This is a genomic window from Pseudomonas sp. MF08817, from assembly GCF_059862705.1.
Genome location: NZ_JCBCUY010000006.1, coordinates 56,891 through 114,561, shown reverse-complemented (window position 1 = coordinate 114,561; position 57,671 = coordinate 56,891). Strand labels below are relative to the sequence as shown.

Below are 57,671 nucleotides of genomic sequence, written 5' to 3'. Positions count from 1 at the left end.
AGCCTGCTGCTGCTCCAGTTCCAGCTCCGGCTGAAGTCTGCTCCGACAGCGACAACGATGGCGTGTGCGACAACGTCGACAAGTGCCCAGACACCCCAGCCAACGTAACTGTTGACGCTGATGGCTGCCCAGCAGTTGCTGAAGTTGTACGTGTTGAGCTGGACGTGAAATTCGACTTCGACAAGTCGGTCGTCAAGACCAACAGCTACGGCGACATCAAAAACCTCGCTGACTTCATGAAGCAGTACCCACAAACCACCACTACTGTTGAAGGTCACACTGACTCCGTCGGTCCTGACGCTTACAACCAGAAGCTGTCCGAGCGTCGCGCTAGCGCCGTTAAACAGGTTCTGACCAACCAGTACGGTGTTGAATCGTCCCGCGTTCAGTCTGTTGGCTACGGCGAATCCCGCCCAGTTGCTGACAACGCCACTGACGCTGGTCGCGCTGTTAACCGTCGCGTAGAAGCTGCGGTAGAAGCTCAAGCTAAGTAATTAGCTGGCAGCTCTGAAAAGCCCGGCCTTGGCCGGGCTTTTCTTTGTCTGCGATTTGATGAACGCCTGCTGTTTTCATGGCTCCTAGCGTGCCACGTTGCCATCAGTCAGGCAGCCGGACGCTTCAGTTTAAAGCGGTGGCCGGCTTCCTGCGTGGATGTCAGGGCACTCCTACGCTCGCCGTTAGTGTGCTGGCGAGCAGGCGTTTGATTTCCGGTACGCATGAGCCGCACTGAGTGCCGCAGCCCAGTTCCTGTTGCAGGCCTTGTAGGTTGAGGCCACGGCCGATGCCAGTGCACACGGCTTGTTGGCTGACGTTCTTACAGTTGCACAAAACCTTGTGCGCTCCGGCGTCGCTGGCTTCGGCGCCGGGCGCGGCACTCAGGGGGGCCAGCAGCCAGCGCTGCAGCGCTGCATCGACCCGGCCTTCCAGCCACAGCCCTTGTAACCAGTGGCTTGCCCGGATTTCGCCGGCCAGGCGAACGGCGGTGATGCGGCCCTGCTCGATGCGTACCCGTTTACCGATGGCCCGTTGCGGGTCGTCATAAGCCATGACCGGCCCCTGATGGAGCTCAAGCTGACGGTCAATGGCTGCCAGCAGTTGCGGATCGGCTGGGCAGGCGTTGGCGCCGCGCAGCACCAGGGCCGGGCGTTCGCGGCCGGTGAGGCTGAGGCTGAGGTAATCCAGGCCCCCGCAGAGCGGGCGCAGCGTTTCAAAATGCCGCTGCACATCGCCCTCTATCAGCACAAACAGCTCCCAAGGCAGCACCGCCGGGCTGATGCGCACACCTGTGTGCTTGAGTTCCGGTTGCTTGGACAAGGGGTCGAACGCTGAAGGGGTGAGGGTGTTGATACCGCCCTTGAGGAAGCGATCGCCCCAGTGCATGGGCAGGAATGCCTGCCCCGGGCGTACGGCAGTGTCCTCGTGTACTGCAACGATCAGCTCGCCGTGGCGGCTGTTCAGCCGCGCCAAGTTGCCGCTTTGCAGGCCCTGGCGGCGCAGTTCGTCGGGATGCAGGCTCAGCAGCGCTTCGCTGACATGACCGAACAACTGCGCCGCGGTGCCGGTGCGGCTCATGCCGTGCCATTGGTCGCGTAGGCGGCCGGTGAGCAGAGTCAACGGGTAATCGCGGTCAGGCTGCTCCAACGCGGCGACGAACGGTTCGCTGATAAACCGCGCCCGAGCATTGGCGGTAGGAAAGCGGCCATCGCCATACAAGCGAGGTGTACCACTCACGGCGCCTTCAGGGAACGGCCACTGCTGCGGGCCGATGCGCTCCAGCAGGTCGTGGCTCAGGCCACTGAGGTCGAGGTCGCGGTGGCGGGTCAGGCCTTTGAATTCATCGAACAAGTGGCTGGCCTGGGTGAAGTCGAACAGGCTTGGCAACCCGGGGCGTAGGTATTTCTCCAGGCGCCGGGCGAAATCGACGGTGATGGCCCAGTCTGCGCGTGCTTCGCCGGGGGCGGCAATGGCTTGGCGCACCAGGGAGACGCGCCTCTCGGAGTTGGTCACCGTGCCTTCCTTTTCGCCCCAGGTGGCGGCGGGCAGCAGTAGGTCAGCGTAGGGCACGGTTTCCGTGGTGCGGAAGGCCTCCTGCAGGACCACGAACGGGCAGGCCTGCAACGCCTCGCGCACGGCATTTTGGTCGGGCAGCGATTGCGCCGGGTTGGTGCAGGCGATCCACAGCGCCTTGATCTTGCCGCTGCGCACCTGCTCGAACAATTCGATGGCGGTCAACCCTGGGGTGTCGGGTAAATGGCTGACGCCCCAGTAATCGGCGACTTCGGCGCGGTGCTGGGCATTGGCGGCGTCACGGTGGCCGGGCAGCAGGTTGGACAGGCTGCCGGTTTCCCGCCCGCCCATGGCGTTGGGTTGGCCGGTCAGGGAAAACGGCCCGGCGCCGGGGCGGCCAATTTGCCCGGTGGCTAGGTGCAGGTTGATGAGCGCGCTGTTTTTCGCGCTGCCGGCGGTGGACTGGTTCAGGCCCATGCACCACAGCGACAGGAAGCTCGGCGCCGTGCCGATCCACTGCGCGCATTGGTGCAGTTGCGCGACGCTGATTCCACACAGTTGGGCCGTCAGCGCCGGGGTGTAATCGTGTACCAGGGTTTTCAGCGCCGCCAGGCCTTCGGTGTGGGCGTCGATAAAGGCCTGGTCGGCCCAGCCTTCCCACAGCAGCAGGTGCAGCAGGCCATGGAACAGCGCCACGTCGCTGCCCGGTAGGATGGCCAGGTGCAGGTCGGCGAGGTCGCAGGTGTCGGTGCGGCGCGGGTCAATGACGATGACTTTCATTTGCGGGCGCAGGCGTTTGGCTTGCTCGAGGCGACGAAAGAGCACCGGGTGGGCGTAGGCCATGTTGCTGCCCGCGATCAGCACGCAGTCGCTGCATTCCAGGTCTTCGTAGCTGCACGGCGGGGCGTCGGCGCCCAGGCTGCGCTTGTAGCCGACCACGGCCGAGGACATGCACAGGCGTGAATTGCTGTCGATGTTGTGGGTGCCGACCAGGGCGCGGGCCAGTTTGTTGAAGGCGTAGTAGTCCTCGGTCAGCAGTTGCCCCGACAGGTAAAAGGCCACGCTGTCGGGGCCGTGTTCGGCGAGGGTGGCGGCGAATACCTGAGCGGCGTGGTCTAGGGCGGTGCCCCAGTCGGTGCGGGCGCGGGCCAGGCCTTTGCCCAGGCGTAGTTCGGGGTAGAGGGCGCGGGCGGCGAGGTCGCCGGTCAGGTGCAGGCTTGCCCCCTTGCTGCACAGCTTGCCGAAGTTGGCCGGGTGCGCCGGGTCGCCGCGCACCCCCAGCACTTGGCCGTGGTCATGTTCGATCAACACGCCGCAGCCCACGCCGCAGTAGCAACAGGTCGACGCGGTGGTGTGCAGGCTCATCAGCGGGCGTCCTGGGCGGTGGCGCCGAACATCAGCCGATCGCGGATCGCCGCGATGTTGTGCCGCTCGCTGATCTGCTGCCGGTACCAGGCACCATCGCGGGTATCGCCGTACAGGCAGGCGCCGACCAGCACGTCATCTTTTATCACCAGTTTTTTGTAGATGCCGCCGATGGGGTCGCGCAGGGTGATGCTGTGGGTGCCGGGTGCGCCGAGAAAGTCCCCGGAGGAGAACAAGTCGATGCCGGTGACTTTCAGCTTGGCCGCGGTGACGGAGCCGGGGTAGCGGGCGAACCCCAGCCGGGCCAGGTGATTGGCGCAGACCCGGGCCTGCTCGAACAGCGGCGCCACTAGGCCGTAGGCGACGCCGCGATGGCTGGCGCATTCGCCGATGGCGTAGATGCGCGGGTCGAAGGTTTGCAGGGTGTCGCTGACCAGAATCCCGCGCGCACACGGCAGGCCGCAGTCCAGCGCCAGTTGGATGTTGGGGCGGATGCCGGCGGCCATCACCACCAGGTCGGCGGGCGCTTGTTCGCCGTTGGCAAATTGCACCGCGCCGACCCGCGTCGGCTCTTGCCGGGACGGGAGCAAGGCTTGGGTCTGTTCTGCCAGGCGAAAGCGCAGGCCGCGCTGTTCCAGGGCCTGTTGCAGGAGTTCGGCGCTGGTGCGGTCCAGTTGCCGCTCCAGTAACCACTGGCCGATGTGCACCACGGTCACCTGCATGCCGCGCAGTTTCAGGCCATTGGCCGCCTCCAGGCCCAGCAAGCCGCCGCCGATGACCACGGCATGGGTGTGGCTGCGGGCGGTGGCGATCATGGCCTGGGTGTCGGCGATGTCGCGGTAGCCGATCACGCCGCGCAGGTCATTGCCCGGCAGCGCGGGCATAAAGGGCGAAGAGCCGGTCGCGATCAGCAAACGGTCGTACTCGGCTTCGGTGCCGTCGTCGGCGATGACCCGGCGCCGCACGCGGTCGATGCGCACCACGGTGCGGTTGAGCAGCAAGCGGATGCGGTGTTCTTGATACCAGCCCAAGTCGTTGAGCACGATGTCGTCGAAGGTCTGCTCGCCGGCCAGCACCGGCGACAGCAGGATGCGGTTGTAGTTGGGATGGGGTTCGGCGCCGAACACGGTGATGTCGTACAGCCCGGCGTCGAGCTTGAGCAGTTCCTCCAGGGTGCGGACCCCGGCCATGCCGTTGCCGATCATCACCAACTTGAGTTTGTTCATGGTGTTCTCCGAAGGGGGCGCGACACATCCGGGCCTGCCCAAAGATGAAGGTGGTTCTTTGTAGAAAGCGGGCTTGCCCGCGCTGGAGTGCGTAGCGCTGCCAACAGCGCTTAGGCGCTGCTGCGCAACCCAGTGCGGGCCAACCCGCGTGTTACCTAAGCAGCATGGCCAGCAGCGCCAGGTTGATGAGCACCGCCACCAGCGCCACGCTGCGCCACACCTTCAGCGGCTCGCGCTCCAGCAGGGGCCGGGGGCGCACGTTAAGGCTGTGGCGTTCGCCCTGCTCTAGTAGCAACAGCCACTGCTCAGCGGTTTCGAAGCGCCGCGCCGGGTCGGCGCTCACCGCCCGGGCCAGGCACTGCTCGAGCCAGTCGGGTAGGTCCGGGCGGTAGCGGTTGGCGCTGACCGAGGCGCCGAAGCGCGGGCGTTGAAAAGCTTCGATTTCGCCATAGGGGAAGTGCCCGGTGAGCAGGTGATAGAGGGTTACGCCCACCGCGTAGAGATCATGTTGCGCAGTGGGGCTTTCGCCGTCGAAGGCCTGGGGGGCGATGTAGCTGGGGGTGCCGGGCAGGGCGTGGGGCTCGTCCCGCGACAGCCCCGGGCAATAGGCCAGCCCAAAGTCCAGCAGGCGCAGCTCGCCGTCGTCCCCCAGCAGCAGGTTTTGCGGCTTGATATCGCGATGCAGGATTTGCCGGCGGTGCAACAGCCCGACCGCCCGCAGCAGGCGTTCGGCGAGGTCGCGCCATTGCGCCAGGGGCAGGGGACCATGGTCGGCCAAGAGCTGGGCCAGGGTGACGCCCGGGTAATGGCGCATCACGTAATACAGGTGTTGGCGCGTGGTGGCGGCATGCACCTCGGGGAAGTGCCGCCCGGCCACTCGGCGCAGGAACCATTCCTCGGCCAACAGGTTCTGCCCGGCCTGTGGATCGTCGTGCAAGTGGGCGGGCAGGGTCTTGAGCAGCCAGGGTTGCTGTTGCCCGTCGAGCACCCGGTACAGCAGCGATTGCCGGCTCTGGCCGAAACGCTCCTGCACCTGCCAGCCCTCGAAGCACTGGCCGGGTTTGAGGGCGGGCGGCAAGGGCCATTGCTGCTGGTGCAGCAGGGCATCGCCGAGGCTGGCTTCGCCGCGCTGTTCGATACGCACCAGCAAGGCGCTGGCGTTGTCCTGGCTGCCGGCCAGGTGTGCGGCGCTGACCAGGGTGCGGACGGCGCTGTCGGGGTCGGGCTGGTCGCGCAGGATCGCGGCGATGGTTTGATCGCCCAGGGTCGCCCAGATGCCGTCGCTGAGCAGCACGAAGCTTTCGCCGTCGCGCAGTTCGCCGTCGAGAAAGTCCAGCACCAGGTGCTGGTCCAGGCCTAGGGCGCGCTTGAGCACATGCTGCATGCCCGGTTGGTCCCAGACGTGATCTTCGGTGAGGCGTTGCAGGACATCGGCGTGCCAGCGATACACCCGGCAATCGCCGACATGGGCCAGGGTGAAACGCTGGCCGCGCAGCACCAGGGCGCTGAGGGTGGTGAGCAACGGCTGGCCGCCGCCATTGGCGCGCAACCAGCGGTTTTGCGCCAGCAACAAGCGCTCCAGGGCCTGGGCTACCGCCCAGGTGGGCGGCGTGGCGTAGTAGTCCAAGGCCAGGGCCTGCAAGGTCGATTGCGCCGCGAGCGCACCGTCGGCGCATTGGCTGACGCCATCGGCCAGGGCCACCAGGTAACCCTTGGTCGCGGCGAGCGCCGGTGCCGGGGTGACCACGCGCAAGGCGTCCTGGTTGTGCGCCCGCGGGCCGGTGGCACTGGCCTGGGCGAAGCTCAGTTGCAGGCTCATGGGCGCCTCAGACCCGCGCCGCCGTCACGGCCGCCGAGCCCCAGGTGGTTCTCCAGCGGCGCTTGACCCCGTGCAGGCCGAACCACGCCAGCACGCCGAGGCTGGCGAACAGCCACAGGGCCAGTTGATAGCTGCCGCTGCTTTGCTTGATCGCGCCCATGCCCGCGGCGAGGGCGAAGCCGCCGATGCCACCGGCCATGCCGATCAGCCCGGTCATGACGCCGATCTCCCGGGCAAAGCGCTGGGGCACCAGTTGGAACACCGCGCCATTACCCGCACCGAGGCCGAGCATGGTGCACACAAACAGGGCCAGGGCCGCATAGGAACTGGGCAGGTTGAACCCCACGGCCGCCATGCACACCGCCGCCACGCTGTACATGCCCAGCAGGGTGCGGATGCCGCCAAAGCGGTCGGCCAGGGCACCGCCCAGGGGCCGCATCAGGCTGCCGCCGAACACGCATGCGGCGGTGTAGTAGCCGGCGGTCACTGGGTTGAGGCCGTACTGGTCGTTGAAGTAGCCGGGCAGGGCGCTGGCCAACCCAATGAAGCCGCCAAAGGTCACGCTGTAGAAAAACATGAACCACCAAGTGTCGCGGTCGCCCAGGGCCTTGAGGTAGTCGGCCAGGGATTTGGCCTTGGGCCGGTGCGGGGCGTTTTTCGCGGCCCAGGCGAACACGATCAGGGTCAGGGCCAGCGGGATCAGGGCAAAGCCGAACACATTGCTCCAGCCGTAGGCCGCCGCTAGCACCGGGGCGATCAGCGCCGCCAGCACGGTGCCCGAGTTGCCTGCCCCGGCGATGCCCATGGCCTTGCCCTGGTGCTGTGGCGGATACCACTGGGACGCCAGCGGCAAGGCCACCGCGAACGACGCCCCGGCCATGCCCAGGAACAGGCCCAGTAGCAGCGCTTGTTCGTAGCTGTGGATGCCCAGGTTCCAGGCGCCGAACAGGGCGCAGATAACGATCACCTGGCCGATGATGCCGGCCGTCTTGGGCGACAGGCGATCGGCCAGCAGGCCCATGGCGAAGCGCAATACGGCGCCGGCAAGGATGGGCGTGGCCACCACCAGGCCCCGTTGTTGAGTGGTCAGTTGCAGGTCGGTGGCGATTTGCACTGCCAACGGGCCCAGCAGGTACCAGACCATGAAACTCAAGTCGAAGTAGAGAAACGCCGCGAACAGGGTCGGGGTGTGGCCGGATTTCCAGAAGCTTGAATTCATCGTGCACCTCAGGGGTCAAGAGTCTTGGAGGGAGTCATCGAGATGCGCCGGTTGTCGGCCGCACCACCGGCCCCGTGCAGTGGGGCCAGAACGAAAAAACGCCGCAACCCCGGTGGCTTTGGCCGTGGAGGGTGCGACGTCTTTGTCGTAGGTGGGGCAACCGCCGTTGGTTACCTGTGTGTTGGCTTAAGCCAGATTTGTGCCAACTTGCGCGTCAGCTGAGCATGTCGCTCATGGCGATGATCTGTTCGGCCACCTGAATCAACTTTTGCTGGCGGCTCATGGCCTGGCGGCGCATCAGGGTGTAAGCCTCGTCTTCCTTGCAGTCCTTCATTTTCATCAGCAAGCCCTTGGCCAGTTCGATGCGCTTGCGTTCGGCCAGTTGCTGGTCGCGGGCATGGAGTTGGGCGCGCAGGGCCTGGTCGCTCTCAAAGCGCGCCATGGCGACGTCGAGGATCGGTTGCAGGCGCGTAGCCAGGATGCCTTCGACGATGTAGGCGCTGACCCCGGCCTTGATGGCCTGGCGCATCACCGCCGGGTCGTGTTCGTCGGTGAACATCACGATGGGCCGGGGCTGGTCGCGGCTGACCAGCACCACTTGCTCCATCACGTCGCGGCTGGGGGATTGGGTGTCGATCAGCACCACATCGGGGCGCACGCTTTCGACGCGGGCGGGCAGGTCGATGGTCAGGCCCGATTCGTCGAGCACCTCGAAACCGGCTTCCACCAGCGCCGCTTTCAGGCGCCCGACTTTGTTCGCGGTGTCGTTGATAAGCAGGATGCGCAACATGCTCTGGGTTCCTGTCAGCGGCGGGCGAGAAGGGCGGGGCTGTCGCTCAGGGCGTGCAGCTTGAAGCCGCGGGCGTAGCCGGCCGGGTCGCTGCCGTTCCAGGTGATGCCGTCGATCAATTGGCTGCTGCGCATGTCCCCTTGCGTGGCGTCGATGCTCAGTGCCTGCGCGGCTTGGCGGTACAGCGCCAGTTGCTGGACCTGGGTGGCCACGGCCAGGTAATCCGGGTCGTCGCGCAGCAGGCCCCAGCGGCGGAATTGGGTCATGAACCACATGCCGTCGGACAGGTACGGCAGGTTGACCGCGCCGGCCCCGTGAAAACGCACGGCGTGGGGGTCTTGCCAACTGTTGCCCAGGCCATCGGTGTACTCGCCCGACAGGCGCGGGGCGATGCATTCCAGCGGCGCGTCGAGGTATTGCGGGGCGCTGAGCAACTGCGCGGTGCTGCGGCGGTTTTGCGGGCTCTGTTCGATAAAGCGGCTGGCTTCGAGGATCGCCATCACCAGGGCCCGGGCGGTATTGGGGTACTGCTCGACAAAGGCGCGGGTGCAGCCCAGGACTTTTTCCGGGTGGTCGGGCCAGATGCTCTGCGAGGTGGCCAGGGTAAAGCCCAAGCCTTGGCGTACCGCGCTGGCGCTCCAGGGCTCGCCCACGCAGAAGCCGTCGATGCGCCCGGCCTGCAGGTGGGCGACCATTTGCGGCGGCGGCACCACCACGCTTTTGACGTCGTGCAGCGGGTCGATGCCCTGGCTCGCGAGCCAGTAATACAGCCACATGGCGTGGGTGCCGGTGGGGAAGGTCTGGGCGAAGGTCAGCTTTGCGCGGCTTTGGTGCACGCGCCGGTGCAGCGCCTCAGGACCGGTCACGCCAGCGCCTTGCAGACCGTGGGAGAGGTTGATGCTCTGACCGTTCTGGTTCAGGCCCATCAGCACCGCCATGTCGTTGGCCGCCACGCCGCCGATGCCCAGGTGCACGGCGTAGATCAGGCCGTAGAGGCTGTGGGCGGCGTCCAGTTCGCCGCTGACCAGGTTGTCCCGCAGGTTGGCCCAGGAGGCTTGGCGCTTGAGGTTTAGGCTCAAGCCGTAAGGTTGGGCGAAGCCCTGGGTGGCGGCGACCACCACTGAGGCGCAATCGCTCAGGGCCATGAACCCTAGGTTGACTGTGGTTTTTTCCGGCGCGTCACTGCCGTTGACCCAGGCCAGCGGCCCGGGGAGGAAGTCATTCATGGGTAAGCTCCAATACAGGGCCTGGGTGCATAAAAAAGCGCCACTGAGATAAAACCGGTCAGCCAAGGCTTTGAAACCTGTGGGAGCGAGCCTGCTCGCGACTCGGACCGGCGCGGGTATTTGCGTGGGCAAAAAAACCTGGCGCGACCCTGTTGCTGCTTTTGGCCCCAGTGTCGATGGCGTGAACGGTGCAAGGCATATGCCATGCCCGGATGATTTCGCCCCATGCCTCGCGTGCGAGGGGCTAGCCCGGCTATAATCGCCGCCTCTTTTTGCCGCCCGTCGAGTCCATCGCGCCCATGTACACCCTGGCCCGTCAGCTGTTGTTCAAACTTTCCCCGGAAACCTCCCACGATCTGTCCCTGGACCTGATCGGCGCGGGCGGGCGTTTGGGCCTCAACGGCTTGCTGTGCAAGGCCCCGGCGAAGATGCCGGTGACCGTCATGGGGCTGGACTTCCCCAACCCGGTAGGCCTGGCCGCAGGCCTGGACAAGAACGGCGCGGCCATCGACGGCTTTTCCCAACTGGGTTTTGGCTTTGTCGAAATCGGCACCATCACCCCGCGCCCGCAACCGGGCAACCCCAAGCCGCGGATCTTCCGCCTGCCCGAAGCCGAGGCGATCATCAACCGCATGGGCTTTAACAACCTGGGCGTGGATCACCTGCTGGCCCGCGTGGCGGCGGCCAAGTACCGAGGCATCCTGGGTATCAATATCGGCAAGAACTTCGACACCCCGGTCGAGCGCGCGGTGGACGACTACCTGATTTGCTTGAACAAGGTCTACGCCCACGCCAGCTACGTGACGGTCAACGTCAGCTCGCCCAACACCCCGGGCCTGCGCAGCCTGCAATTTGGTGACTCCCTCAAGCAACTGCTCCAGGCCCTGCGCCAGCGCAAGGATGAACTGGCCCAGATGCACGGCAAGCAGGTGCCGTTGGCGATCAAGATCGCCCCGGACATGAGCGACGAGGAAACCATCGAAGTCGCCCGGGCGTTGATCGAAACCGGCATGGATGCGGTGATCGCCACCAACACCACCCTGAGCCGCGTTGGCGTCGAAGGCATGGAGTTCGGTGACGAGGCTGGCGGCCTCTCCGGCGCCCCGGTGCGCGACAAGAGCACCCACACCGTCAAGGTGCTGGCCGCGGAGCTGGCCGGGCGCTTGCCGATCATTGCCGTGGGCGGCATCACCGAAGGCAAGCACGCGGCTGAGAAAATCGCCGCCGGCGCGAGCCTGGTGCAGCTGTATTCGGGCTTCATCTATAAGGGGCCGGCGCTGATTCGCCAATCGGTGGATGCCATCGCCGCATTGCCCAAGGCCTGAACCCTGGCGCGCGGGCAATAAAAAGGGCTCCTTGAAGGAGCCCCTGGGCCGTAGCCCGCCGTCCGGATGGGACGTGCATGGTAAGGCGGTACGTCGTCAGATTGTGGTGTCGGAATAAGTGCCCTGTGTTAGCCGACGGCGTGAAGTTCGTTGAGTCTATGGATGCCCGCAGTGCCAGTCATACCGTCCCAGTTGTCGCCGCGTCCCTCCCGCCAGCCGTTGATCCAGGCTTGGCGCACCGACGGTAGAGTAAAGGGGCAAAGCTCACGGGATTTACCACCAACGCCATATTGATATCCGCGCAAAAATGCTCTTTCCAACGGATCACGCTTAAGTCTTCTCATAGGGTGTTTCCCTCACTTGTTGACTGTAGGTGTAGCGTTGACCTCGTTTGAGGTCGGGCAGAGGGCTTCTGCCGTAGGCGGCTCGCGACGGGCGGCGAGCCAGGGTGTTGACGTCATTGCGGCGTCAACCTGTAGGGAGTTCTAACCAATGAGTCACATGCTGGGAATGATCGTTTTGTCATAAGCACGTCACAATATTGATGTTATGGCCATAAGTAGCGCAGGGCGTTTGGCTCGCCCCTCGGGCAAACCCCGCTATGATGAGGCTTACGCTGGATGATGAGGATCATTCTCCGATGCGAATGTCCCACCGTTTTGGTGCGGCAATATTCGACGAAGGGTCCGGATGTGACATCTTGTTGCACACATTTTTTATCTGCCCGGGCATTCAAGCTCTTTTAACCGTCTGGTTAGTCGAGCCGCCGGGGTGGGACGGCACAGTTTCGTGCCACGCGAGCGCTTCTTGAGAAAAGCGCTTGATTGAAAACCGAGCCGGCAATGCGTTGCCCGCTTACTTATTGCCAAAGGCCCTGGAATACCCATGTCGGATCGTTACGAACTCTTCCTCACCTGCCCCAAAGGCCTCGAAGGCCTGCTGATCGAGGAAGCCGTCGGGCTTGGCCTTGAAGACGCACGCGAGCACACCTCCGCCGTGCGGGGCATGGCCGACATGGAAACGGCTTATCGCCTGTGCCTGTGGTCGCGCCTGGCCAACCGGGTACTGCTGGTGCTCAAGCGCTTCCCGATGAAGGACGCCGAAGACCTCTACCACGGCGTGCTGGACATCGAGTGGCAAGACCACATGCTCAGCGACGGCACCCTGGCGGTGGAGTTCAGCGGCCATGGTTCGGGCATCGACAACACTCACTTCGGCGCCTTGAAGGTCAAGGACGCCATTGTCGACAAACTGCGTACCCCCACGGGCGAGCGGCCGTCCATCGACAAGCTCAACCCGGACCTGCGCATTCACCTGCGCCTGGACCGCGGCGAAGCGATCCTCTCCCTCGACCTGTCCGGCCACAGCCTGCACCAGCGCGGTTATCGCCTGCAGCAGGGCGCCGCGCCGCTCAAGGAAAACCTCGCTGCCGCGATCCTGATCCGTGCGGGCTGGCCGCGCATTGCCGCCGAGGGCGGCGCCCTGGCCGACCCGATGTGCGGTGTCGGCACCTTCCTGGTGGAAGCGGCGATGATCGCTGCCGATATGGCGCCCAACCTGCGCCGCGAGCAGTGGGGCTTTACCGCGTGGCTGGGGCATGTGCCGGCGCTGTGGAAAAAACTCCACGAAGAAGCCAGTGCCCGCGCGGCGGCCGGCCTGGCCAAGCCGCCGCTGTGGATTCGCGGCTACGAGGCCGACCCACGGCTGATCCAACCGGGGCGCAACAACGTTGAACGCGCCGGTTTGAGCGAGTGGATCAAGATTTACCAGGGCGAAGTGGCCACCTTCGAGCCGCGCCCGGACCAGAACCAGAAAGGTCTGGTGATCTGCAACCCGCCCTACGGTGAGCGCCTGGGCGACGAGGCGAGCTTGCTCTACCTCTACCAGAACCTCGGCGAGCGGCTGCGCCAGGCCTGCCTGAACTGGGAAGCGGCGGTGTTCACCGGCGCCCCGGACCTGGGCAAGCGCATGGGCATCCGCAGCCACAAACAGTACTCGTTCTGGAACGGCGCGCTGCCGTGCAAGCTGCTGCTGATAAAAGTGCTGCCCGACCAGTTCGTTACCGGCGAGCGCCGCACCCCCGAGCAACGCCAGGCCGAGCGCGAGCGAGCGGCCTACGATCAGGCCCCGGCCGAGCCGCAGGAGCGCCAGTACAACAAGAACGGCAACCCGATCAAACCCGCACCAGCCCCGGCGCCGGTGGTTGAGCAGGCGCGCCTGAGCGAGGGCGGGCAGATGTTCGCCAATCGCCTGCAGAAAAACCTCAAGCAACTGAGCAAGTGGGTCAAGCGCGAGGGTATCGACTGCTACCGCATCTACGACGCCGACATGCCCGAATACTCCATGGCCATCGACCTGTACCACGACTGGGTCCACGTCCAGGAGTACGTCGCGCCCAAGTCCATCGACCCGCAAAAAGCTTCGGCACGCATGTTCGATGCCCTGGCCGCGATTCCCCAGGCGCTGAACATCGACAAGAGCCGCGTGGTGGTCAAACGCCGCGAGCGCCAGAGCGGCACCAAGCAGTACGAGCGCCAGAGCGCCCAGGGCCAGTTCACCGAGGTGATGGAAGGGGGCGTCAAGTTGCTCGTCAACCTTACTGACTACCTCGACACCGGGCTGTTCCTCGACCACCGGCCCATGCGCCTGCGCATCCAGAAAGAAGCCGCGGGCAAGCGCTTCCTCAACCTCTACTGCTACACCGCCACCGCCAGCGTGCACGCAGCCAAGGGCGGCGCGCGCAGCACTACCAGCGTTGACCTGTCCAAGACCTACCTGGACTGGGCGCGGCGTAACCTGTCGCTCAACGGTTTCTCCGACAAGAACCGCTTGGAGCAGGGCGATGTGATGGTGTGGCTGGAGGCCTGCCGCGATGAGTTCGACCTGATCTTCATCGACCCGCCGACCTTTTCCAACTCCAAGCGCATGGAAGGCATCTTCGACGTGCAGCGTGACCAGGTGCAGTTGATCGACCTGGCCATGGCACGCCTGGCGCCGGGCGGGGTGTTGTACTTCTCCAACAACTTCCGCAAGTTCGAGCTCGAAGACAACCTCACCCAGCGTTATGCCGTCGAGGAAATCACCGCGCAAACCCTCGACCCGGACTTTGCCCGTAACGGCAAGATCCACCGCGCCTGGAAAATCACTGCCCGTTGACCGCTGATTGGATCCATAGAGCCTTGTTTTTTAAAGGCTCTTGGTTCTTTTGGTGCTGGTCAAATTGATGGCAAATAGCTATAACTTCATCAAAGCCCCTGTGACGCCCCAACTCGCTGGCGTTGGAAGTTCTGCTTATGTCGTTGCATGGCCCCCAACCGAAAATACTCGGTTTCATTCGTGAAGACGCTTCGGCCCGCTGGGTCGCCGCCTTGGCCTTGTTTATAGGCCTGGTGCTGACCGGGCTGCTGGCCTGGGCCACCCTCAACCTTTATCAAACCCAGTCGCGCCAGCGTTTCCAATTGCTGGTGGGCGAGCGGTTCAGCCGCATCCAGGAACGCTTCGAGGACCAGGAGCAACGCCTGGACAGCCTGCGGCGGTTTTTCATCAACTCCGACTCGGTTACCCGCGAAGAATTCGACGGCTACGCCGGACCCTTATTGCGCCGTACCCAGGCTTATTCCTGGGCGCCACGGATCCGCGCCGCCGAACGCGAGTTGTTCGAGCGGGCGGTGCAGGACCAGGGCCTGAAGGGTTTTGGCATCCGCGAGATCGACGCCCAGCGGCAACTGCAACCGGCCGCCGAGCGCGCCGAATACGTGCCGGTATTGTTCAGCCAAACCCAAAGCGTACTCGGCTCGCCTCTGGGCTTTGACTTGTTGTCCCAACCGCTGCGCCGTTCGGCCATGGAGCGGGCGCGCACTCTGGGCACCCAAGCGGTTTCCCAACCGATGCAGTTGGTCGGCGTCGAGCCGGCCTACGCCCGCGGTGTGCTGCTGGTGGCGCCGGTCAGCACCCGCACGGGCGGCGAGCCCTACGGCTTTGTGATGGCGGTGATTAGCATGCGCCAACTGGTGGCCGATGGTTTTCCCGAAGCCAGCTACGACAACCTGGCGGTGCGCATCCGCGATTTGTCGGTGGAGCCGGAACAGAGCCTGCTCTACACCAGCGACCTGCAACCGCCGGCCAGTGCATTGGTGGCCACCCGGGTGCTGCACCTGGCGGATCACGATTACCAAGTGCAGATCCACCCCAGCGCCGTGTTCCTCAAGGCCAACCATGCTTCGCTTATCAGCCTGGTGGTGCTCGGCGGTTTGTTGAGCCTGTTACTCAGCGTCCTGCTGTACGTGCTGGTCAACCGGCGCCAGTGCGCGTTACGCCTGGTAGAACAACGCACCCGTGAGCTGCGGGTGCGCGAGCAGGAACTGAGCGGTGCCCACAGCCAGTTGCGCAGCGTGCTCAATGCCGCGACCCAGGTGGCGATCATCGCCACCGACCTGCGCGGCATCATGACCACCTTCAACGCCGGCGCCGAGCGCATGCTCGGCTATCAAAGCAGCGACGTGCTGGGGCGCAAGACCCTGGAGAGCCTGCATGTGCGGGCCGAACTGTCGGCGCGGGCGCAGGTGTTGAGCCAGCGCTACGGCAAGCCGATCCCGCTGCACCAGGCGATGCTGGTGGAGGGCGGTGAGGCGGGCGGCCATGAGGCGGTGGAATGGACCTTGCTGCGCCATGATGGCAGCCCGCTGTCGGTGGACATGCTAGCCGGCCCCGTGCTCGACGAGCAGGGGCTGTGGGTCGGCCATGTGGCCATTTGCATTGACGTGACCGAACGCAAGCGTGTCCACGAAGCCCTGGCGGCCCAGGATCGCTTGCTGAAAAAACTCAGCGCCCATGTGCCCGGCGGCATCTACCAATTCATGATGGCGCCGGACGGCAAGTTCAGCGTGATCTACGCCAGTGACGGCATCCGCGACATCTACGAGCTTGATCCCGAGCAGTTACACGCTAACGCCGAGGCGATTTTCCAACGTATCTACGGCCCCGATGTGGAACGCATCCGCACGTCGGTGCGGTTTTCGGCGCACACCCTGCAACCCTGGCGCGAAGAGTACCGCGTGCAACTGCCTGAACGCGGCTTGCGCTGGGTGCGCGGCGAGGCCACGCCTGAAGAGTTACCGGGCGGCGGGGTGCTGTGGCACGGCTACATCTCGGATATTTCCGACCTCAAACGCGTCGAGGAAGAGCTGCGGGCGTTATCGGTGACCGACTCCCTGACCGGCATCTACAACCGGCGCTACTTCCAGGAACGGCTGAAAACCGAAATGGCCCGTGTGGAGCGGGGCATGGGCGCGCTGGCGGTCATCATGCTCGACATCGACCACTTCAAACGGGTCAACGACGTGCACGGCCACGCGGTGGGCGATGGGGTGCTGCAAGCGTTGTGTCAGCGCATCGGCCAGCGCCTGCGCCGCACCGATGTGTTCTGTCGCCTGGGTGGGGAAGAGTTCATGGTGCTGTGCCCCGATACCAGCGGCCCGCAGGCCTACGCCTTGGCACTGGAGCTGTGGCAGGGCCTGCGCAGTGCGCCGATTGGTGAGGTGGGGATTGTCACGGCCAGTTTCGGCATCGCCAGTTGGCGCCAGGGCGAAGGCGCCGACGCGCTGTTGCTGCGCGCTGACTCCGGGGTCTACGCCGCCAAACAGGCCGGGCGCGACCGGGTTGAACAAGAACTCCCCTGACGACTCACTGCCCTGGTGCAGCAAGCGGGCTCGCCCGCGCTAGGATGCGCGGCGCTCCTCCAGCAGTGCCGCGCCCCACCGATTTTTACGGCCGCTTATAGGGCGGAGGCGGTGGCGGCGAGTTTGGGTTGGCGGTACAGGTCCAACAGGACCTGGTCCAGCACCGAGGCCGCGCCCCAGGGTTTCGGGTCGTTGAGAATCGCCACCACGGCCCAGGTATTGCCGTTGTTATCGCGGCTGTAACCGGCGATGGCACGCACGGTGTTCAGGGTGCCGGTCTTGATGTGGGCTTCGCCGCTGACGGCGGTGCGTTTGAGGCGCTTGCGCATGGTGCCGTCCATGCCGGCAATTGGCATCGAACTGACGAACTCCGCCGAGTACGGGCTCCTCCATGCCGCTTGCAGCAAGGTCGCCATTTCCCGTGCACTGACACGCTCGGCCCGCGATAACCCCGAGCCGTTCTCCATCACCAGGTGCGGCGCGGTGATGCCTTTTTTCGCCAGCCACTGGCGCACCACACGTTGGGCGGCCTTGGCGTCGTCGCCGTCGGCCTCGTTGCGGTAGCGCGCGCCCAGGCTCAGGAACAACTGCTGGGCCATGGTGTTGTTGCTGTATTTGTTGATGTCGCGGATCACTTCGGCCAGGTCCGGGGAGAACGCCCGGGCCAGCACCTTGGCGTCCTTGGGCACTGCGCCGAGGCGGTCCTTGCCCTGGATGCTGCCGCCCAGTTCCTGCCAGATCGCGCGCACGGCGCCAGCGGTGTAGGTGGCGTGGTCGAGCAACGACAGGTAGGTCTGGGAGCTGCAACCATCGCTCAACTGGCCGTTGACCGTGACGGTCACCGTGCCGTTGGCCTGGGTGACCGGGTTGTAACGCACCTCGCCCGAGCATTGCTTGGTGTTGACAGCCTTGACCTGGTTGTCGACGCGGATACTGGCAATTGGCGGCTCGACCGAAACCAGCACCTTGCCGCCATCGTTGCGGGCCACGAAGCGCAGGGCCTTGAGGTTGACCAACAGGGAGTCGGGCTTGACCAGGAACGGTTTGTTCTCGTCGTTGCCGTCATCGTTGAACTGCGGCAATTGCGGCGGCACGAAGAAATTGCGGTCCAGCACCAGGTCGCCGGTGACTTGCTGCACGCCATTGGCCCGCAGGTCGCGCATCAGCAGCCAGAGTTTTTCCATGTTCAGCTTGGGGTCGCCGCCGCCCTTGAGGTACAGGTTGCCGTGCAGGATGCCGCCGCTCAGGGTGCCGTCGGTGTAGAACTCGGTTTTCCACTGGTAGTTGGGCCCGAGCATTTCCAGGGCCGCGTAGGTGGTCACCAGTTTCATGGTGGAGGCTGGGTTGACCGAGACATCGGCGTTGTACACGGTCGGCGTGCCCGGGCCGTTGAGCGGGATCATTACCAGCGACAGGGCGTTGTCCTGCAGTTTGCTGGTTTTGAGGGCTTGTTGAACCTTGGGTGACAGGCTGGTGTTGACGGGGGCTGCATGGGCGAGCGCCAGGGGCAGGAGGAAACTGGCAAGCAACAATGGACGAAAAGACTTAATCATCGGAAATAAAACCCTACAGCCGAGGGGAAAAAATAACGAGGGCGTGTAGACAAAATCCCTCAGTGGTTACGAAAGTGCCGGCATTATGCCCCAAGGTATAGCGCGTTGTGCCCTACGCGGCAGGGTCGCGGCGCTCTTTTTTTACCGATGGTCGGGCGCGGTCCCGAGAGAGGCGGGCAATCGTGGCCTTAAGCTGCTAAAGTGCCGCCCGTTATTACTTATGAGGATTGTTCCAATGGCGACTAACCGTTCCCAGCGTCTGCGCAAAAAACTGTGCGTTGATGAATTTCAAGAGCTGGGTTTCGAGCTGAACCTGGATTTCAAGGAAGATTTGGCCGAAGAGGCTATTGACGCTTTCCTCGATGCATTCCTCAAAGAAGCCATGGAAGCCAACGGCCTGGGCTATGTAGGCGGCGACGACTACGGTCTGGTGTGCCTGCAGAAGCGTGGTTCGGTCAGCGAAGAGCAACGCGCTGCCGTCGAAGCCTGGCTCAAGGCGCGCACCGAGCTCAACAGCGCTGAAGTCAGCCCGCTGCTGGACGTCTGGTACCCGGAAAAGCCGATCAACCCGGTAGCCTGATGTTCAAGAAAAACGGCGACCCCAGGGTCGCCGTTTTTTTATGGGTTGCAGAAAGTGTTCAGGCCTTGCGCCCATTGAGAATCACCAGCGTCAACACCCCCGCGACAATCCCCCAGAACGCCGAACCGACGGAAAACAGCGTCAACCCCGACGCGGTGACCATAAAGGTAATCAGCGCCGCTTCCCGCTCCTTGGTTTCGCTCATGGCGATGCTTAAGCCATTGATGATGGAGCCGAACAGCGCCAGCGCAGCAATCGACAGCACCAGCTCCTTGGGCAGCGCGGCGAAGAGCGCGGCCAGCGTTGCCCCGAACACCCCGGCAATGCCGTAGAACACGCCGCACCAGACCGCCGCCGTGTAGCGCTTGTTGTGGTCTTCATGGGCGTGGGGCCCGGTGCAGATCGCTGCGCTGATGGCCGCCAGGTTGATCCCGTGGGAGCCGAAAGGTGCCAACAGCAAGGACGCGACGCCGGTGGCGGTAATCAGCGGCGAGGCCGGGACGTTGTAGCCGTCGGCCCGCAGCACCGCGACGCCGGGCATGTTCTGTGAGGTCATGGCCACCACGAACAGCGGAATGCCGATGCTGATGGTTGCGGCCAGGGAGAAGTGCGGCGTGGTCCACACCGGCGTCGCCAATTCCAGCTGAAAACCGCTGAAGTCCAACAGCCCCATGAACCCCGACAGCGCGGTGCCGACCAGCAGCGCCGCCAGCACCGCGTACCGCGGCGACAAGCGCTTGACCACCAGGTAGGTGAAGAACATCCCCAGCACCAGGGCCGTGCGGTGTTGGGCGGCGACGAAAATCTCGCTGCCGATCTTGAACAGGATGCCCGCCAGCAAGGCCGCGGCCAGGGACGCCGGAATGCGCTTGACCAGGCGCTCGAAGCTGCCGGTCAGGCCGCAGATTGTTACCAGCACCGCACAGGTGATGTAGGCGCCGATGGCTTCGCCGTAACTCACCCCGCCCAGGCTGGTAATCAACAGCGCCGCGCCGGGGGTGGACCAGGCGATGGTGATGGGCGTGCGGTAACGCAGCGACAGGCCGATGGAGCACACGGCCATGCCGATGGAAATCGCCCAGATCCACGAGGAAATTTGCCCGCTGGTCAGGCCCGCCGCTTGGCCGGCCTGGAACATCAGCACCAGGGAACTGGTGTAGCCGGTCATCATCGCGATAAACCCGGCGACGATGGCCGAGGGGGAAGTGTCCGCCAGGGGGCGCAGCTTGGTGTGGGTGGCGTCAGTCATGGCGCGGTGTCCTTGTGCCGGGGAAAAAGTGCAGCGGGAAGGACGCAAGCCTAAACGTAAACGCCGATGGCTATTGCGATACAGCCGGGTTCGCAAACGACCGTACAGTCGTGTTGCCACTATCGGTTGTGTACAATGTGCGCTGTTTTTCAGCCGATACTTGCCAGCGACCCACCGTGGCGTATTACAGTCAACGTCCTTGCCCCCGCCGTTCTCCCGATCCGAGTGCCCATGAACGAACAGTTGCAGCCCCTCAAGAAACAACCGCGCGCAGGCAAAGCCGGGCGCAGCGGAACCCAGGACGACATCGTCTATGCGCATATCTTCGAGGCCATCCTCGAACAACGCCTGGCGCCCGGGACTAAGTTGAGCGAAGAGGCGCTGGGGGAGATTTTCGGGGTCAGCCGCACCATCATCCGTCGCGCCCTGTCGCGCCTGGCCCATGAAGGGGTGGTGCTGCTGCGGCCCAACCGTGGCGCGGTAGTGGCCAGCCCCAGTGTGGAAGAGGCGCGCCAGGTGTTCTTCGCCCGGCGCCTGGTGGAGCGGGCCATCACCGAGCTGGCGGTGCAGCACGCCACGGCCGAGGAACTGGCCGAGTTGCGCCAGATGGTCAACGACGAGCGTGACAGTTTCTCGCGGGGCGACCGGGGCGCGGGTATTCGCCTGTCGGGGGAGTTCCACCTGAAACTGGCCGAGGCGGCCAAGAACACGCCGCTTATCAGCTTCCAGCGCAGCCTGGTGTCGCAGACCTCGCTCATCATCGCCCAGTACGAAAGCGGCAACCGCTCGCACTGCTCCTATGACGAGCACACCCAATTGATTGACGCCATCGAGGCCCGGGACGAAACGCTGGCGGTGAGCCTGATGATGCATCACATGGATCACATCGACAGCAAGCTCAACCTCGACGAAGAAAGCGCCTCGGATGACCTGCATGCGGTGTTCTCGCACTTGCTGCAAACCAAGAAACCGGGGCGGCCGAGCGCCAAGCTGTAGATAGACCCAGGTGCGGCCATCGCGAGCAGGCTCGCTCCCACAGAGTTCGGTGAATTCCTTGTGGGGGTGATAGCTATCTCCCTGGCCACAAAAAAATCCCCCGCCACTCAGCGTCGCGGGGGATTTTTTTGCCCGCAGAACCTAGCGCTGATGCACCAGTCTGCCCGCTGCATAGGTTTGCAGTACGGTGCGGTCATCTCCCAGGGTCATCAGCACGAACAGCGTTTCGGCGATGTTCTTCGACTGTTTGAGGCGGTAGCTGAGCAGCGGCGTGGCGTTGTAGTCGAGCACCAGGAAGTCGGCGTCGGTGCCCGGTTGCAGGGTGCCGATCTTGTCTTCCAGGCGCAGGGCCCGAGCGCCGCCCAGGGTGGCCAGGTACAGCGACTTGAATGGGCTCAGGCGCGCGCCCTGCAACTGCATGACCTTGTAAGCCTCGTTGAGGGTGTGCAGCAGGGAGAAACTGGTGCCGCCGCCCACGTCTGTGCCCAGGCCGACGTTGAGGTTGTGCTTCTCGGCCATGGGTAGGTTGAACAGGCCGCTGCCGAGGAAGAAGTTCGAGGTCGGGCAGAAGGCCACCGCCGAGCCGGTCTCGGCCAGGCGCGCGCATTCGTCGTCGCACAGATGCACGCCGTGGGCGAACACCGAACGCTCGCCGAGTAACTGGTAATGGTCGTAGACGTCCAGGTAACCCTTGCGCTCGGGGAACAGTTCCTTGACCCACGCGATCTCTTGCAGGTTTTCGCTGATGTGGGTCTGCATGTAGAGGTCGGGGTACTCGCCCAGCAGTTTGCCGGCCAGGGTCAGTTGTTCCGGGGTGCTGGTGGGGGCGAAACGCGGGGTGACGGCGTAATGCAAGCGGCCCTTGCCGTGCCAGCGCTCGATCAGCGCCTTGCTGTCGGCGTAGCCCGACTCCGGGGTGTCGGTCAGGTAGTCCGGGGCGTTGCGGTCCATCATCACCTTGCCGGCGATCATGCGCAGGTCCAGTTGCTCGGCGGCTTCGAAGAACGAGTTCACCGATTGCGGGTGCACGCTGGCGAACACCAGGGCGGTGGTGGTGCCGTTGCGCAGCAGTTCCTTGATGAAAATATCCGCCACTTCATCGGCGTGGGCCTTGTCGGCGAACTGGCTCTCGCACGGGAAGGTGTAGGTGTTGAGCCAGTCCAGCAGTTGTTCGCCGTAGGCGCCGACCATGCCGGTTTGCGGCAGGTGGATGTGGGTGTCGATCAGGCCGGGGGTAATCAGCGCGTCGGGGTAGTGCTGGACGTGCACCTCGGCGCTCAGGCCCGGCAACAGGTCGCTGGCCGCGCCGATGGCGCTGATTTGGCCGTTTTCGATCACCAGCAAGCCGTCCTCGAAGTACTCGTAGGAGGCCTCTACCCCCACCTGGGCGGGGTCGGCGATGCTGTGCAGGAGGGCGGCGCGGTAGGCTTTGCGGGTCGAAGGCATGGTCGTCTCAATGGCTGGCTTGGCTGCGGCGCGAGGCCGGCAGCAGTTTGGCGATGGGTTCGGCGCGCTCGGTGTGCTGGCCGAAACTGGCGTTATAGGTGGCGATGATTTCGCCGGCGATGGAGATGGCGATTTCCACAGGCAATTTGCCTTTGACTTCGCCGATGCCCATCGGGCAGCGCATGCGCTGCAAGGTGCTGGTGTCGAAACCGCGCTCACGCAGGCGATGCTCGAACTTGACCCGTTTGGTCTTGGAGCCGATCAGGCCGAAGTAGGTGAAGTCGTTGCGCTTGAGCAGGGCGGCGGTGAGTTCCAGGTCCAACTGATGGTTGTGGGTCATGACGATGCAGTAGCTGCCGGCGGGCAGGTGGTCGATTTCGTCCAGCGGTTCTTCGGCGACGATTTTACGCACGCCGGCAGGGATCAGCGCGGGGAATTCCTGCTCGCGCGAATCGATCCAGCGTACCCGGCACGGCAGGCTCGCCAGCAGCGGCACCAGGGCGCGGCCGACATGGCCGGCGCCGAACACGGCGATTTGCGCTTGCACCTGGCCCATGGGCTCGAACAGCAACACGGTGACGCCGCCGCAGCACTGGCCCAGGCTGGCGCCGAGGCTGAAGCGCTCCAGGTGGGTGCCCTGCTTGCCGCTGGTGAGCATGTCGCGGGCGATGTGCAGGGCCTTGAATTCCAGGTGCCCGCCACCGATGGTGTCGAAGCTCTGGGTGGCACTGACGACCATTTTCGAGCCGGCATTGCGCGGCGTGGAGCCTAGTTCTTCGATGATGGTCACCAACACGCAGGGCTCGCCTTGGTGTTGCAGGTCGGCGAGGGCGCTGATCCAGTTGTACATGTTCACCTCGGCATCGTTGTTGTCTGTTGTGGCCTCATCGCGGGCAGGCCCGCTCCCACAGGATTTGCGTGGGCACCACAAAACACTGTGGGAGCGGGCCCGCCCGCGATGGCAGCCCCCGGTGCTAAAGCGAAGCCCGCTCACCTTCAGCCGCCACCGCCACCGCCACCGCTGGCGCTACCGGCAACCGGCGCATCTGCTCGCAGCCCCACAACACCCGCTCCGGGGTGGCCGGGGCGTCGATCTTCGGTTGCTGTTTGTAGTCGCCCAGGCTGGCCACGGCGTCCTTGATGGCGCACCAGGCCGCGATGCCGAGCATGAACGGCGGCTCGCCCACGGCTTTGGAGTGGAACACGGTGTCTTCCGGGTTTTTGCGGTTTTCCACCAGGTGCACGCGCAAATCCAGAGGCATGTCGGCCACGGCCGGGATCTTGTAGCTGGCCGGGCCGCTGGTCATCAGCTTGCCCTTGGCGTTCCACACCAGCTCTTCCATGGTCAGCCAACCCATGCCCTGGATGAAGCCGCCCTCGACTTGGCCGATGTCGATAGCCGGGTTCAGCGAGGCGCCGACGTCGTGGAGGATGTCGGTGCGCAGCATTTTGTACTCGCCGGTCAGGGTGTCGACGATCACCTCGCAGCACGCCGCGCCGTAGGCGAAGTAGTAGAACGGCCGGCCGCGCGCCTGGCTGCGGTCGTAGTAGATCTTCGGGGTTTTGTAGAACCCGGTGCTCGACAACGACACCTGGGCGAAATACGCCTGCTGCACCAGGGCCTCGAAGCTCAGGATGTGGTCGCGCACCCGCACGTGGCCATTGTGGAACTGCACGTCTTCTTCGCTGACCGCGTACTTGCGCGCGGCGAACTCCACCAGGCGTTGCTTGATGATTTGGGCGGCGTTCTGCGCGGCCTTGCCGTTGAGGTCGGCGCCGCTGGAGGCGGCGGTGGGCGAGGTGTTGGGCACCTTGTCGGTGTTGGTGGCGGTGATCTGCACCCGGTCGGTTTCCACCTGGAACACCTCGGCCACCACCTGCGCGACCTTGATGTTCAGGCCCTGGCCCATCTCAGTGCCGCCGTGGTTGAGGTGGATGCTGCCGTCGGTGTAGATGTGGATCAAGGCACCGGCCTGGTTGAGGAAACTGGCGGTGAAGGAAATGCCGAACTTCACCGGCGTCAGCGCCAGGCCTTTTTTCAGGATCGGACTGTGGGCGTTGTAGCGGCGGATGGTTTCGCGGCGCTCGGCGTACTGGCTACTGTCTTCCAGTTGCTCGGTCATCTCCTCGAGCATGTTGTGCTCGACGGTTTGGTAGTAGTGGGTGACGTTGCGCTCGGTTTTGCCGTAGTAGTTGGCCTTGCGCACCGCCAATGGGTCGAGGCCCAGGTGCCGGGCGATGGCGTCCATCACTTCCTCGATGGCGACCATGCCCTGGGGGCCGCCGAAGCCGCGGTACGCGGTGTTGGAGGCGGTGTTGGTCTTGCAACGGTGGCCGTTGATGGTGGCGTCGCCCAGGTAGTAGGCGTTGTCGGCGTGGAACATGGCGCGGTCGACAATCGAGGCCGACAGGTCCGGCGAGCAACCGCAGTTGCCGGCCAGCTCCAGGGCTATACCGTGCAGGCGCCCGCGGCTGTCAAAGCCCACGTCGTACTCGATATAGAAGGGGTGGCGCTTGCCGGTCATGAGCATGTCTTCGACCCGTGGCAGGCGCATTTTTGTCGGTTGGCCGGTCAGGCGCGCGACCACCGCGCACAGGCACGCGGGGCTGGCGGCCTGGGTTTCCTTGCCGCCAAAGCCACCGCCCATGCGGCGCATATCGACGACGATGTGGTTCATCGGCACATCCAGCACCTCGGCCACCAGTTTCTGCACCTCGGTGGGGTTCTGGGTGGAGCAGTAGACGATCATGCCGCCGTCTTCGGTGGGCATCACCGAGGAAATCTGCGTCTCCAGGTAGAAGTGTTCCTGCCCGCCGATGTGCAGGTTGCCCTGGATGCGGTGCTCGGCGCCGGCCAGGGCCGTGGCCGAGTCGCCGCGTTGGTGGGTGTGGCTGTCGAGGACGAAATGGCGCTTGCGCAGGGCCTCGACTACGTCCAGCACTGGCTCCAGGTCTTCGTATTCGATGATCGCCGCCATGGCGGCGCGGCGTGCGGTGTCGAGGTTGTGGGCAGCCACCGCGAGTACCGGTTGGCCGACGAACTGCACGTCATCGATGGCCAGCAACGGATCGCCCGGCAACAGCGGGCCGATGTCCTTGAGGCCAGGAATGTCCTGGTGGGTGATGACGATGCGCACGCCCTCGATGGCGTAGCACGGCGCCGTGTCGATGCTCAGGATGCGAGCATGGGCGCGGTCCGACAGCCGTGCATAGAGGTGCAACTGGTTGGGGAATTCCAGGCGATCGTCGATGTACTGCGCTTCGCCGCTGACGTGCTTGGCCGCGCTGTCGTGCTTGACGCTGCGGCCTACGCCTGTGGTCAGGTCCTGGGCGAACAGCTCGGCCAGTTCGGCCTGGGTTTTTTCCACTGCGTGATGGTTAGACATAAGCGGTCACCCGGGTTTCGATGTGCGGTGTTTGCAGTTCGATGAAGTACTTGCGCAGTAGGTTTTGCGCGCTGAGCAGGCGGTACTCCTTGCTGGCGCGAAAATCCGAGAGCGGGGTGAAATCCTCGCCCAGGGCTGCACAGGCCTTCTCCACGGTAGCGGCGTTCCAGGTCGCGCCCCGCAGCGCCGCCTCGCAGGCTGTGGCCCGTTTCGGGGTGGCCGCCATGCCGCCGAAGGCGACGCGGGCCTCGGCCACCACACCCTGTTCGATGCGCAGGTTGAACGCGCCGCACACCGCCGAGATGTCGTCGTCCAGGCGCTTGGACACCTTGTAGGCGCGGAACGCCTGGGCGGCGCTGGCCTTGGGCACGATGATCTTCTCGATGAACTCGCTGTCCTGGCGGGCGGTGACGCGGTAGTCGATGAAGTAATCCTCCAGCGCCAGGGTGCGCCGGGTGTTGCCCTTGCACAGAACGATCTGCGCGCCGAGGGCGATCAGCAGGGGCGGCGAGTCGCCGATGGGCGAGGCGTTGCCGATGTTGCCGCCCAGGGTGCCCTGGTTGCGGATTTGCAGCGAGGCAAAGCGTTGCAGCAGTTCGCCGAAGTCCGGGTACTGGGCCTTGAGAGCCGCGTAGCAGTCGGAGAGGGCGGTGGCGGCGCCGATTTCCAGGCGATCATCGAAGTCTTCGATGCGCTTGAGCTCGGCGATGTTGCCGACGTAGATCATTACCGCCAGGGTGCGGTGCAACTGCGTCACTTCCAGGGCCAGGTCGGTGCCGCCGGCCAGCAGGCGCGCTTGCGGGTAGGCGTCGTAGAGGTCGGCCAGGTCGGCAACGGTCAGGGGCACCAGGCAACGTTTGTCGCCGCAGTTGAGCTCGCCGGTTTCGGTGGGCGCGATGGCCTTGAGGCGGGCGATGGTCTGGGCTTCTTGCGCGTCGAACTGATCGGGCTGCCGGGCGCAACAGGCCTGCTCGGCGGCCGCGAGGATCGGCCGATACCCGGTGCAGCGGCACAGGTTGCCGGCCAGGGCTTCGTGGGCCTGGTGGCGGTCGGGCGCGCAGCTGTTTTTTTGCAGGGCGAACAGCGACATCACAAAGCCCGGCGTGCAGAAGCCGCACTGCGAGCCGTGGCAATCGACCATGGCTTGCTGGACGCTGTGCAACTGGCCCTGGTGCTTGAGGTCTTCGACGCTGATGAGCTGTTTGCCGTGCAGGGACGAAACGAACGTCAGGCACGAGTTGAGGCTGCGATAGCGGATCCGCTCGCGGCCATCGGCCTGGGTGTGCAGCTCGCCCACCACCACTGTGCACGCGCCGCAATCGCCGCTGGCGCAGCCTTCTTTGGTACCGGATTTGCCCAAGTGTTCGCGCAGGTAATCGAGCACGGTCAGGTTGGGGTCCAGGGCGTGCTCACGGCGGAGTTCCTGGTTGAGTAAAAACTGGATCACGGAAGGCCTCGCAGACTCGTTTTATTGTTGTTAACCGCTGGTTGGGCCGAATCTAGTCATGTCTGACTTTTCGGTCAATTCTTTTCTGACCTAAGGGTCAGGAAATGCGGTTGCGCAACCTTGAAAGTATGGTCCAGATCCCCGTGGTTGCTGGCGCGCAACGGTTTTTCGCGGCTTCTGGGTATCGCCCAGGAGGTTGATGGCGGCCACGGTAGGTTTTCAGGTATTACGCTGCGTATTTCATGCCAATTGCGCCGTGCGGGCCCTGCGCCATCAACGGCAATTGCGCTACACTGCGCCGCTTGTACTGATCGAAGATTTCGAAGGAAAACCATGACGTTCAAGGCGCCGGACAGCCTCGCCGAGCAAATTGCTCACCACCTCGCCGAACGCATCATTCGCGGGGACCTCAAGCCGGGGGAGCGGATCCAGGAACAGAAGGTCACGCTGGCGCTTAATGTCAGCCGCGGTTCGGTCCGCGAAGCCCTGCTGATCCTGGAGCGCCGCCACCTGATCGCCATCCTGCCGCGACGCGGCGCCCACGTGACCGAACTCACCGCCCACAAGCTGCAAAGCCTGTGTACGTTGATGAGCGAGCTGTACATCCTGTTGGGCAACGCCGTGGCCAGCGGTTGGCTGGTGCAGGCGGACCTGGCGCCGTTTTTGCAAATCCAGCAGCGCCTGACCGCCAGCTATGAGCGCCAGGACATCCGCACCTTTGTCGACGACAGTTTCAGCGTGATGCGCGCCGCCTATCCGTTCGCCAACAACCCGTACCTGCAAGAGACCGTGGAAAACCTGCAACCGGCCATGAGCCGCGCGTATTTCCTGGCCCTGGAGCAGCGCAAGTCGGAGATGAGCGAGTATCTGGAACTGTTCGAGCAACTGCTGGGCGCCGTCATGGCCCGTGACCTGCCGCACATCCGTATCGTGCTCTCGGCCTACGCCCAGCGCAGTTGCAACCTGATGCTCTCTGCGTTGGCGGATGCCTAAGCGTGCGGCTCAAGTGCATCAAGTTGGCGGGGTTCAAGTCGTTCGTCGACCCGACGACGGTGAACTTCCCCAGTAACATGGCCGCGGTCGTCGGGCCTAATGGCTGCGGCAAGTCGAACATCATCGATGCCGTGCGCTGGGTGATGGGCGAGAGTTCGGCGAAGAACCTGCGCGGCGAGTCGATGACCGACGTCATCTTCAACGGCTCCACCAGCCGCAAACCTGTGAGCCAGGCCAGCATCGAGCTGGTGTTCGACAACTCCGACGCCACCCTGGTGGGCGAGTACGCGGCCTACGCGGAAATCTCCATCCGCCGCAAAGTGACCCGCGACAGCCAGAACAGCTACTTCCTCAACGGCACCAAGTGCCGGCGCCGCGACATCACCGATATCTTCCTCGGCACTGGCCTGGGGCCGCGCAGCTACTCGATCATCGAGCAGGGCATGATCTCCAAGCTGATCGAAGCCAAACCCGAGGATTTGCGCAATTTCATCGAAGAAGCGGCGGGCATCTCCAAATACAAGGAGCGGCGCCGCGAAACCGAAAACCGTATCCGCCGTACCCACGAAAACCTGGCGCGCCTGACCGACCTGCGCGAAGAGCTGGAACGCCAGCTCGAACGCCTGCACCGCCAGGCCCAGGCTGCCGAGAAGTACCAGGAATACAAGGGCGAGGAGCGCCAGCTCAAGGCGCAACTCTCGGCCCTGCGCTGGCAGGCGCTGAACGAGCAAGTGGGGCAGCGCGAGGCGATCATTGGTAACCAGGAAGTCAGCTTCGAGGCGCTGGTGGCCGAGCAGCGCAACGCGGACGCGAGCATCGAGCGCCTGCGCGACGGGCACCATGAACTGTCCGAGCGCTTCAACTTGGTGCAGGGCCGCTTCTATTCCGTAGGCGGCGACATTGCCCGCGTCGAGCAGAGCATCCAGCACGGCCAGCAACGCTTGCGCCAATTGCAGGACGATCTCAAGGAAGCCGAGCGCGCACGCCTGGAAACCGAGTCGCACCTGGGCCACGACCGCACCTTGCTGCTGACCCTGGGCGAAGAGCTGGGTTTGCTCACCCCGGAGCAGGAAGTCACCAGCGCCGCCGCCGAGGAGGCTGCCGCGGCCCTGGAAGAATCCGAAGCCACCATGCATGGCTGGCAAGAGCAATGGGACAGCTTCAACCTGCGCAGCGCCGAGCCGCAGCGCCAGGCCCAGGTTCAGCAATCGCGCATCCAGCAGTTGGAAACCAGCATGGAGCGCCTGGCCGACCGGCAGCGCCGCTTGAGCGAAGAACGCGCCTTGCTGGCGGCCGACCCGGAAGATGCAGCGATCCTCGAACTCAACGAACAACTGGCCGCCAGCGAAGCCACCCTCGAAGATTTGCAGGCCAGCGAAGAAGCCCAGGTCGAACGCCTGGAACAACTGCGCCAGGACTTGCAGCGCGCCAGCCAGAGCCAGCAGCAGGCCCAGGGCGAGTTGCAGCGCCTCAACGGCCGCTTGGCTTCCCTGGAAGCCTTGCAGCAAGCGGCGCTTGACCCAGGCACCGGCACCGCGCAGTGGTTGCGTGAGCAAGGGCTGGCCGAGCGCCCGCGCCTGGCCGAAGGCCTGAGCGTGGAAGCAGGCTGGGAGCTGGCGGTGGAAACCGTGCTCGGCGCCGACCTGCAAGCGGTGTTGGTGGACGATTTTGCCGGGGTCGACCTGGCGGGGTTCCAGCAGGGCGATTTGCGCCTGCTCAGCCCCGCCCGCGACGGCGTGCGGGTGCCGGGCAGCCTGCTGGACAAAGTCGAGGCACGGGCCGATCTGTCGCCGTGGCTGGGCCAGGTGCGGCCGGTGGAAAGCCTGGACCAGGCCCTGGCGCTGCGCGGCCAACTGGCGGCGGGCGAAAGCCTCATCAGCCGTGACGGTTATTGGGTCGGCCGGCACTTTTTGCGGGTGCGCCGCGCCAGCGAAGCCGAAAGCGGGGTGCTGGCCCGGGGCCAGGAAATCCAGCGTCTGGGGGAGGAACGCGAAGAACGCGAAGCCCTGGTCGAAAGCCTCGAGACCCAGTTGCAAACCCTGCGCGCCCAACAGCGCCAACAGGAAAACGGCCGCGAACACCTGCGCCGCTTGTTGCAGGACGAAGCACGCCAGCAAGGCGAATTGAAGGCCCAGCTCTCCGCCGGCAAGGCCAAAGCTGAGCAGTTGACCCTGCGCCGCAGCCGCCTCGACGAGGAACTGACGGAGTTGGGCGAACAGCGCGCCCTGGAGCACGAGCAGGTCGGCGAAGCGCGCTTGCAGTTGCAAGAGGCCCTCGACAGCATGGCCCTGGACACCGAGCAGCGCGAACTGCTGTTGGCCCAGCGCGACAGCCTGCGCGAGCGCCTTGACCGTGTGCGCCAGGAGTCCCGCAGCCATAAGGATCACGCCCATCAATTGGCGGTACGCCTGGGTTCGCTCAAGGCGCAGCACGACTCCACGCGCCAGGCCCTGGAACGCCTGGAGCTGCAATCAGAACGCCTGAGCGAGAAGCGCGAACAGCTGAGCCTCAACCTGGAAGAGGGCGAGGCGCCGCTGGAAGAATTGCGCCTCAAACTCGAAGAGTTGCTCGACAAACGCATGACCGTGGACGTCGAACTCAAGACCGCGCAAATTGCCCTGGAAGATGCCGACCGCGAGTTGCGCGACGCCGAGAAACGCCGCAGCCAGGCCGAGCAGCAGTCACAGTTGATCCGCAGCCAACTGGAACAGCAACGCATGGAGTGGCAGGCCTTGACCGTGCGGCGCGCGGCCCTGCAAGACCAGTTATTGGAAGATGGTTACGACCTCCATGGCGTATTGGCCACATTGGCCGCTCAAGCAAACGAGAAAGAGGCCGAAGAAGAGTTGGAACGCATCGCGGCGCGTATCCAGCGGCTGGGGGCGATCAACCTCGCGGCCATCGACGAATACCAGCAGCAATCGGAGCGCAAGCGTTATCTGGATGCCCAGAATGCCGACTTGGTGGAAGCCCTCGACACTTTGGAAAACGTGATCCGCAAGATCGACAAGGAAACCCGCAACCGCTTCAAGGACACGTTCGACCAGATCAATGGTGGGCTACAGGCACTCTTTCCAAAAGTTTTCGGTGGCGGCAGCGCTTATTTGGAACTGACGGGCGAAGATCTACTCGATACAGGGGTAACGATCATGGCGCGCCCACCGGGCAAGAAGAACAGCACCATTCATTTGCTCTCCGGCGGAGAGAAAGCCCTGACGGCCCTGGCGCTGGTATTTGCCATCTTCAAGTTGAACCCGGCGCCGTTCTGCATGCTCGACGAAGTTGACGCACCGCTGGATGACGCTAACGTTGGACGCTACGCCCGGTTGGTCAAAGAGATGTCGCAGACCGTGCAGTTCATCTACATCACCCACAACAAGATCGCCATGGAAATGGCCGATCAGTTGATGGGGGTGACCATGCATGAGCCAGGCTGTTCAAGGCTTGTGGCGGTGGACGTCGAAGAAGCGATGGCTATGGTGGAAAGTTAGGCGGCAAGTTGTAAGTGGCATGCTGCAAGCGGGTAGGTAGTTGGCTTGTGGTTTGTAGGGTTTAATCTACTGCTGCTGTAAGGGCTTTTACCGTCCAGCACGAAGATGGCTAAATGACACAATTTGCGTGTCAACATTGACAGACGGTGTAAAGTTCTCTTTGGTCGTGCTAGTTTAATGTCAATTTTTCGTATGCGTGGGCAAAACGCCTGTCAGAACATAGAGTTGGCGCCACGTTTTAAAGGGGTTTGCAGCTTGCTAAACCCTTTATTCATCAGCATTTTTCATAGAGGCACGGGATTACATGGAAATCGGTCTGCGCGAGTGGCTGATCGTCATCGGCATTGTTGTCATTGCCGGTATTCTTTTCGATGGCTGGCGCCGCATGCGTGGCGGCAAGGGCAAACTCAAGTTTCGCCTGGACCGCAACCTGTCCAATTTGCCCGATGACGACAGCGGCGGCGCTGAGCTGCTGGGGCCGCCCCGTGTGCTGGACAACCATAAAGAACCACAACTGGATGAGCATGACTTGCCATCCGTCAGCATGCCGGCCCGCGAGCCCCGTGAAGCGGGCAGCAAACGTGGCAAGCGTGGCGGCGAGCCACAGCAGGGCGACTTGAACCTCAACCTGGACTTGGAAGAAGGCCCAGGTTTCAGTGCCCGCGACACCGATTTCTCCGAAGAGCCGCGGGTGGCCAAGGCTGCCGCGGAAAAAGATCAGCCCCAGGCCGAAGAAGTCCTGGTCATCAGCGTGATCTGCCGCGACAGCGGCGGTTTCAAGGGCCCGGCCCTGTTGCAGAACATCCTGGAAAGCGGCCTGCGCTTTGGCGAGATGGACATTTTCCACCGCCACGAAAGCATGGCGGGCAACGGCGAAGTGCTGTTCTCCATGGCCAACGCGGTCAAGCCAGGGGTGTTTGACCTGGACGATATCGACCACTTCAGCACCCCAGCGGTGAGTTTCTTCCTTGGCCTGCCGGGCCCGCGTCACCCCAAACAGGCGTTCGACGTGATGGTCGCCGCCGCCCGCAAGCTGTCCCAGGAACTCAATGGTGAGCTCAAGGACGACCAGCGCAGCGTGTTGACCGCCCAGACCATCGAGCACTATCGCCAGCGCATCGTCGAATTCGAGCGCCGCGCCCTGACCCAGAAGCGTTGAGTCGCCGGCGCCGGGTTGGCTGGCGCCGCATTGAATAAACACAGAGCAGCCTCGGCTGCTCTTTTGCATTTTGAGAAAACCCCCATGACCGCCGCTCAAACCCGCATCTTGGAACTCCGTGCCGAACTGGACGAGCACAACTACCGCTACCACGTCCTCGACGAACCGAGCATCCCGGACGCCGAATACGATCGCCTGTTCCACGAACTCAAGGCCCTGGAAGCCGCCCACCCGGACTTGGTCACCAGCGACTCGCCTACTCAACGTGTGGGCAGCACAGCGCTGTCGGCGTTCACCCAGGTGCGCCATGAAATGCCGATGCTCAGCCTGGGCAATGCCTTTGAAGAAGCCGACATGCGCGAGTTCGATCGGCGGGTGGTCGAGGGCCTCGACTTGCCGGCCGGCGACCTGTTTGGCGCGGGCGCCGAGGTGCAGTACAGCTGCGAACCCAAGCTCGATGGCCTGGCGGTCAGCCTGCTGTACCAGGACGGCGTGCTGGTGCGCGGCGCCACCCGCGGCGACGGCACCACGGGTGAGGACATCAGCGTCAACGTGCGCACCGTGCGCAATATTCCGCTCAAGCTCAAGGGTTCTGGCTGGCCGGCCACGCTGGAAGTGCGCGGCGAAGTCTATATGTCCAAGGCCGGTTTCGAACGCCTCAACGCCACGCAGCTTGAGGCCGGCGGCAAAACCTTCGCCAACCCGCGCAACGCCGCGGCGGGCAGCCTGCGCCAATTGGACTCGAAGATCACTGCCAGCCGCCCGCTGGAGTTCTGCTGCTATGGCTTGGGCCAGGTCTCGGCAGAGTTCGCCGACACCCACATCGGCAACCTGCAACAGCTCAAGGCCTGGGGCTTGCCCATCAGCCACGAGTTGAAACTGGCCAACGGCATCGCACAGTGCCTGGATTACTACCGCGACATCGGCGCGCGCCGCGATGCGCTGCCCTACGAAATCGATGGTGTGGTGTTCAAGGTCAACAGCCTGGCGGCGCAGCGTGAGCTGGGCTTTCGCGCGCGCGAGCCGCGTTGGGCGATTGCCCATAAATTCCCGGCGCTGGAAGAGCTCACCGAGCTGCTGGACGTGGAGTTCCAGGTCGGCCGCACCGGCGCCGTCACGCCGGTGGCGCGCTTGAAACCGGTGAAGGTGGCCGGGGTCACGGTGGCCAATGCGACATTGCACAACATGGACGAAGTGGCACGCTTGGGCCTGATGATCGGTGACACGGTGATTATCCGCCGCGCCGGCGATGTGATCCCGCAAGTGGTGCAAGTGGTCACCGAGCGCCGCCCGGCCGATGCCCGGCCGGTGCAGATCCCCGAGTGCTGCCCGGTGTGCGGCTCTCATGTTGAACGCACACAACTGGTTAAGCGCAGCAAGGGCCGTGAAACGTTCAGCGAGGGCGCGGTGTATCGCTGCGTCGGGCGGCTGGCCTGCGGTGCGCAGCTCAAGCAGGCGATTATCCATTTCGTCTCGCGCCGGGCCATGGACATCGAAGGCCTGGGGGAGAAAAGCGTCGAGCAGTTGGTGGACGAAGGCTTGGTCCGTTCGCCTGCGGACCTGTACATCCTACGTTTCGAGCAGATCGTGGGCCTGGAAGGCTTTGCCGAGCTGTCCAGCAACAACCTGCTGGCGGCGATCGCCGACAGCAAGCGCCCGGGCCTCGCGCGCTTCATCTATGCCCTGGGCATCCCCGATGTGGGCGAGGAGACCGCCAAGGTGCTGGCGCGCTCCCTGGCCTCCCTTGAGCGCGTTCAACAGGCCTTGCCGCAGGTGTTGACCTACTTGCCGGATGTTGGCCTGGAAGTGGCCCACGAAATCCACAGCTTTTTTGAGGATGCCCACAACCGCGCGGTGATCGAGCAACTGTTGGAGCGCGGCTTGCAGATCCAGGAGCAGGGTGAGTTGGCGGCCGAGTTCGCGGCCAGCGCCACCCTCGACGGCGTGATCGACAAGCTCAACATTCCTTCGGTGGGGCCGGGTGGGGCGAAGAAGCTCGCCGACAAGTTCGGCACCTTGCAAGGGGTGATCGACGCCGATTGGCTGGACATGCGCCAGGCCCTGCCCGAGAAGCAGGCCAAGGCTGTGCGTGCGTTTTTCGATGAGCCACACCACGTCGCCCTGGCCCTGAGCATCGAGGCTCAGCTCAAGGCGTTCGGCATGCACTGGGAGAGCGAGAAAAAACAGGTCGAAGGCTTGCCGCTGGCGGGGCAGACCTGGGTGCTGACCGGTTCGCTGGAGCTGATGAGCCGCGACGTGGCCAAGGTCAAACTGGAAAGCCTGGGGGCCAAGGTCGCCGGCTCGGTGTCGGCCAAGACCCATTGCGTGGTGGCCGGGCCGGGCGCGGGCTCGAAGTTGGCCAAGGCCAATGAGCTGGGGCTCAAGGTGTTGGATGAAGCAGCGTTCGTTGCCTTCTTGGGGCAGCACAACATCGCGGTGTAAGCGGCCCGTGGGAACGATCCATGCGGGGCGTTGATCTAGTGCAGACCACTGGAGGAAATCGCCATGTACCGCTTCTTCGAGCAGCTCGGCTCGCGCATCGCCGCCCCCTTTGCGAGCGGGCCATCGCGCAACAGTAAGGTTTGGGCGTGCCGCTGCGGCCAGGCGCTGTTTTTCCGCAACAGCCAGTGCCTGGCCTGTTCCGCGGCCCTAGGCTATCAACCCGTGCCGGGGCGGCTGACGTCGCTGCAACCGGCCGATTCGCCCGAAACCTGGTGGCTGGACGCCGACCCCCAGGCCGGCGCCTTTGTGCGCTGCGCCAATCTCGACACGCCGGCGGCCTGCAATTGGCTGGTGCCGGCCGGGGAGGGCCAGGGCTTGTGCGTGGCTTGCCGATTGAATCGCACCATCCCCGATCTTTCCTTGGTAGAAAACCACGAGCACTGGCGCAAGGTAGAAATCGCCAAGCGCCGCCTCGTCGCGCAGTTGCTCGACCTGGGCTTGCCGGTCATCGCCAAGCGCGAGGACGAGGCGACGGGCCTGGCCTTCGATTTCGTCGGCACCGACCTGCAAGGGCGCAACCCCACCACCGGCCATGCCGACGGCCTGATTACCCTGGACATCAAGGAAGCCGACGACGCTCACCGCGAACGGGTGCGGGTGCAGATGGGCGAGCCCTACCGCACCTTGCTCGGGCATTTTCGCCATGAGGTGGGCCATTACTATTGGGATCGGTTAATCGCGGGCAGCCAGTGGCTGGGGCCGTTCCGCCGCGTATTCGGCGATGAGCGCGACAGCTATGCCCAAGCCCTGGAGCGGCATTACCAGCAAGGTGCACCGACGCACTGGCAGCAGGGGTTCGTCAGCGCCTACGCAACCATGCACCCGTGGGAGGACTGGGCGGAAACCTGGGCCCACTACCTGCACATGATGGATGCGGTCGATACGGCTCTGGGCTTTGGCATGAGCGCCCGGGAAATGGAGTTGGACTACCAACCGTTTCCCCTCGAAACCCTCTACGACCCGACGCATCCCGGCGGGCCGATGTTTTTGGCGTTCGTCAACGCCTGGATCGAATTGGCGGGCATGCTCAACGAGTTGTCGCGCAGCATGGGGCAGCCGGATTTCTACCCTTTTGTGCTGCCGGCGGCGGTGATTGCCAAACTGCATTTCGTGCACTTGGTGATTGCGCAGGCGGGCGGGCGGGCCGAGGCCGTGGTGCAAAGCCAGTAGGGCCGGGCGTATCGCACAAGTGCTTGAGTGCCTTCGGTTTTTTATCTGAAGGCGGTGGTTGTAACTTCTCGTCAGATCGGTACAATGGCGCGGCTCGCCTGCTGGCGAGCGTCGTTATGGTGACCCCATCGGTCCCCCCGCAACGATTACCCGTGAACCTGGTCAGAGCCGGAAGGCAGCAGCCACAGCGGGAACATTGTGTGCCGGGGTGTGGCTGGTGGGGTCGCCACCTTAACGCCAAGCCTTTTGCTTCTCGGCCTTGAGCGTCTGCTGCTGGTAGTCCTGATTCCCCTCTCTGTCTTCTTCTGAATTTCGCTCACTGCGAGTGCGGTTTGCCTGTGTCCGCAATGTGCGCCTGCGCGCCCGACAAGTGGCGCGCAAATATTCAAGGCACAGTTACCGGGGGCGATAACCGCGCCTTGTTTTTTTCTACTGGGCACTAAGGCTTGGACAAGGCCTGGTCTACCGCTGCGATCAGCTTTCCCAGATCCTTCGGGGTGGCTTTGTGTATGACACCGAACAAGTAGGCTCGCTGTTCGTCTTCATCGCCCAGATCCGCGAAAAAGGCTTTCAGTTTTACCCCCAGCACATCGGCAAGCAAGAACAGGGCTTCAACGCTGGGTGTGTAGGTGCCGGTTTCGAAGCGGCTGATGGTTTTAGGATCAAAACCGGTTTTTTCACCTAGTTCAGCCTGAGTAAGCCCCGCTACCTTGCGGTAACGCCTGATGGCTGGACCCAAACTTGAAATTTGCATCGCTTAATTCCCATTTAGAATCAAGAACTTAACGATAAATCTTCGCATTAGACAACGCCATGATTCATCACCTTGCTTTGCAAAATGTGATGTATTTCGTAGAATCGGCACTCCGGGCTGACAATCGGTGAACTGCGTTGAGAGAACAGGTTTGACGAATAGGAATCATTGTTGCCGTGTTATTCATTTAAAACAGGCACTTGGCAGTGAGTGAAGGTATTGGCCAATTGTCATCGACCTGTTTTGCTCCAGATTTGCCTGATTGCGTCATTAACCCTAGTTGAACTTCATTCCTGTGCGGGAAATGCCCGCTAAAACATTAGGCGCCTGGACCCAGGGGTGAACAACCGCTTTATCTTGCGTGTAACAGGCCCATCAACCCGCCCCGTGTCGATTCCGGGGTGGGTGTATTGAATGCTGTTTATGGAGCTTTAATGTGCGTTTAAGTTTGTCGGTCATTCTTGTTGAACAAACTTTCGCGGGCGTGCAGTGGCGTGTCGCCATGCCGGGCGCACCGGGTATGAACACGGCGTTACCCAGCACTCCTTATCATCTCTTCCGGGCGCCAGCTCTGGTCGAGCGGTCAAACCGCTAGCGACAACAGGCCTGACTCATGGATGAGCGATACCGTAGGGCTGTGGATGCAGCCGCCATCTTCTCCGAAACCGACCTTGCCGGGCGCATCACGCACGTCAACGATCAGTTCTGCCTGATTTCCGGCTATAGCCGCCAGGAACTGCTAGGGCAGGACCACCGCATGCTCAGCTCCGGCCTTCATCCGGCGGAGTTCTTCTGCACCATGTGGCGCACCATCGCCTTGGGCCATATCTGGAAAGGCGAAATCTGCAACCGCGCCAAGGACGGCAGCCTGTATTGGGTCGATAGCACCGTAGTGCCCTTGCTCGATGAGGTGACCGGGCGGGTGCAGCGTTATGTTTCGATCCGCTTCGATGTCAGCGAAAAACGCCAGCTCTTGCATTCCCTGCAGTGGCGCGTCGGCCATGACGTGCTGACCGGGTTGCCCAACCGCGCCTTTCTCTCGGACCTGCTCGACCAGGCCCTGGATTTCTCCCGGGTCGAGAATATTCCGCTGGCGGTGTGCATGCTCGACCTGGACGGCTTCAAGGCCGTCAACGATGGCTACGGCCACGCCAGTGGCGATTTGCTGCTGGTGGAAGTGGCCAAGCGCCTGCGCGGCATCATCCGCGGCGAAGATGTGGTGGCGCGGTTGGCAGGGGATGAGTTCGTCCTGATCCTGCGTTACGTGCGTGACCTGGTGGAGCTGCGCGCCGCCCTGCACCGCGTATTGGGGGCGCTGTCGGCGCCGTATTCGATACAGGGCAAGGACATCAACGTGTTCGCCAGTATTGGCGTGACCCTGTTCCCGGGCGACAACGAAGACGCCGAAACCCTGCTGCGCCATGCGGACCAGGCGATGTACGTGGCCAAGCAGAGTGGGCGCAACCGTTTTCATCTGTTCGATGTGTCCCGCGATCGCGAGGTCAAGGTCACCCACCAGACCGTCGAGCGCGTGCGCCAGGCTTTGGCGGCTGATGAGCTGTTTTTGCATTTCCAGCCGCGGGTCAACATGCGTGCGGGCGAGGTGGTGGGCTTCGAGGCGCTGCTGCGCTGGCGGCACCCGCAAAACGGCATGGTGCCCTCCCGGGATTTCCTGCCGCTGGTGCGCGAAACCGACCTGATCGTCGACATCGGCGAATGGGTGATGGAGCAGGTTTTGCAGCAGCTGCTGCAATGGCAAAGCGTGGGGCAGCGCTGGCCGGTCACCATCAATATCGCGGCGCGGCACTTCCAGCGCACGGATTTCGTTGAGCGCCTCAAGATCATCCTGGGGCGTCACCCGGGCGTGTCGCCGCAATTGCTGGACCTGGAAATCGTCGAATCCGTAGCCATCGAGAACATCCAACACGTCAGCACTTGCCTGGAAGAGTGCCAGGCCCTGGGTGTGCGCTTCTCCCTGGGGGATTTCGGCACCGGCCACTCGTCCCTGAGCTACCTCAAGCGGCTAAGCACTCACACCATCAAGATCGACAAATCCTTCGTGCGCGACATCCTCAATGACAAGGACGACCTGGCCCTGGCCACAGCGGTGATCGGCCTGGCGCGGGCGTTTGGCCGCGAGGTGGTTGCCGAAGGCCTGGAAACTCTGGAACACGGCCAATTGTTACTGGGGTTGGGCTGTGAAGTGGCCCAGGGCTATTTCATTTCAAGGCCGATGCCGGCGGCAGAAGTGTCGAGCTGGGTGGCGGGGTTCCGGGCCCCGGCGCAGTGGCAGGCGCTGGCGCAAGAGGCCTAGGGCTGGGCGAAGGCGTCCGGGTCCTGCTCCACGGAGCCGGTATAGAGCTGGATGATGGCGTCGATTTCCCCCGACATCTTCATCTTCAGCAAAGTGCGCAGGATGCGTTGTACCGGCAGTTTCGGATCGTTGCGCACGTAGCAACCCACGCTTTGTTCCTGGAGGATGGCCACACCTTGCAGGCGCTGCTCGGCGCTGAGCTTCTGGTTGAACCAATCCAGGCTCCACTGGTTACTTACCGCGTAGCGGTAGCGCCCGGCCAGCAGTTTTTCCAGGACCTGTTCCTGGCTGCGGGCGTCGTCGCGGTACAGGTGGCCGCTGTCGAACAGCGGCTGCAAACTGGGGTAGGTGTAATTGAGCACGGCCCCGATGTTTTGCGGCGCCAGGCTTTCGAGGGTCACCGGTGTGGCGTGGGCGTTGGTACTGACCAGCCAGTCACGCTGGAAGAGTAGCGGGATACTCCAGATGTAATCCCCCGACTGGTTCGGCAGCCACGACTGCGCGGCATAACAGCGCACATCGATATCGCCGTGCTCCATGGCGGTTTGTACCCGGGCGCGGGCCATGACGTGGAACTCGACGGGGTGCCCGACCTGGGTGGCCAGGCTCACCATCATGTCGTGGAGGATGCCCTGGGTCGGCTTGCCCTGGTCGATCTGCACCATCGGCATGGCCCAACTGTCGCTGATGGCGAACCGCAGGGGCGTTTGCGCGGCGATGCTGTCGCTACTTAGCAGCATCAGGGCGGCCCATATCCAATACATAAACACTCCGTGTTGAGCACGCTAAGGGCCGATTAAACCCCGCCCCGAAAGCAGCTTAGCCAGATTAGGCGAGCACGCCGGATGCAATTTCGCCCTTGCTCCGCTAGCATTGGCGGCTTCCGCTTCCCAGTTGCGACGGTTTTCGATGAGTTATCAGGTTCTTGCACGTAAATGGCGCCCGCGCTCGTTCCGCGAAATGGTCGGCCAGACCCATGTGCTCAAGGCTCTGATTAATGCCTTGGACAGCCAGCGGCTGCACCACGCCTACCTGTTCACTGGCACGCGCGGGGTGGGCAAGACTACCATTGCGCGGATAATTGCCAAGTGCTTGAACTGTGAAACCGGCATCACCTCCACCCCCTGTGGCACCTGCTCGGTGTGCCGGGAGATCGACGAGGGCCGGTTCGTTGACCTGATCGAGATCGACGCCGCCAGCCGCACCAAGGTCGAGGACACCCGCGAGTTGCTGGACAACGTGCAGTACGCCCCTAGCCGCGGGCGCTTCAAGGTCTACCTGATCGACGAAGTGCACATGCTCTCCAGCCACTCGTTCAACGCGCTGCTCAAAACCCTTGAAGAGCCGCCGCCCTACGTCAAGTTCATCCTTGCGACCACGGACCCTCAGAAACTTCCTGCAACAATTTTGTCCCGTTGCCTACAGTTCTCGCTGAAAAATATGACCCCCGAGCGCGTGGTCGAGCACTTGACCCATGTGCTCGGGGTGGAAAACGTGCCGTTCGAGGACGACGCCCTATGGCTGTTGGGCCGCGCCGCCGATGGCTCGATGCGCGACGCCATGAGCCTGACCGACCAAGCCATCGCCTTCGGTGAAGGCAAAGTGATGGCGGCGGACGTGCGGGCGATGCTCGGCACCCTCGATCACGGCCAGGTGTATGACGTGCTCCATGCGCTGCTCGATGGCGATGCCAAGGGCTTGCTCGAAGCCGTGCGCCACCTCGCGGAGCAGGGCCCAGATTGGAACGGCGTGCTCTCGGAAATTCTCAACGTGCTGCACCGCGTGGCCATCGCCCAGGCCTTGCCCGAAGGCGTTGATAACGGCCATGGCGACCGCGACCGTGTGTTGGCTTTGGCCCAGGCCTTGCCAGCCGAGGATGTGCAGTTTTACTACCAGATGGGCCTGATCGGGCGCCGTGACCTACCCCTGGCGCCAGACCCGCGCGGCGGCTTTGAAATGGTCCTGTTGCGCATGCTGGCCTTCCGCCCGGCGGACAGCCAGGACGCACCGAGGCAGCCGCTAAAGCCAGTGGGAATCAGCCAAGCCACAGTTGATTCCGCCAACGCAGTGGCAGCCACACCGCGTGTGGCTGCCGTCGTGGCCCCCACTCCGGTAGAGGTTGCGCCGGTTGCGTCGGCAGTTGTCGCCGCGCCTGAGTCGGTTGCGCCTGTGGTGCAGCCTGTGGTCGCAGCGGTTGCACCGGCCGAGGAAGTGGTCGACCTGCCCTGGAACGACCCGGTTGCACCCCAGGACGAGCAACAGCCCGCCAGCGAGCCGGTGCTGGAAACGGTCGCCGAACAACCCGACCTGACCCCCATGCCGGCCCTGACCCCCGACAGCGTGGTGCCGGACGCCCCCGAGTGGGCCGCCGCGCCTATCCCCGAGCCTTCCGTGGCCGAGGTGGATGCCGCCACGCCGGGCGCGGACCTGGACGACGAGCCGCCGCTGGACGAAGACTACATCGAGCCGGACATGGACTCGGCCTACAGCTACCTCGATGAGTTGGCCAGCGAACACACCGCCGAGCCGGCCGCCGAACCCGAGCCGTTGCCCGCCGCCGCGCCGGCCACCGGCCTGGCGCTGGAGTGGTTGCACCTGTTCCCGAAACTGCCGATTTCCGGCATGACCGGCAGCATCGCCGCCAACTGCACCTTGATGGCGGTGGAGGGCGACCACTGGTTGCTGCACCTGGACCCGGCCCACAGTGCGTTGTTCAACGCCACCCAGCAACGGCGCCTCAACGATGCGCTGAACCAGTATCACCAGCGCACGCTGACCATCAGCATTGAATTGATTAAGCCCGAGCAGGAAACCCCAGCCCAGGCAGCCTCACGCCGGCGCGGCGAGCGCCAGCGCGAGGCGCAGGAGTCGATCCATGGCGATCCGCTCATCCAGCAGATGATCCAGCAGTTTGGCGCGGTGGTCCGCCAGGATACTATCGAGCCCGTCGACGCCCCGGTGAGCCAGGGCTCATGAACTGAAGGGCATCCGGCCCCCTGGCCGGGTGCTGTGTTTATCCAAGTACTTTGAGGTGATTCCCATGATGAAAGGTGGCATGGCCGGCCTGATGAAGCAGGCGCAGCAGATGCAGGAAAAAATGGCCAAGATGCAGGAAGAACTGGCCAACGCCGAAGTGACCGGCAAGGCAGGTGGCGACATGGTTACCGTGGTGATGACCGGCCGCCATGACGTCAAGCGCGTCAGCATCGACCCGACGCTGCTTGAAGGCGTCAGCGAAGACGACCGCGAAGTGCTTGAAGACCTGTTCGCCGCCGCGGTCAACGACGCAGTGCGCAAGATCGAAGCCAACAGCCAGGACAAAATGTCCGGCATGACCGCGGGCATGCAATTGCCGCCGGGCATGAAATTGCCGTTCTGATTCGCGTCCGCGCATCCGATGAGCTACACAAAATGCCAGGCCTCGTGCCTGGCATTTTTATTGGCGCACCAGAAACATCGAACCGTCGGTCGCTAATAGCGGTCTGCTACCTGTACCGTCCCATCCCTTACCCAAAGGAGACGATTTCATGTCCCAGCCCTTGACCCTCAATCAGCGCGTAGTCCTGGCCTCGCGCCCGACCGGCGCGCCGGTGCCCGAGAACTTTCGCCTGGAGCGCGTGGCGTTGCCGGACTTGGCCGACGGCCAGGTACTGCTCAAGACCCTGTACCTGTCGCTGGACCCCTACATGCGCGGACGTATGAGCGACGCTCCGTCCTACGCGGCGCCGGTAGAAATCGACGAGGTGATGACCGGTGGCGCTGTCAGCCGGGTCGAGCGTTCGCTCAACCCGCGCTTCGAGGCGGGCGACTTGGTGGTGGGCGTCACGGGGTGGCAAAGCCATAGCATCTCAGACGGGCGCAACCTGATCCCGGTGCCCTCGGGCCTGCCCAGCCCTTCCATGGCCCTGGGTGTGTTGGGCATGCCCGGCATGACGGCCTACATGGGCCTTATGGATATCGGTCAGCCCAAGGCTGGTGAAACCCTGGTGGTGGCGGCCGCCTCCGGCGCGGTGGGCTCGGTGGTCGGCCAAGTGGCGAAAATCAAGGGTTTGCGCGTGGTGGGTGTGGCCGGCGGCGCGGACAAGTGCCGCTATGTGGTCGAGGAGTTGGGCTTTGATGCCTGCATTGACCACAAGCGCGAGGATTTCGCCGAGCAACTGGCCCAGGCCTGTTTCAAGGGCGTCGATATCTACTTCGAGAACGTCGGAGGCAAGGTCTTCGATGCAGTGGTGCCGCTGCTCAACCCGCGGGCGCGGATTCCGCTGTGTGGCTTGATCGCCCAATACAACGCCCACGTGGCGCCCACCGGGCCGGATCGCCTGCCGCTATTGCAGCGCACTCTGCTGACCAAGCGGGCGCGGATCCAGGGGTTTATCGTGTTTGACGACTATGGCGATCGCCAGCCGGAATTCATCAGTGCCATGGCGCCCTGGGTACGCGAGGGCAAGGTGAAGTTTCGCGAAGACGTGGTCGAAGGCCTGGAGCATGCGCCCGAGGCGTTCATCGGCCTGCTGGAGGGGCGTAACTTCGGCAAATTGGTGGTACGGGTGGCCCAGGGCTGACGGGCGGGCCGGCATTTGACGCTGGCCGGGGGCGCGGGTATAAACCGCGTCTCGTTGTTTTTGTCGGACTTTTTCCCATGAGCTTCAGCCCCCTGATTCGCCAACTGATCGACGCCCTGCGTACTTTGCCTGGCGTGGGTCAGAAAACCGCCCAGCGTATGGCGCTGCAACTGCTTGAGCGCGATCGTAGCGGCGGCTCGCGCCTGGCCCAGGCCCTGAGCCAGGCCATGGAAGGGGTGGGCCACTGCCGCCTGTGCCGCACGCTGACCGAGGACGACCTTTGCCCGCAATGCGCCGACCCGCGTCGCGACGACACGCTGTTGTGCGTGGTGGAAGGGCCGATGGACGTGTACGCGGTAGAGCAGACCGGTTATCGCGGCCGCTATTTTGTGCTCAAGGGCCACTTGTCGCCGCTGGATGGGCTGGGCCCGGAAGCCATCGGCATTCCGCAACTGCTGGCGCGCATCGAAGAGCAGGGGAGCTTTAGCGAAGTGATCCTGGCCACCAACCCGACAGTAGAGGGGGAGGCGACGGCGCACTACATCGCCCAACTGCTCAACAATAAAGGCCTGATCGCCTCGCGCATCGCCCACGGGGTACCGTTGGGTGGCGAGTTGGAGTTGGTGGATGGCGGTACGCTGGCCCACTCGTTTGCCGGGCGCAAACCCATCGCTTTGTAGGCGGCAGGATTGCCCCGGGTAGGTAGCCGTAACCCTTACTTGTCGGTCAACGCAAACTGGGTCAGGCAGAACGTCGGGATGCCCATGTCTTGCAGGCGTTGGGAACCGCCCAGTTCCGGCAGGTCGATGATGGCGGCGGCTTCAAAAATCCGCGCGCCCATGCGCCGCACCAGGTTGGCGGCGGCGATCAGGGTGCCGCCGGTGGCGATCAGGTCATCGAACATCAGCACCGAGTCCCCCTCGCACAGGCTGTCGGCATGCACTTCCAGGAAGGCTTCGCCGTATTCGGTCTGGTAGCCCTCGGCCAGAACGTCGGCCGGCAACTTGCCCTGCTTGCGAAATAGCACCAGGGGTTTGTTCAACTGGTAGGCGATGATCGCGCCGATCAGAAACCCGCGGGCATCCATCGCACCGATATGGCTGAAATCGGCCTCAACGTAGCGGTGGGCGAAGCTGTCGGCCACCAGGCGCAGGGCCTTGGGCGACTGGAACAGCGGGGTGATGTCGCGAAAAATCACGCCCGGCTTGGGGAAGTCCACCACGGGGCGGATTAGGGATTTGATGTCGAAACTGTCGAAGGGCATCGTCGGGAGTCCAGGCAGGGCTACAAACGCGGCAGTATAACCGCGGCCACGCCTGATGGCGCGGCCGGGCAGGGGTTAGCCTTCGACCGAACCGCCCGCCAGGGCGCAGAGTTGGATCGGGTCGAGGATGTGTACTTCCTTGCCTTCGGCCGCCAGCAGTTCGTTTTGCTGGAAACGGGTAAACACCCGCGACACGGTTTCCACCGCCAGGCCCAGGTAGTTGCCGATTTCGTTGCGCGACATGCTCAGGCGGAACTGATTGGCCGAGAACCCACGCGCACGGAAACGCGCCGACAGGTTGACGAGGAAGGTGGCGATGCGCTCGTCGGCGGTCTTTTTCGACAGTAACAGCATCATTTGCTGGTCGTCGCGGATCTCGCGGCTCATCACGCGCATCAGTTGGCGGCGCAACTGGGGCAGTTGCAGGGCCAGTTCGTCGAGGCGCTCAAAGGGGATTTCACATACCGACGTGGTTTCCAAGGCCTGGGCCGACACCGGATGCTTTTCGGTGTCCATGCCCGACAAGCCGACCAGTTCGCTGGGCAGGTGGAACCCGGTGATCTGTTCTTCGCCGCTGTCGCTGAGGCTGAAGGTCTTCAAGGCGCCTGAGCGTACTGCAAAGACGGAATCGAAGGCGTCGCCCTGGCGAAATAGAAATTCGCCCTTTTTCAGTGGGCGGCCGCGTTTAACGATTTCGTCCAGCGCATCCATGTCTTCCAGATTCAGCGAAAGTGGCAGGCAGAGAGGAGCCAGGCTGCAATCCTTGCAATGAGCCTGGTTGTGAGCGCGCAGTTTAACTGGCTCGGACATTTCTTAAATCCTTGTGGGAAATCACACATAAGTCGCAAGGGTAACTCACGGGAGGACATTGAAGCCAGCCTATCGCGTAATGGCATGCGGCCATGTTTTGCCCGGGTGCTCTCAAGTTTTCCCGGTAGCGGCCGATCAAAAGCTATCGCCAGAACTGTCAAGGAGCTTGAATTATGTGGGTTATAGGGGGCGTCACTATCGGCGGAAATGGCTTTTCGCCGGTCGTCGGTTCCGCAGCTAATACCGTTGAGAAGGATGCGGGTGCGACGAAAGAGCAGGGCGCGGTGGCGGCGGTCGATGCCAGCAAGCCGGCCGAAGGGGTGTCGGTGACCTTTTCCGGGGCGGCGCTGAAGATGGCGGCTGAGGCCAAGAAAGCCGACCAGAGCAACAGCGATATCGAGGAGAGTGGCCTGGACAAGAACATCCAGGAAATCCTCAAGACCATTCGCGCGTTGAAGCAGCAGATCGCCGAGAAAATGGCCGAGATGCAGGCGGCAATGGCGGATAAGAGCCTGAGCCCGGAGCAGATGCAAGCCAAAGTCAGTGCGCTGCAATCGACGCTTTCGGCATTGAACGCCGGCCTGACTAGCGCTAATGCGTCTCTGCTCAAGGCAATAAAAGACGCCAGCCCCGAAGCAGCGATGAAGGCTGGCGCCCTGGCGGCAAAATGACGCGCCGCGCCTGACTTCTTTTTTTGGGGGGAGGTAAACCTGTTTGCTCCCCCTGGCTCAGGCTTTTGACTACCGGGTTAGTTCTTCAGATGACCCGCGAAAACCGCTGGCGATTCTGCTGTTCCAGGTACGCATCGAACACCATGCACACCGAGCGCACCAGCAGGCGACCGGCGGGCAATACCTGAATGCGTTCGTCGTTCAGTTCAATCAAACCGTCATCGGCCATGGCCTGCAATTGCGGCCAGAGCTGCACGAAGTAGCCTTTGAAGTCGATGTTGAAGGTTTGCTCGATCTCATAGAAGTCCAGGCTGAAACGACAGATCAACTGCTGGATCACCTCACGGCGCAAGCGGTCGTCCTGGTTGCAGATCAGCCCACGGCTGGTGGCCAGTTGGGCGCCGCCCAGGGCATTTTGGTACTGGTTCAAGTCGCTGGCGTTCTGGCAGTACAGGTCGCCGATCTGGCTGATGGCCGACACGCCCAGGCCGATCAGGTCGCAATGACCGTGGGTGGTGTAGCCCTGGAAGTTGCGTTGCAGGGTCGATTCTTCCTGGGCGATGGCCAGTTCATCGTCGGGCAGGGCGAAGTGGTCCATGCCGATGTAGCGGTAACCGGCGGCGGTCAGTTGCTCGATGGTGCGTTCGAGCATGCGCAGTTTGTCGGCCGGGGCCGGCAGTTCGTCGCTGTTGATGCGCCGTTGCGGCATGAACCGCTCGGGCAAGTGGGCGTAGTTGAACACCGAGAGCCGGTCCGGTTGCAGGCGGATCACTTCTTCCACGGTGCGGGCGAAGTTCTCCGGGGTTTGCTTGGGTAGGCCGTAGATCAGGTCGATATTGATCGAGCGAAATTGCAGGGTGCGCGCCGCTTCGATCACCGCGCGGGTTTCTTCCAGGCTCTGCAAGCGGTTGACCGCCCGCTGCACCTCGGGGTCGAGGTCTTGCAGGCCGATGCTGACACGGTTGAAGCCTAGCTCGCGCAACAGGCCCATGGTCGACCAGTCGGCCTCGCGCGGGTCGATCTCGATGCCGTAGTCACCGGAGTCGTCGTCCAGCAGGTTGAAGTGCTTGCGCAATTGCGCCATCAACTGGCGCAACTCGTCGTGGCTGAGAAAGGTCGGCGTGCCGCCGCCAAAGTGCAGTTGCTCGACGGTCTGGTTGGGGTCCAGGTGGCAGGCGATCAGTTGGATTTCCTGCTCCAGGCGTTGCAGGTAGGGCGCCGCGCGGCCACGGTCTTTGGTGATGACTTTGTTGCAGGCGCAGTAGTAGCAGATGTTGGCGCAGAACGGCACGTGGACATACAGCGACAGTGGGCGCACGGCTTTGCGGCTGTCGCGCAAGGCATGGAGCAGGTCGAAGGTGCCGACCTGGCTGCCGAACTGGACGGCGGTCGGATAAGAGGTGTACCGAGGCCCCGCCAAGTCGTAGCGGTGGATCAGGTCTGAGTCCCAACGAATGGCGTCGAGCATGCGGGCGTTCCCCCGGATAGGCTTGCAATGGCAGCGAGTCTAGGGGGTTCACATGATGGTCATCTTGATTTGTATCAACGCTGTCCGGGGGCCTGAGACGCTCGGTCGCATGGCCGCGCGGGCAGGAAAACGCTAGTGCCCCATCAGCCAATGCTGGTGCGGGCCGGGCAGTGTCCACAGGCCGAACAGGATCACCAGCAGGCCACCGGCCATGCGCACGCTGCGCTTGCGCAGCAGCGCCGTGACCCGCTCGGCGGCCAGCCCCGTGGCTAGCAATACGGGCCAGGTGCCGAGGCCGAAGGCGAGCATCAGCAAGGCGCTGTCCACGGCGTTGCCCTGGCTTGCCGCCCACAGGAGGGTGCTGTAGACCAGCCCGCACGGCAGCCAGCCCCACAGTGCGCCCAGCAACAAGGCGCGAGGCAGGCTGGATACCGGCAGCAAACGGTTGGCAAACGGCTGGATATGCCGCCACAGGCCGCGCCCGAGGCCTTCGATGCGGGTCAGGCCGCTCCACCAGCCCGCCAGGTACAGGCCCATGGCGATCAACAGCAACCCGGCGAGGACGCGCATGACCGTCGCCATCGGGCCGCTGGCCACGGCCCAGCCGGCCAGGCCTATCAGCAGGCCGGCGGTGGCGTAGCTGAGGATGCGCCCCAGGTTGTACGCCAGCAGCAGGCGAAAGCGTCGCGCCCGTTGTTCCTTGGGGATGGCCAGGGTGAGGGCGCCCATCAGGCCGCCGCACATGCCCAGGCAATGGCCGCCGCCGAGCAGGCCGAGGATCAGCGCGGAAACCAGCAGCGGTGCCAGTTCAAGCATGGGGGGCCTGGTCTTTGTCGGCAGGAGGAGTTGGGGTGTTCGGCGGGCCATCGGCCTCGTCGACGGCGGCCAGGTGCTTGGGGTCCTGGTCGTCGAACAGCACGCTGTGGGCCGGGCCGTCGAGGTCGTCGTACTGGCCGCTGTCCACGGCCCAGAAGAAGATGTAGACCGCGATGGCGACGATCAACAGCGCGGCCGGGATCATTACGTAAAGCGCTGGCATGGCTGGACTCCGTGCCCGCCCGGTTCAGGCCGGGAGTGGGCGGGTGGCTGAAGGGGCGTTGGCGCCCGGCGCGCTCGGCATGCGAGTCAGGCGCAGGGCGTTGAGGACCACGATCAACGAACTGATGGACATGCCCACCGCCGCCCAGATCGGAGTAATCCAGCCCAGGGCGGCGAACGGCAACATGAGGCCATTGTACAGGCCGGCCCACAGCAGGTTCTCGATGATTATCCGGCGCGTGCGCCGCGCCAGGGTAAAGGCCTGCACCAGCGCGTCGAGGCGATTGGACAGAAGTACGGCGTCGGCGCTGGTTTTCGCCAGGTCGGTGGCCGAGCCCATGGCCACACTGATGTCGGCGGCGGCCAGCACCGGCACGTCGTTGACCCCATCACCCAGCATCAGCACCTTGCGGCCTTCTGCGTGGAGGCTTTGCAGCACCTTGAGTTTGTCGTCGGGGCGCAAGCCGCCGCGGGCTTCGTCGATGCCCAGTTCGGCGGCGACACTGGCCACCATCGGTGAGCTGTCGCCGGACAGCAGCAGGGTGCGCCAGCCCCGGGCCTTGCAGGCGGCCAGCAGGTCGGGCGCGTCAAGGCGCAAACGGTCATCCAGGACCAGCCAAGCCAGTGCGCCCTGGGTATCGCCGAGCAACAGCCATTGCCCGTGCTCGTCCGGCATGGCCGGCACCGCGCAGCCGCTGAGGGCGCAAACAAACCCCGGTTGGCCGATACGCAGGCGTTGCTCGCCGACCCGCCCTTCCAGGCCTAGGCCGGGGGTGCTGAGCACTTCCTCGGCGGCCAGGGGCGCACGGCCAAAGGCGCGGGCGATGGGGTGTTCGGAGCGGTTTTCCAGGGCGGCGGCCAGGGCCAGGCACTGGTCGCTGTCCAGCGCCCCGAGGGGGCGGATGGCGCGTAGGGTCAGGCGACCTTCGGTGAGGGTGCCGGTTTTGTCGAAAATCACCGTGTCGATCTGGTTCAGGCCTTCGAGTACATGGCCGCGGGTCAGTAGCAGGCCGAGCTTGTGCAGGGTGCCGGTGGCGGCGGTCAGCGCCGTCGGGGTGGCCAGGGACAAGGCGCACGGGCAGGTGGCCACCAGCATGGCCAGCACAATCCAGAAGGCCCGCGACGAATCCAGCTCCCACCACAGCACGCCGATGGCGGCGGCGGCGATCAGGGAGAACAGCAAGAACCATTGGGCGGCGCGGTCGGCGATTTGCGCCAGGCGCGGTTTTTCGGCTTGGGCGCGGTCCAGCAGGCGCACGATGGCGGACAGGCGCGTGTCGTGGCCCAGAGCCAGTACTTCGACGGTCAGTGCGCCTTCGACGTTGAGGGTGCCAGCGGTGACCGCATCGCCTTGGCTGCGGGGTTGGGGCAGGTATTCGCCAGTGAGCAGGGATTCATCGACGCTGGATTGGCCGTCGAGAATCCGCCCGTCCGCCGGCAGAATCGCGCCGGGGTGTACCAGCACCTTGTCACCCAGGCGCAGTTCGCTGAGCAAGATGCGCTCGCTCTGGCCGTCATCGCTCAGGCGCAGGCATGAGGCAGGCAGCAGGTTGACCAGTTGCGCGGTGGCGGCGGCGGTGCGTTCGCGGGCGCGCCGCTCCAGGTAACGCCCGGCCAGCAGGAACAGGGCGAACATGCCCACCGCGTCGAAGTACAACTCGCCGACGCCGGTGATCGAGGTCCAGATCCCGGCCACGTAAGCGCCGCCAATGGCCAGGGACACGGACACGTCCATGGTCAGGTGGCGGGTGCGCAGGTCGCGCACGGCGCCCTTGAAGAACGGCGCGCAGCTGTAGAACACGATGGGCGTGGTCAGGAACAGCGCAACCCAGCGCAGGATGGTGTGCAACTCGGGGCTGAGGTCGATGTTGAATTCCGGCCAGGTGGCCATGGTTGCCATCATCGCCTGGAACCACAGCAGGCCCGCCAAGCCGAGCTGGCGCAAGGCCAGGCGATTTTCGCTGGCCAGTTGTTCGCTGGCGCGGTCGGCCTGGTAGGGGTGGGCGGCGTAGCCAATATGGCGCAACTCACTGAGGACTTGGCTCAGGGGCAGGTCGCTGTCGGCCCAGCGCACATGCAGGCGATGGTTGGACAGGTTCAGCCGCGCCTCGGCCACGGCGGGCAGGCCGCGCAGGTGTTTTTCGATCAGCCAGCCGCACGCAGCGCAACTGATGCCTTCCATCAGCAAGGTGGTTTCGGCTAGGTCGCCGTCATGGCGTACGAAGGGTTTTTGCACGTCGGCGCGGTCATACAGCGCCAGTTCGTCGACTAACTGCACCGGCAAGGCTTCGGGGTTGGCCGACGCCTCGCTGCGGTGCTGGTAATAGCTTTCCAGGCCCCCGGCGACAATCGCCTCAGCCACGGCTTGGCACCCGGGGCAGCACATCTCCCGCACCTGGCCGAGCACGACGGCGGTGAAACGGCTGCCGGGCGGGACGGGCAGGGCGCAGTGGTAGCAGGGCGTCGGGGAGGTCATGGCGGTGGGTCTGTGTCGTCTGGGGGGGCCTTAGCGCGGGCAAGCCCGCTCCCACAGGCGACCTCGGTCAAATGTGGGAGCGGGCTTGCCCGCGATGCGCGAAGGGCGGGTGTTACTTCTTCAGATCTTCGGCGCCTTGCAGGGGTTCATCGCCGAGCAGTAGGTCCTTGTCGTGGCTGACCTGTTCTTCCTCGAACATGCGCCAGGTCTTGCCGTCCTGCACGCCCAGCAGTTCAACGAAGCGGCGGCCTTCGACCTTGTCGGTCAACTGGCCGATGTAGCGGCCCGGCTCGTTGGCGGTTTGGGTCAGGGTGATCTTGCGGTCCTTCTCCGGTTGGGTCGGGGAGATCAGGTTCAACTCCACGGTGGCCGGTGCGCTGTTGCCGCTCAGGCGCAGATCGACTTCGCCGGTGACGTCGTCCAGGTGCATGCTGGCGCGCAGTTCCAGGGTCTGGGCCAGCAGTTCGCGGTCCAGGGAGCGGTTGATGCCTTTGCCGGCCTCGTAGTAGTTGTCGTTGACCAGGTTGTCCGGGTTATTCACCGCGATGGTCACCATCGACAGCGTCAGGGTCACCGAGCAGGCGAGGATAGCGATGATGATCCACGGCCAAAGGTGCTTGTACCAGGGGCTTGTGGCGTTTGCTGCAGGCATGGCGACTTCTCTCAACGAATTTGTGGACCGATGAATCGGCTCTTGGCTTCAACGTGGACGCTGTCGTTATCGGCATCTTTGAGGATGAATTTCACCTCGTTGGTGCTCGATGGCAATTGCTCCGGTGCGCTGGACAGTTCAACCGGCTGGGTGAAGATCTCCCCAGCGGCGACTTTGATTTCCCGCTTGCCTTGCAGCTTGAGGTCGGGCAGACCTGTGGCGTCGAGCAGGTAGGTGTGATCGCGTTGGTCCTTGTTCATGATCTTGAGGCTGTAGACGTTTTCGATCCGCCCTTCGGCGTTCTCGCGGTACAGCACGCGGTCTTTGCTGACGTCGAAACCCACCAGCGAACGCATGAAGAAGGCTGCGACCAACAGGCTAATCATCGTCAGCAGCACCAGGGCATAGCCGATCAGGCGCGGGCGCAGTTTATGGGTTTTCTGCCCCGAAAGGTTGTGCTCGGTGGTGTAGCTGATGAGGCCACGCGGGTAGTTCATCTTGTCCATGATGCTGTCGCAGGCGTCGATACAGGCGGCGCAGCCGATGCACTCGATCTGCAGGCCGTCGCGGATGTCGATGCCGGTCGGGCAGACCTGCACGCACATGGTGCAGTCGATACAGTCACCCAGGCCCTGAGCCTTGTAGTCGGCGCCTTTCTTGCGCGGGCCACGGACTTCGCCGCGACGCGGGTCGTAGGAGACGATCAGGGTGTCTTTGTCGAACATCACACTCTGGAAGCGCGCATAGGGGCACATATAAATGCACACCTGCTCGCGCAGCCAGCCGGCGTTGCCGTAGGTGGCGAGGGTGAAGAAACCGACCCAGAAATACGACCAGCCATCGGCCTGGCCGGTGAAGAAGTCGATCACCAATTCGCGGATCGGCGAGAAATAGCCGACGAAGGTCAGGCCAGTGACGAAGCCGATACTCAGCCACAGCGTGTGTTTGCTGAGCTTGCGCACGAACTTGTTGGCGCTCATGGGCGCCTTGTCCAGCTTTATGCGTTGGTTGCGGTCGCCTTCGGTGACCTTTTCACACCACATGAAAATCCAGGTCCACACGCTTTGCGGGCAGGTGTAGCCGCACCACACGCGCCCGGCGTAGACCGTGATGAAGAACAGGCCAAAGGCACTGATGATGAGCAGGCCAGACAGGAGGATGAAGTCCTGGGGCCAGAAGGTCGCGCCAAAAATGAAGAATTTGCGTTCCGGCAGGTTCCACCAGACCGCCTGGTGGCCGCCCCAGTTGAGCCATACCGTGCCGAAATACAGCAGGAACAGACCGGCACCGCCCACCATCCGCAGGTTGCGGAACAGGCCGGTGAAGGCGCGGGTGTAGATTTTTTCCCGAGAGGCGTAGAGATCGACGCTGTTATTAGAGTTTTTGGCAGGCGGGGTAACGTCGTGTACTGGAATCTGATTGCTCATCATTGCATCCCACGGCAGTGGAAAATTGCCTCGGTCAGTGCATGCCAACCGCGGTCAGAAGGGTATTGCAGTGGCGCAATGATACGCCTGTAGCTCTAACGTGCGGGTGCGACCTTTGGTCGCGTTGGGCGGCTGGCTGAGATGGTGTAGCAAATGGTGCAAATCTTGATCCGGGTCAATTGACTTGTCGAGAGTGGATCGTTTTGCATTACCCGAAATGAAAACGGCCCCGCCAGTTGCCTGGCGGGGCCGTTTCGTTCTACGCCGTTGCCTTACTTGGCTTCGGCAGCCTTGTCCGCGTGGGACAGGCTGTACACATAGGCGGCGAGCAAGTGGACCTTGTCGTTACCTTGCAGGTCTGCCTGGGCAGGCATTTGGCCCTGGCGACCGTGGCGGATGGTCTGCTGCAGTTGAGCGAAGCTCGAACCGTAGATGAACGCAGCCGGGTGGGTCAGGTCAGGCGCGCCCATGGCGGGGGTGCCTTTGCCTTCGGGGCCGTGGCAGGCCACGCAGTTGGCGGCGAACAGCTTCTGGCCAGCGACAGGGTCGGCCTTGGCATTTTCCGGCAGCTTGCGGCCGTCGAGGTTGAGCAGCACGTAGGCAGCCACATCGCTGACGCCTTGTTCGCCGATCACTTCGGCCCAGGCCGGCATGATGGCGTGGCGGCCAGCCATGATGGTTTGCTTGATCTGCTCAGGCGTACCGCCCCAGCGCCAGTCGGCGTCGGTCAGGTTAGGGAAACCGTAGGCGCCCTTGGCATCGGAGCCGTGGCACACGGAGCAGTTGGATGCGAACAGACGCCCGCCCATTTTCAGGGCTTGCGGGTCCTTGGCCACTTCTTCAATGGGCATCGACGCAAATTTGGCGAAGATCGGCCCAAACTTGGCATCCGACTTGGCCATTTCCTTTTCCCACTCGTGCACGCCGGTCCAGCCTGGCTGGCCGTTGGCGAACTCGGTTTTCTTGTCGTTATCCAGGTAGGCATAACCTGGCAACAGACCTTTCCAGTTGCCCAGGCCCGGGTACAGCACCAGGTAGCCCAGGGCGAAAACGATGGTGCCGACGAACAACATGAACCACCACTTTGGCAGTGGGTTGTCGTATTCCTCGATCCCGTCGAAGGAGTGGCCAACCGTCTCGTCCGTTTGTTCGGCGCGCTGGCCCTTGCGGGTCGACAGCAGCAGCCAGGTCAGGGCGAAAATGGTACCCAGACTGAGGACTGTGACGTACAGACTCCAGAACGTAGTCATTCTTTGTTACTCCTAGAAGCTTGCTCGACGTGCTTGATGGCTTCGGGATCATCCGCGAAAGGCAGCAAGGTCGCGTCTTCAAACTCAGACTTGCGCTTGGGGCTGAACACCCACAAGGCCAGGCCGATAAAGGCAACCATCACGACGACGGTGCCCAGGCCACGAATCATCCCGATATCCATCTAAATCACCGTTTGCTTTTGATGATGGTGCCCAGGCCTTGCAGATAGGCCACCAGCGCGTCCATTTCGGTTTTGCCCTTCACGGCATCCTTGGCACCGGCGATGTCTTCGTCGGTGTAAGGCACGCCGAGGGTGCGCAAGACTTCCATTTTTTTCGCAGTGTCTTTGCCGTCGAGCTTGTTTTCCACGAGGAACGGGTAGGCCGGCATTTTCGACTCCGGCACTACGTTGCGCGGGTTGTACAAGTGCGCACGTTGCCAGTCATCGGAGTAACGGCCGCCGACGCGGGCCAGGTCCGGACCGGTACGCTTGGAACCCCACAGGAACGGGTGGTCCCAGACGCTTTCGCCGGCGACCGAGTAGTGGCCATAACGCTCGGTTTCAGCCCGGAACGGGCGGATCATCTGCGAGTGGCACTGCACGCAACCGTTGGCGATATAGATGTCGCGGCCTTCGAGTTCCAGCGCGCTGCGAGGCTTCATGCCCTCAACCGGCTTGTTGGTGACGTCCTGGAAGAACAGCGGGACGATCTGGGTCAGGCCGCCGATGCTGACGGCGATGACCATGAAGAAGGCCAGCAGGCCGATGTTCTTCTCGACTACTTCATGCTTCATCAGTGAGCTCCAACTACAGCGATCTGAGCGGCGGCTTCCGCTTCGGCCGGGGTCGAGGCGCGCACGGTGCGGTACACGTTGTACGCCATGAACAGCATGCCCGCGGCAAAGAACGCACCGCCCAGGGCGCGAACGATGAAGCCGGGGTGGCTGGCTTGCAGGGCTTCGACGAACGAGTAGGTGAGGGTGCCGTCATCGTTGATTGCACGCCACATCAGGCCCTGGGTGATGCCGTTGACCCACATCGAAGCGATGTAGAGCACGGTACCGATGGTCGCCAACCAGAAGTGGGTGTTAATCAGGCCAGTGCTGTGCATTTGCGCACGGCCGAACACTTTCGGGATCAGGTGGTACAGGGCGCCGATGGAGATCATCGCCACCCAGCCCAAGGCTCCGGCGTGTACGTGGCCGATGGTCCAGTCGGTGTAGTGGGACAGCGAGTTGACGGTCTTGATGGCCATCATCGGGCCTTCAAAGGTCGACATGCCGTAGAACGCCAGGGACACCACCAGGAACCGCAGGATCGGGTCGGTGCGCAATTTATGCCAGGCGCCCGAGAGGGTCATCATGCCGTTAATCATGCCGCCCCAGCTTGGCGCCAGGAGGATGATCGACATCGCCATGCCCAGGGACTGCGCCCAATCCGGCAGTGCGGTGTAGTGCAGGTGGTGCGGGCCGGCCCAGATGTACAGGGTAATCAACGCCCAGAAGTGCACGATGGACAGGCGATAGGAGTAGATCGGACGCTCGGCCTGCTTGGGTACGAAGTAGTACATCATCCCCAGGAAGCCAGTGGTCAGGAAGAAGCCCACTGCGTTGTGGCCGTACCACCACTGGATCATCGCGTCGGTCGCACCGGCATAGGCCGAATAGGACTTGAACAGGGTGACCGGCAGGGACGCGTGGTTGACGATGTGCAGCATCGCCGTTACGACGATGAACGCACCGTAGAACCAGTTGCCCACGTAGATGTGCTTGGTCTTGCGCTTGGTGATGGTGCCGAAGAACACCAGGCCGTAGGTGACCCAGACGATCGCCAGCAGGATAGCCAGGGGCCATTCCAGTTCAGCGTATTCCTTGGTGGTGGTGTAACCCAGCGGCAAGGTAACGATGGCGCCGACGATCACAGCCTGCCAACCCCAGAAGGTGAAGGCCGCCAGTGAGTCGGAAATCAGTCGCGTTTGGCAGGTTCGCTGCACGACGTAATAGGAAGTGGCAAACAACGCACAACCACCGAAGGCGAAGATCACCAGGTTGGTGTGCAGCGGGCGTAGGCGTCCAAAGGTCGTCCATGGCAGGCCGAGGTTCAACTCCGGCCAGACCAGTTGCGAGGCGATGAAGACACCGAGCCCCATGCCAAGGATCCCCCAGACCACCGTCATGATGGCGAACTGGCGGACTACCTTATAGTTATAAGCAGTCGGACTGATTGCTGTGCTCATTCTAAGGTTCCACGGTTTGGGTGTTTTATTAGGGATAAAAATCGGCCGCAAGTATGTAGAAAGCGGGGGGTCATTGCAACGCGCCATGACCTGCGTCAATGCTTTCCGAAGCTGATTCTG

43 protein-coding genes, 1 other RNA gene and 1 pseudogene (1 of these 45 cut by a window edge) are annotated in these 57,671 nt (G+C 63.5%); 18 read left to right on the top strand and 27 right to left on the bottom strand.

Translation table 11 applies throughout. The features are described from left to right. Nucleotides 1-494 carry the 3' end of an OmpA family protein gene (locus tag AC19YR_RS05655; RefSeq protein WP_095107576.1) on the top strand. The gene continues 538 nt to the left of window position 1, outside the view, so 494 of the gene's 1,032 nt are visible here — the last part of the coding sequence; its start codon lies off the left edge, out of view; its stop codon occupies nucleotides 492-494. Nucleotides 495-654: 160 nt separating this feature from the next. Here AC19YR_RS05655 and AC19YR_RS05650 read toward each other — a convergent pair whose 3' ends face one another. From AC19YR_RS05650 to AC19YR_RS05625, 6 genes and pseudogenes are all read right to left on the bottom strand, one after another. Further along, on the bottom strand, nucleotides 655-3,372 hold the full coding sequence (locus tag AC19YR_RS05650; RefSeq protein ID WP_500597507.1) for a nitrate reductase: 2,718 nt from the start codon (nucleotides 3,370-3,372) through the stop codon (nucleotides 655-657). A 14-nt stretch (nucleotides 3,373-3,386) separates the two neighbouring features. Further along, a pseudogene (locus tag AC19YR_RS05645) lies at nucleotides 3,387-4,598 on the bottom strand (NAD(P)/FAD-dependent oxidoreductase); the annotation flags it as partial. 151 nt (nucleotides 4,599-4,749) lie between these two features. Further along, the gene (locus AC19YR_RS05640; RefSeq protein ID WP_500597506.1) at nucleotides 4,750-6,417 is read right to left on the bottom strand and encodes a bifunctional protein-serine/threonine kinase/phosphatase; all 1,668 of its coding nucleotides are present in this window, start codon (nucleotides 6,415-6,417) and stop codon (nucleotides 4,750-4,752) included. Nucleotides 6,418-6,424: 7 nt separating this feature from the next. Beyond that, a complete protein-coding gene (locus AC19YR_RS05635; protein WP_500597505.1) occupies nucleotides 6,425-7,636 on the bottom strand; it encodes a nitrate/nitrite transporter in 1,212 nt (403 codons plus the stop codon). A gap of 214 nt (nucleotides 7,637-7,850) precedes the next feature. Then, a complete protein-coding gene (locus AC19YR_RS05630) occupies nucleotides 7,851-8,426 on the bottom strand; it encodes an ANTAR domain-containing response regulator (RefSeq protein WP_095107581.1) in 576 nt (191 codons plus the stop codon). Between the two features lie 14 nt (nucleotides 8,427-8,440). Continuing rightward, the gene (locus tag AC19YR_RS05625) at nucleotides 8,441-9,652 is read right to left on the bottom strand and encodes a CmpA/NrtA family ABC transporter substrate-binding protein (RefSeq protein ID WP_500597504.1); all 1,212 of its coding nucleotides are present in this window, start codon (nucleotides 9,650-9,652) and stop codon (nucleotides 8,441-8,443) included. Nucleotides 9,653-9,951: 299 nt separating this feature from the next. On the opposite strand from AC19YR_RS05625, the gene AC19YR_RS05620 reads away from it, so the two are divergent. After that, nucleotides 9,952-10,977 carry a quinone-dependent dihydroorotate dehydrogenase gene (locus AC19YR_RS05620; RefSeq protein ID WP_095107583.1) on the top strand — a complete coding sequence of 342 codons (1,026 nt, stop codon included), beginning with the start codon at nucleotides 9,952-9,954 and terminating at the stop codon, nucleotides 10,975-10,977. A gap of 128 nt (nucleotides 10,978-11,105) precedes the next feature. Here the strand turns inward: AC19YR_RS05620 and rmf are convergent, their stop codons facing one another. Continuing rightward, on the bottom strand, nucleotides 11,106-11,321 hold the full coding sequence (rmf, locus tag AC19YR_RS05615) for a ribosome modulation factor (RefSeq protein ID WP_003223300.1): 216 nt from the start codon (nucleotides 11,319-11,321) through the stop codon (nucleotides 11,106-11,108). A 541-nt stretch (nucleotides 11,322-11,862) separates the two neighbouring features. Here rmf and rlmKL point away from each other — a divergent pair. Together rlmKL and AC19YR_RS05605 are read left to right on the top strand one after the other, a co-directional pair. Continuing rightward, the gene (gene rlmKL / locus AC19YR_RS05610) at nucleotides 11,863-14,133 is read left to right on the top strand and encodes a bifunctional 23S rRNA (guanine(2069)-N(7))-methyltransferase RlmK/23S rRNA (guanine(2445)-N(2))-methyltransferase RlmL (protein ID WP_500597503.1); all 2,271 of its coding nucleotides are present in this window, start codon (nucleotides 11,863-11,865) and stop codon (nucleotides 14,131-14,133) included. A 137-nt stretch (nucleotides 14,134-14,270) separates the two neighbouring features. Further along, entirely contained in the window at nucleotides 14,271-16,655 is a 2,385-nt protein-coding gene (locus tag AC19YR_RS05605) for a sensor domain-containing diguanylate cyclase (protein ID WP_500597502.1), read from the top strand. Between the two features lie 95 nt (nucleotides 16,656-16,750). Here AC19YR_RS05605 and dacB read toward each other — a convergent pair whose 3' ends face one another. Beyond that, nucleotides 16,751-18,208: a D-alanyl-D-alanine carboxypeptidase/D-alanyl-D-alanine endopeptidase gene (gene dacB, locus AC19YR_RS05600; protein WP_095107586.1), complete on the bottom strand. Its 1,458-nt coding sequence runs from the start codon at nucleotides 18,206-18,208 to the stop codon at nucleotides 16,751-16,753. A 235-nt stretch (nucleotides 18,209-18,443) separates the two neighbouring features. Here dacB and AC19YR_RS05595 point away from each other — a divergent pair, with 235 nt between their 5' ends. Continuing rightward, nucleotides 18,444-18,788 carry a YggL family protein gene (locus AC19YR_RS05595; protein ID WP_095107587.1) on the top strand — a complete coding sequence of 115 codons (345 nt, stop codon included), beginning with the start codon at nucleotides 18,444-18,446 and terminating at the stop codon, nucleotides 18,786-18,788. Nucleotides 18,789-18,846: 58 nt separating this feature from the next. Here AC19YR_RS05595 and AC19YR_RS05590 read toward each other — a convergent pair whose 3' ends face one another. Then, on the bottom strand, nucleotides 18,847-20,037 hold the full coding sequence (locus AC19YR_RS05590; RefSeq protein WP_500597501.1) for a benzoate/H(+) symporter BenE family transporter: 1,191 nt from the start codon (nucleotides 20,035-20,037) through the stop codon (nucleotides 18,847-18,849). A 231-nt stretch (nucleotides 20,038-20,268) separates the two neighbouring features. On the opposite strand from AC19YR_RS05590, the gene AC19YR_RS05585 reads away from it, so the two are divergent. Continuing rightward, nucleotides 20,269-21,033, top strand: coding sequence for a GntR family transcriptional regulator (locus tag AC19YR_RS05585; RefSeq protein ID WP_095107589.1), 765 nt, complete (start codon nucleotides 20,269-20,271; stop codon nucleotides 21,031-21,033). Between the two features lie 141 nt (nucleotides 21,034-21,174). Here the strand turns inward: AC19YR_RS05585 and guaD are convergent, their stop codons facing one another. From guaD to xdhA, 4 genes are all read right to left on the bottom strand, one after another. Next, nucleotides 21,175-22,479 (bottom strand): guanine deaminase, encoded by a 1,305-nt coding sequence (guaD, locus tag AC19YR_RS05580; RefSeq protein WP_500597499.1) that lies wholly within the window; start codon nucleotides 22,477-22,479, stop codon nucleotides 21,175-21,177. 7 nt (nucleotides 22,480-22,486) lie between these two features. After that, nucleotides 22,487-23,329, bottom strand: a complete 843-nt coding sequence (xdhC, locus tag AC19YR_RS05575) for a xanthine dehydrogenase accessory protein XdhC (RefSeq protein WP_500597497.1) — start codon at nucleotides 23,327-23,329, stop codon at nucleotides 22,487-22,489. A 124-nt stretch (nucleotides 23,330-23,453) separates the two neighbouring features. Further along, nucleotides 23,454-25,865: a xanthine dehydrogenase molybdopterin binding subunit gene (gene xdhB / locus AC19YR_RS05570; RefSeq protein WP_500597495.1), complete on the bottom strand. Its 2,412-nt coding sequence runs from the start codon at nucleotides 25,863-25,865 to the stop codon at nucleotides 23,454-23,456. Further along, nucleotides 25,858-27,312 carry a xanthine dehydrogenase small subunit gene (gene xdhA / locus AC19YR_RS05565; RefSeq protein WP_500597493.1) on the bottom strand — a complete coding sequence of 485 codons (1,455 nt, stop codon included), beginning with the start codon at nucleotides 27,310-27,312 and terminating at the stop codon, nucleotides 25,858-25,860. The genes xdhB and xdhA overlap by 8 nt, the downstream gene beginning before the upstream one ends. Before the next feature lie 333 nt (nucleotides 27,313-27,645). Between xdhA and AC19YR_RS05560 the strand changes: the two genes are divergently transcribed. From AC19YR_RS05560 to ffs, 6 genes are all read left to right on the top strand, one after another. Then, the gene (locus AC19YR_RS05560; protein ID WP_095107594.1) at nucleotides 27,646-28,305 is read left to right on the top strand and encodes a GntR family transcriptional regulator; all 660 of its coding nucleotides are present in this window, start codon (nucleotides 27,646-27,648) and stop codon (nucleotides 28,303-28,305) included. A gap of 2 nt (nucleotides 28,306-28,307) precedes the next feature. Then, nucleotides 28,308-31,796, top strand: a complete 3,489-nt coding sequence (smc, locus tag AC19YR_RS05555) for a chromosome segregation protein SMC (protein ID WP_500597492.1) — start codon at nucleotides 28,308-28,310, stop codon at nucleotides 31,794-31,796. A gap of 304 nt (nucleotides 31,797-32,100) precedes the next feature. Beyond that, nucleotides 32,101-32,955 carry a cell division protein ZipA gene (gene zipA, locus AC19YR_RS05550; RefSeq protein WP_095107596.1) on the top strand — a complete coding sequence of 285 codons (855 nt, stop codon included), beginning with the start codon at nucleotides 32,101-32,103 and terminating at the stop codon, nucleotides 32,953-32,955. A gap of 84 nt (nucleotides 32,956-33,039) precedes the next feature. Then, the gene (ligA, locus tag AC19YR_RS05545) at nucleotides 33,040-35,397 is read left to right on the top strand and encodes an NAD-dependent DNA ligase LigA (protein WP_095107597.1); all 2,358 of its coding nucleotides are present in this window, start codon (nucleotides 33,040-33,042) and stop codon (nucleotides 35,395-35,397) included. Between the two features lie 63 nt (nucleotides 35,398-35,460). Continuing rightward, nucleotides 35,461-36,627 carry a zinc-binding metallopeptidase family protein gene (locus AC19YR_RS05540; protein ID WP_500597490.1) on the top strand — a complete coding sequence of 389 codons (1,167 nt, stop codon included), beginning with the start codon at nucleotides 35,461-35,463 and terminating at the stop codon, nucleotides 36,625-36,627. 126 nt (nucleotides 36,628-36,753) lie between these two features. Further along, an RNA gene (gene ffs / locus AC19YR_RS05535) (signal recognition particle sRNA small type) lies at nucleotides 36,754-36,850 on the top strand. 216 nt (nucleotides 36,851-37,066) lie between these two features. On the opposite strand, the gene AC19YR_RS05530 is transcribed toward ffs, so the two are convergent. Further along, a complete protein-coding gene (locus AC19YR_RS05530) occupies nucleotides 37,067-37,381 on the bottom strand; it encodes a helix-turn-helix domain-containing protein (RefSeq protein ID WP_095107599.1) in 315 nt (104 codons plus the stop codon). 613 nt (nucleotides 37,382-37,994) lie between these two features. On the opposite strand from AC19YR_RS05530, the gene AC19YR_RS05525 reads away from it, so the two are divergent. Then, entirely contained in the window at nucleotides 37,995-39,695 is a 1,701-nt protein-coding gene (locus AC19YR_RS05525; RefSeq protein WP_500597488.1) for a putative bifunctional diguanylate cyclase/phosphodiesterase, read from the top strand. Here the strand turns inward: AC19YR_RS05525 and AC19YR_RS05520 are convergent. Further along, nucleotides 39,692-40,459 (bottom strand): substrate-binding periplasmic protein, encoded by a 768-nt coding sequence (locus AC19YR_RS05520; protein ID WP_500597487.1) that lies wholly within the window; start codon nucleotides 40,457-40,459, stop codon nucleotides 39,692-39,694. The genes AC19YR_RS05525 and AC19YR_RS05520 overlap by 4 nt on opposite strands. Before the next feature lie 145 nt (nucleotides 40,460-40,604). On the opposite strand from AC19YR_RS05520, the gene dnaX reads away from it, so the two are divergent. The 4 genes from dnaX to recR all read left to right on the top strand — a co-directional run bounded on the left by dnaX (nucleotide 40,605) and on the right by recR (nucleotide 44,937). Next, nucleotides 40,605-42,671, top strand: coding sequence for a DNA polymerase III subunit gamma/tau (dnaX, locus tag AC19YR_RS05515; RefSeq protein WP_095107602.1), 2,067 nt, complete (start codon nucleotides 40,605-40,607; stop codon nucleotides 42,669-42,671). Nucleotides 42,672-42,735: 64 nt separating this feature from the next. Further along, nucleotides 42,736-43,074, top strand: coding sequence for a YbaB/EbfC family nucleoid-associated protein (locus tag AC19YR_RS05510; protein ID WP_020300389.1), 339 nt, complete (start codon nucleotides 42,736-42,738; stop codon nucleotides 43,072-43,074). 148 nt (nucleotides 43,075-43,222) lie between these two features. Continuing rightward, nucleotides 43,223-44,257 carry an NADPH-dependent curcumin/dihydrocurcumin reductase gene (curA, locus tag AC19YR_RS05505; RefSeq protein WP_095107603.1) on the top strand — a complete coding sequence of 345 codons (1,035 nt, stop codon included), beginning with the start codon at nucleotides 43,223-43,225 and terminating at the stop codon, nucleotides 44,255-44,257. A gap of 77 nt (nucleotides 44,258-44,334) precedes the next feature. Further along, complete coding sequence (gene recR, locus AC19YR_RS05500; protein WP_095107604.1) at nucleotides 44,335-44,937, top strand: recombination mediator RecR; 603 nt, start codon at nucleotides 44,335-44,337, stop codon at nucleotides 44,935-44,937. A gap of 35 nt (nucleotides 44,938-44,972) precedes the next feature. Here recR and AC19YR_RS05495 read toward each other — a convergent pair whose 3' ends face one another. Then, entirely contained in the window at nucleotides 44,973-45,521 is a 549-nt protein-coding gene (locus AC19YR_RS05495; RefSeq protein WP_500597484.1) for an adenine phosphoribosyltransferase, read from the bottom strand. A gap of 75 nt (nucleotides 45,522-45,596) precedes the next feature. Then, complete coding sequence (gene fnrA, locus AC19YR_RS05490) at nucleotides 45,597-46,331, bottom strand: Crp/Fnr family transcriptional regulator FnrA (protein ID WP_095107606.1); 735 nt, start codon at nucleotides 46,329-46,331, stop codon at nucleotides 45,597-45,599. Nucleotides 46,332-46,504: 173 nt separating this feature from the next. Between fnrA and AC19YR_RS05485 the strand changes: the two genes are divergently transcribed. Then, nucleotides 46,505-47,002, top strand: a complete 498-nt coding sequence (locus tag AC19YR_RS05485; RefSeq protein ID WP_500597482.1) for a hypothetical protein — start codon at nucleotides 46,505-46,507, stop codon at nucleotides 47,000-47,002. 85 nt (nucleotides 47,003-47,087) lie between these two features. Here the strand turns inward: AC19YR_RS05485 and hemN are convergent, their stop codons facing one another. The 10 genes from hemN to ccoN form a co-directional block, all read right to left on the bottom strand. Continuing rightward, entirely contained in the window at nucleotides 47,088-48,470 is a 1,383-nt protein-coding gene (hemN, locus tag AC19YR_RS05480) for an oxygen-independent coproporphyrinogen III oxidase (RefSeq protein WP_095107607.1), read from the bottom strand. A 132-nt stretch (nucleotides 48,471-48,602) separates the two neighbouring features. Beyond that, nucleotides 48,603-49,286 (bottom strand): sulfite exporter TauE/SafE family protein, encoded by a 684-nt coding sequence (locus AC19YR_RS05475; protein WP_500597480.1) that lies wholly within the window; start codon nucleotides 49,284-49,286, stop codon nucleotides 48,603-48,605. Beyond that, nucleotides 49,279-49,509, bottom strand: coding sequence for a cbb3-type cytochrome oxidase assembly protein CcoS (gene ccoS / locus AC19YR_RS05470; RefSeq protein WP_095107609.1), 231 nt, complete (start codon nucleotides 49,507-49,509; stop codon nucleotides 49,279-49,281). The genes AC19YR_RS05475 and ccoS overlap by 8 nt, the downstream gene beginning before the upstream one ends. Nucleotides 49,510-49,533: 24 nt before the next feature. Next, nucleotides 49,534-51,984, bottom strand: coding sequence for a heavy metal translocating P-type ATPase (locus AC19YR_RS05465; RefSeq protein WP_095107610.1), 2,451 nt, complete (start codon nucleotides 51,982-51,984; stop codon nucleotides 49,534-49,536). 112 nt (nucleotides 51,985-52,096) lie between these two features. Beyond that, nucleotides 52,097-52,636 carry a FixH family protein gene (locus AC19YR_RS05460; RefSeq protein ID WP_500597478.1) on the bottom strand — a complete coding sequence of 180 codons (540 nt, stop codon included), beginning with the start codon at nucleotides 52,634-52,636 and terminating at the stop codon, nucleotides 52,097-52,099. An 11-nt stretch (nucleotides 52,637-52,647) separates the two neighbouring features. Then, nucleotides 52,648-54,063: a cytochrome c oxidase accessory protein CcoG gene (gene ccoG, locus AC19YR_RS05455; protein WP_095107612.1), complete on the bottom strand. Its 1,416-nt coding sequence runs from the start codon at nucleotides 54,061-54,063 to the stop codon at nucleotides 52,648-52,650. A gap of 272 nt (nucleotides 54,064-54,335) precedes the next feature. After that, on the bottom strand, nucleotides 54,336-55,313 hold the full coding sequence (gene ccoP / locus AC19YR_RS05450) for a cytochrome-c oxidase, cbb3-type subunit III (protein WP_095107613.1): 978 nt from the start codon (nucleotides 55,311-55,313) through the stop codon (nucleotides 54,336-54,338). Beyond that, the gene (locus AC19YR_RS05445; protein WP_003175465.1) at nucleotides 55,310-55,495 is read right to left on the bottom strand and encodes a CcoQ/FixQ family Cbb3-type cytochrome c oxidase assembly chaperone; all 186 of its coding nucleotides are present in this window, start codon (nucleotides 55,493-55,495) and stop codon (nucleotides 55,310-55,312) included. Before AC19YR_RS05445 ends, ccoP begins: the two co-directional genes overlap by 4 nt. A 5-nt stretch (nucleotides 55,496-55,500) precedes the next feature. Then, nucleotides 55,501-56,109, bottom strand: a complete 609-nt coding sequence (gene ccoO, locus AC19YR_RS05440) for a cytochrome-c oxidase, cbb3-type subunit II (RefSeq protein ID WP_025128825.1) — start codon at nucleotides 56,107-56,109, stop codon at nucleotides 55,501-55,503. Further along, nucleotides 56,109-57,551, bottom strand: coding sequence for a cytochrome-c oxidase, cbb3-type subunit I (gene ccoN / locus AC19YR_RS05435; protein WP_095107614.1), 1,443 nt, complete (start codon nucleotides 57,549-57,551; stop codon nucleotides 56,109-56,111). Before ccoN ends, ccoO begins: the two co-directional genes overlap by 1 nt. Between the last annotated feature and the right edge of the window lie 120 nt (nucleotides 57,552-57,671).

Coding starts and splice junctions, on each gene's coding strand:
- AC19YR_RS05650 (WP_500597507.1), bottom strand. CDS start 3,372: ATGAGCCTGCACACCACCGCGTCGACCTGTTGCTACTGCGGCGTGGGC.
- AC19YR_RS05640 (WP_500597506.1), bottom strand. CDS start 6,417: ATGAGCCTGCAACTGAGCTTCGCCCAGGCCAGTGCCACCGGCCCGCGG.
- AC19YR_RS05635 (WP_500597505.1), bottom strand. CDS start 7,636: ATGAATTCAAGCTTCTGGAAATCCGGCCACACCCCGACCCTGTTCGCG.
- AC19YR_RS05630 (WP_095107581.1), bottom strand. CDS start 8,426: ATGTTGCGCATCCTGCTTATCAACGACACCGCGAACAAAGTCGGGCGC.
- AC19YR_RS05625 (WP_500597504.1), bottom strand. CDS start 9,652: ATGAATGACTTCCTCCCCGGGCCGCTGGCCTGGGTCAACGGCAGTGAC.
- AC19YR_RS05620 (WP_095107583.1), top strand. CDS start 9,952: ATGTACACCCTGGCCCGTCAGCTGTTGTTCAAACTTTCCCCGGAAACC.
- rmf (WP_003223300.1), bottom strand. CDS start 11,321: ATGAGAAGACTTAAGCGTGATCCGTTGGAAAGAGCATTTTTGCGCGGA.
- rlmKL (WP_500597503.1), top strand. CDS start 11,863: ATGTCGGATCGTTACGAACTCTTCCTCACCTGCCCCAAAGGCCTCGAA.
- AC19YR_RS05605 (WP_500597502.1), top strand. CDS start 14,271: ATGTCGTTGCATGGCCCCCAACCGAAAATACTCGGTTTCATTCGTGAA.
- dacB (WP_095107586.1), bottom strand. CDS start 18,208: ATGATTAAGTCTTTTCGTCCATTGTTGCTTGCCAGTTTCCTCCTGCCC.
- AC19YR_RS05595 (WP_095107587.1), top strand. CDS start 18,444: ATGGCGACTAACCGTTCCCAGCGTCTGCGCAAAAAACTGTGCGTTGAT.
- AC19YR_RS05590 (WP_500597501.1), bottom strand. CDS start 20,037: ATGACTGACGCCACCCACACCAAGCTGCGCCCCCTGGCGGACACTTCC.
- AC19YR_RS05585 (WP_095107589.1), top strand. CDS start 20,269: ATGAACGAACAGTTGCAGCCCCTCAAGAAACAACCGCGCGCAGGCAAA.
- guaD (WP_500597499.1), bottom strand. CDS start 22,479: ATGCCTTCGACCCGCAAAGCCTACCGCGCCGCCCTCCTGCACAGCATC.
- xdhC (WP_500597497.1), bottom strand. CDS start 23,329: ATGTACAACTGGATCAGCGCCCTCGCCGACCTGCAACACCAAGGCGAG.
- xdhB (WP_500597495.1), bottom strand. CDS start 25,865: ATGTCTAACCATCACGCAGTGGAAAAAACCCAGGCCGAACTGGCCGAG.
- AC19YR_RS05560 (WP_095107594.1), top strand. CDS start 27,646: ATGACGTTCAAGGCGCCGGACAGCCTCGCCGAGCAAATTGCTCACCAC.
- zipA (WP_095107596.1), top strand. CDS start 32,101: ATGGAAATCGGTCTGCGCGAGTGGCTGATCGTCATCGGCATTGTTGTC.
- ligA (WP_095107597.1), top strand. CDS start 33,040: ATGACCGCCGCTCAAACCCGCATCTTGGAACTCCGTGCCGAACTGGAC.
- AC19YR_RS05540 (WP_500597490.1), top strand. CDS start 35,461: ATGTACCGCTTCTTCGAGCAGCTCGGCTCGCGCATCGCCGCCCCCTTT.
- AC19YR_RS05530 (WP_095107599.1), bottom strand. CDS start 37,381: ATGCAAATTTCAAGTTTGGGTCCAGCCATCAGGCGTTACCGCAAGGTA.
- AC19YR_RS05525 (WP_500597488.1), top strand. CDS start 37,995: ATGGATGAGCGATACCGTAGGGCTGTGGATGCAGCCGCCATCTTCTCC.
- AC19YR_RS05520 (WP_500597487.1), bottom strand. CDS start 40,459: ATGTATTGGATATGGGCCGCCCTGATGCTGCTAAGTAGCGACAGCATC.
- dnaX (WP_095107602.1), top strand. CDS start 40,605: ATGAGTTATCAGGTTCTTGCACGTAAATGGCGCCCGCGCTCGTTCCGC.
- AC19YR_RS05510 (WP_020300389.1), top strand. CDS start 42,736: ATGATGAAAGGTGGCATGGCCGGCCTGATGAAGCAGGCGCAGCAGATG.
- curA (WP_095107603.1), top strand. CDS start 43,223: ATGTCCCAGCCCTTGACCCTCAATCAGCGCGTAGTCCTGGCCTCGCGC.
- recR (WP_095107604.1), top strand. CDS start 44,335: ATGAGCTTCAGCCCCCTGATTCGCCAACTGATCGACGCCCTGCGTACT.
- AC19YR_RS05495 (WP_500597484.1), bottom strand. CDS start 45,521: ATGCCCTTCGACAGTTTCGACATCAAATCCCTAATCCGCCCCGTGGTG.
- fnrA (WP_095107606.1), bottom strand. CDS start 46,331: ATGTCCGAGCCAGTTAAACTGCGCGCTCACAACCAGGCTCATTGCAAG.
- AC19YR_RS05485 (WP_500597482.1), top strand. CDS start 46,505: ATGTGGGTTATAGGGGGCGTCACTATCGGCGGAAATGGCTTTTCGCCG.
- hemN (WP_095107607.1), bottom strand. CDS start 48,470: ATGCTCGACGCCATTCGTTGGGACTCAGACCTGATCCACCGCTACGAC.
- AC19YR_RS05475 (WP_500597480.1), bottom strand. CDS start 49,286: ATGCTTGAACTGGCACCGCTGCTGGTTTCCGCGCTGATCCTCGGCCTG.
- ccoS (WP_095107609.1), bottom strand. CDS start 49,509: ATGCCAGCGCTTTACGTAATGATCCCGGCCGCGCTGTTGATCGTCGCC.
- AC19YR_RS05465 (WP_095107610.1), bottom strand. CDS start 51,984: ATGACCTCCCCGACGCCCTGCTACCACTGCGCCCTGCCCGTCCCGCCC.
- AC19YR_RS05460 (WP_500597478.1), bottom strand. CDS start 52,636: ATGCCTGCAGCAAACGCCACAAGCCCCTGGTACAAGCACCTTTGGCCG.
- ccoG (WP_095107612.1), bottom strand. CDS start 54,063: ATGAGCAATCAGATTCCAGTACACGACGTTACCCCGCCTGCCAAAAAC.
- ccoP (WP_095107613.1), bottom strand. CDS start 55,313: ATGACTACGTTCTGGAGTCTGTACGTCACAGTCCTCAGTCTGGGTACC.
- AC19YR_RS05445 (WP_003175465.1), bottom strand. CDS start 55,495: ATGGATATCGGGATGATTCGTGGCCTGGGCACCGTCGTCGTGATGGTT.
- ccoO (WP_025128825.1), bottom strand. CDS start 56,109: ATGAAGCATGAAGTAGTCGAGAAGAACATCGGCCTGCTGGCCTTCTTC.
- ccoN (WP_095107614.1), bottom strand. CDS start 57,551: ATGAGCACAGCAATCAGTCCGACTGCTTATAACTATAAGGTAGTCCGC.